48 protein-coding genes (1 of these 48 running past the window's edge) are annotated in these 57671 nt (G+C 45.6%); 36 read left to right on the top strand and 12 right to left on the bottom strand.

Going from position 1 to position 57671, the window contains the following annotated elements; all coding sequences use genetic code 11:
- Positions 1-3221: the 3' portion of an enterobactin synthase subunit F gene (locus WJM94_RS21890; RefSeq protein ID WP_444496285.1), read on the top strand. Its footprint begins 727 nt before the window's first position; 3221 of the gene's 3948 nt are visible here — the last part of the coding sequence; its start codon lies off the left edge, out of view; it ends in the stop codon at positions 3219-3221.
- A complete protein-coding gene (locus WJM94_RS21885) occupies positions 3214-4167 on the top strand; it encodes a hypothetical protein (protein ID WP_444496284.1) in 954 nt (317 codons plus the stop codon). The genes WJM94_RS21890 and WJM94_RS21885 overlap by 8 nt, the downstream gene beginning before the upstream one ends.
- 6 nt (positions 4168-4173) lie before the next feature.
- Here the strand turns inward: WJM94_RS21885 and WJM94_RS21880 are convergent, their stop codons facing one another.
- Positions 4174-4902, bottom strand: a complete 729-nt coding sequence (locus WJM94_RS21880; RefSeq protein ID WP_444496283.1) for a 4'-phosphopantetheinyl transferase family protein — start codon at positions 4900-4902, stop codon at positions 4174-4176.
- A 116-nt stretch (positions 4903-5018) separates the two neighbouring features.
- Here WJM94_RS21880 and WJM94_RS21875 point away from each other — a divergent pair, with 116 nt between their 5' ends.
- Positions 5019-6980, top strand: a complete 1962-nt coding sequence (locus WJM94_RS21875; RefSeq protein ID WP_444496282.1) for a TonB-dependent receptor domain-containing protein — start codon at positions 5019-5021, stop codon at positions 6978-6980.
- A 70-nt stretch (positions 6981-7050) separates the two neighbouring features.
- Here the strand turns inward: WJM94_RS21875 and WJM94_RS21870 are convergent, their stop codons facing one another.
- Positions 7051-8364, bottom strand: a complete 1314-nt coding sequence (locus WJM94_RS21870) for a hemolysin family protein (protein ID WP_444496281.1) — start codon at positions 8362-8364, stop codon at positions 7051-7053.
- 206 nt (positions 8365-8570) lie between these two features.
- On the opposite strand from WJM94_RS21870, the gene WJM94_RS21865 reads away from it, so the two are divergent.
- The 15 genes from WJM94_RS21865 (at position 8571) to WJM94_RS21795 (ending at position 27464) form a co-directional block, all read left to right on the top strand.
- Positions 8571-9797 carry a DEAD/DEAH box helicase gene (locus tag WJM94_RS21865; RefSeq protein WP_444496280.1) on the top strand — a complete coding sequence of 409 codons (1227 nt, stop codon included), beginning with the start codon at positions 8571-8573 and terminating at the stop codon, positions 9795-9797.
- A gap of 252 nt (positions 9798-10049) precedes the next feature.
- Entirely contained in the window at positions 10050-10712 is a 663-nt protein-coding gene (locus tag WJM94_RS21860) for a potassium channel family protein (RefSeq protein WP_444496279.1), read from the top strand.
- Entirely contained in the window at positions 10709-12076 is a 1368-nt protein-coding gene (locus tag WJM94_RS21855; RefSeq protein ID WP_444496278.1) for a TrkH family potassium uptake protein, read from the top strand. The genes WJM94_RS21860 and WJM94_RS21855 overlap by 4 nt, the downstream gene beginning before the upstream one ends.
- A 270-nt stretch (positions 12077-12346) precedes the next feature.
- Positions 12347-15328: a M6 family metalloprotease domain-containing protein gene (locus WJM94_RS21850; protein WP_444496277.1), complete on the top strand. Its 2982-nt coding sequence runs from the start codon at positions 12347-12349 to the stop codon at positions 15326-15328.
- 376 nt (positions 15329-15704) lie between these two features.
- Positions 15705-17174 (top strand): protein adenylyltransferase SelO, encoded by a 1470-nt coding sequence (locus tag WJM94_RS21845; RefSeq protein WP_444496276.1) that lies wholly within the window; start codon positions 15705-15707, stop codon positions 17172-17174.
- A gap of 138 nt (positions 17175-17312) precedes the next feature.
- Positions 17313-18038: a response regulator gene (locus WJM94_RS21840; RefSeq protein ID WP_444496275.1), complete on the top strand. Its 726-nt coding sequence runs from the start codon at positions 17313-17315 to the stop codon at positions 18036-18038.
- Positions 18028-19488, top strand: coding sequence for an ATP-binding protein (locus WJM94_RS21835; RefSeq protein WP_444496274.1), 1461 nt, complete (start codon positions 18028-18030; stop codon positions 19486-19488). Before WJM94_RS21840 ends, WJM94_RS21835 begins: the two co-directional genes overlap by 11 nt.
- A gap of 142 nt (positions 19489-19630) precedes the next feature.
- A complete protein-coding gene (locus WJM94_RS21830) occupies positions 19631-20878 on the top strand; it encodes an ABC transporter substrate-binding protein (RefSeq protein WP_444496273.1) in 1248 nt (415 codons plus the stop codon).
- Between the two features lie 84 nt (positions 20879-20962).
- Positions 20963-21886: a carbohydrate ABC transporter permease gene (locus WJM94_RS21825; protein ID WP_444496272.1), complete on the top strand. Its 924-nt coding sequence runs from the start codon at positions 20963-20965 to the stop codon at positions 21884-21886.
- A complete protein-coding gene (locus WJM94_RS21820; protein ID WP_444496271.1) occupies positions 21883-22740 on the top strand; it encodes a carbohydrate ABC transporter permease in 858 nt (285 codons plus the stop codon). Before WJM94_RS21825 ends, WJM94_RS21820 begins: the two co-directional genes overlap by 4 nt.
- A 5-nt stretch (positions 22741-22745) precedes the next feature.
- On the top strand, positions 22746-23861 hold the full coding sequence (locus tag WJM94_RS21815) for an ABC transporter ATP-binding protein (RefSeq protein WP_444496270.1): 1116 nt from the start codon (positions 22746-22748) through the stop codon (positions 23859-23861).
- Between the two features lie 326 nt (positions 23862-24187).
- On the top strand, positions 24188-25186 hold the full coding sequence (locus tag WJM94_RS21810; RefSeq protein ID WP_444496269.1) for a TRAP transporter substrate-binding protein: 999 nt from the start codon (positions 24188-24190) through the stop codon (positions 25184-25186).
- A gap of 69 nt (positions 25187-25255) precedes the next feature.
- On the top strand, positions 25256-25933 hold the full coding sequence (locus tag WJM94_RS21805; RefSeq protein ID WP_444496268.1) for a TRAP transporter small permease: 678 nt from the start codon (positions 25256-25258) through the stop codon (positions 25931-25933).
- Positions 25934-25936: 3 nt separating this feature from the next.
- Positions 25937-27298 (top strand): TRAP transporter large permease, encoded by a 1362-nt coding sequence (locus WJM94_RS21800; protein WP_444496267.1) that lies wholly within the window; start codon positions 25937-25939, stop codon positions 27296-27298.
- Positions 27299-27338: 40 nt separating this feature from the next.
- Positions 27339-27464, top strand: coding sequence for a hypothetical protein (locus tag WJM94_RS21795; protein ID WP_444496266.1), 126 nt, complete (start codon positions 27339-27341; stop codon positions 27462-27464).
- A 31-nt stretch (positions 27465-27495) separates the two neighbouring features.
- Here the strand turns inward: WJM94_RS21795 and WJM94_RS21790 are convergent, their stop codons facing one another.
- From WJM94_RS21790 to WJM94_RS21780, 3 genes are all read right to left on the bottom strand, one after another.
- The gene (locus WJM94_RS21790; protein ID WP_444496265.1) at positions 27496-27678 is read right to left on the bottom strand and encodes a hypothetical protein; all 183 of its coding nucleotides are present in this window, start codon (positions 27676-27678) and stop codon (positions 27496-27498) included.
- A 73-nt stretch (positions 27679-27751) separates the two neighbouring features.
- Complete coding sequence (locus WJM94_RS21785) at positions 27752-29089, bottom strand: sigma-54-dependent transcriptional regulator (RefSeq protein ID WP_444496264.1); 1338 nt, start codon at positions 29087-29089, stop codon at positions 27752-27754.
- Between the two features lie 4 nt (positions 29090-29093).
- Positions 29094-30899 (bottom strand): sensor histidine kinase, encoded by a 1806-nt coding sequence (locus WJM94_RS21780; protein WP_444496263.1) that lies wholly within the window; start codon positions 30897-30899, stop codon positions 29094-29096.
- 46 nt (positions 30900-30945) lie between these two features.
- On the opposite strand from WJM94_RS21780, the gene WJM94_RS21775 reads away from it, so the two are divergent.
- The 8 genes from WJM94_RS21775 to WJM94_RS21740 all read left to right on the top strand — a co-directional run bounded on the left by WJM94_RS21775 (position 30946) and on the right by WJM94_RS21740 (position 40256).
- The gene (locus WJM94_RS21775) at positions 30946-31122 is read left to right on the top strand and encodes a hypothetical protein (protein WP_444496262.1); all 177 of its coding nucleotides are present in this window, start codon (positions 30946-30948) and stop codon (positions 31120-31122) included.
- Between the two features lie 301 nt (positions 31123-31423).
- On the top strand, positions 31424-32728 hold the full coding sequence (gene tig / locus WJM94_RS21770) for a trigger factor (RefSeq protein WP_444496261.1): 1305 nt from the start codon (positions 31424-31426) through the stop codon (positions 32726-32728).
- Positions 32729-32833: 105 nt separating this feature from the next.
- Complete coding sequence (clpP, locus tag WJM94_RS21765) at positions 32834-33460, top strand: ATP-dependent Clp endopeptidase proteolytic subunit ClpP (protein ID WP_444496260.1); 627 nt, start codon at positions 32834-32836, stop codon at positions 33458-33460.
- Between the two features lie 70 nt (positions 33461-33530).
- Entirely contained in the window at positions 33531-34811 is a 1281-nt protein-coding gene (clpX, locus tag WJM94_RS21760; protein ID WP_129829908.1) for an ATP-dependent protease ATP-binding subunit ClpX, read from the top strand.
- 130 nt (positions 34812-34941) lie between these two features.
- Complete coding sequence (gene lon / locus WJM94_RS21755; protein ID WP_444496259.1) at positions 34942-37293, top strand: endopeptidase La; 2352 nt, start codon at positions 34942-34944, stop codon at positions 37291-37293.
- 194 nt (positions 37294-37487) lie between these two features.
- Positions 37488-37760, top strand: coding sequence for an HU family DNA-binding protein (locus WJM94_RS21750; RefSeq protein WP_444496258.1), 273 nt, complete (start codon positions 37488-37490; stop codon positions 37758-37760).
- Between the two features lie 201 nt (positions 37761-37961).
- The gene (gene ppiD / locus WJM94_RS21745; protein WP_444496257.1) at positions 37962-39821 is read left to right on the top strand and encodes a peptidylprolyl isomerase; all 1860 of its coding nucleotides are present in this window, start codon (positions 37962-37964) and stop codon (positions 39819-39821) included.
- Between the two features lie 150 nt (positions 39822-39971).
- Positions 39972-40256: a ComEA family DNA-binding protein gene (locus WJM94_RS21740; protein ID WP_444496256.1), complete on the top strand. Its 285-nt coding sequence runs from the start codon at positions 39972-39974 to the stop codon at positions 40254-40256.
- 86 nt (positions 40257-40342) lie between these two features.
- On the opposite strand, the gene rrtA is transcribed toward WJM94_RS21740, so the two are convergent.
- The gene (gene rrtA / locus WJM94_RS21735) at positions 40343-40894 is read right to left on the bottom strand and encodes a rhombosortase (RefSeq protein WP_444496255.1); all 552 of its coding nucleotides are present in this window, start codon (positions 40892-40894) and stop codon (positions 40343-40345) included.
- A gap of 3 nt (positions 40895-40897) precedes the next feature.
- Between rrtA and WJM94_RS21730 the strand changes: the two genes are divergently transcribed.
- Positions 40898-41509, top strand: a complete 612-nt coding sequence (locus WJM94_RS21730) for a tRNA-uridine aminocarboxypropyltransferase (RefSeq protein WP_444496254.1) — start codon at positions 40898-40900, stop codon at positions 41507-41509.
- 5 nt (positions 41510-41514) lie between these two features.
- On the opposite strand, the gene WJM94_RS21725 is transcribed toward WJM94_RS21730, so the two are convergent.
- The 3 genes from WJM94_RS21725 to WJM94_RS21715 form a co-directional block, all read right to left on the bottom strand.
- Positions 41515-42837, bottom strand: a complete 1323-nt coding sequence (locus WJM94_RS21725) for an anti-phage deoxyguanosine triphosphatase (RefSeq protein ID WP_444496253.1) — start codon at positions 42835-42837, stop codon at positions 41515-41517.
- A gap of 22 nt (positions 42838-42859) precedes the next feature.
- Positions 42860-43444 (bottom strand): 5'-deoxynucleotidase, encoded by a 585-nt coding sequence (gene yfbR, locus WJM94_RS21720; protein ID WP_444496252.1) that lies wholly within the window; start codon positions 43442-43444, stop codon positions 42860-42862.
- A gap of 75 nt (positions 43445-43519) precedes the next feature.
- A complete protein-coding gene (locus WJM94_RS21715) occupies positions 43520-44734 on the bottom strand; it encodes a pyridoxal phosphate-dependent aminotransferase (RefSeq protein WP_444496251.1) in 1215 nt (404 codons plus the stop codon).
- A gap of 217 nt (positions 44735-44951) precedes the next feature.
- On the opposite strand from WJM94_RS21715, the gene WJM94_RS21710 reads away from it, so the two are divergent.
- The 7 genes from WJM94_RS21710 (at position 44952) to WJM94_RS21680 (ending at position 52489) form a co-directional block, all read left to right on the top strand.
- On the top strand, positions 44952-46259 hold the full coding sequence (locus WJM94_RS21710; RefSeq protein WP_444496250.1) for an isochorismate synthase: 1308 nt from the start codon (positions 44952-44954) through the stop codon (positions 46257-46259).
- Complete coding sequence (menD, locus tag WJM94_RS21705; RefSeq protein WP_444496249.1) at positions 46256-47974, top strand: 2-succinyl-5-enolpyruvyl-6-hydroxy-3-cyclohexene-1-carboxylic-acid synthase; 1719 nt, start codon at positions 46256-46258, stop codon at positions 47972-47974. The genes WJM94_RS21710 and menD overlap by 4 nt, the downstream gene beginning before the upstream one ends.
- Complete coding sequence (gene menH, locus WJM94_RS21700) at positions 47961-48755, top strand: 2-succinyl-6-hydroxy-2,4-cyclohexadiene-1-carboxylate synthase (RefSeq protein WP_444496248.1); 795 nt, start codon at positions 47961-47963, stop codon at positions 48753-48755. Before menD ends, menH begins: the two co-directional genes overlap by 14 nt.
- A gap of 26 nt (positions 48756-48781) precedes the next feature.
- A complete protein-coding gene (gene menB / locus WJM94_RS21695) occupies positions 48782-49648 on the top strand; it encodes a 1,4-dihydroxy-2-naphthoyl-CoA synthase (protein ID WP_444496247.1) in 867 nt (288 codons plus the stop codon).
- A 127-nt stretch (positions 49649-49775) separates the two neighbouring features.
- The gene (menC, locus tag WJM94_RS21690) at positions 49776-50765 is read left to right on the top strand and encodes an o-succinylbenzoate synthase (protein WP_444496246.1); all 990 of its coding nucleotides are present in this window, start codon (positions 49776-49778) and stop codon (positions 50763-50765) included.
- Positions 50766-50818: 53 nt separating this feature from the next.
- The gene (gene menE, locus WJM94_RS21685; protein WP_444496295.1) at positions 50819-52198 is read left to right on the top strand and encodes an o-succinylbenzoate--CoA ligase; all 1380 of its coding nucleotides are present in this window, start codon (positions 50819-50821) and stop codon (positions 52196-52198) included.
- 111 nt (positions 52199-52309) lie between these two features.
- A complete protein-coding gene (locus WJM94_RS21680; RefSeq protein WP_444496245.1) occupies positions 52310-52489 on the top strand; it encodes a hypothetical protein in 180 nt (59 codons plus the stop codon).
- Between the two features lie 26 nt (positions 52490-52515).
- On the opposite strand, the gene WJM94_RS21675 is transcribed toward WJM94_RS21680, so the two are convergent.
- From WJM94_RS21675 to WJM94_RS21665, 3 genes are all read right to left on the bottom strand, one after another.
- Complete coding sequence (locus tag WJM94_RS21675; protein ID WP_444496244.1) at positions 52516-53448, bottom strand: YeiH family protein; 933 nt, start codon at positions 53446-53448, stop codon at positions 52516-52518.
- Between the two features lie 132 nt (positions 53449-53580).
- Positions 53581-55455, bottom strand: coding sequence for an MFS transporter (locus tag WJM94_RS21670; RefSeq protein WP_444496243.1), 1875 nt, complete (start codon positions 55453-55455; stop codon positions 53581-53583).
- 13 nt (positions 55456-55468) lie between these two features.
- Positions 55469-56059 carry a TetR/AcrR family transcriptional regulator gene (locus WJM94_RS21665; protein ID WP_444496242.1) on the bottom strand — a complete coding sequence of 197 codons (591 nt, stop codon included), beginning with the start codon at positions 56057-56059 and terminating at the stop codon, positions 55469-55471.
- A 317-nt stretch (positions 56060-56376) separates the two neighbouring features.
- On the opposite strand from WJM94_RS21665, the gene WJM94_RS21660 reads away from it, so the two are divergent.
- Together WJM94_RS21660 and WJM94_RS21655 are read left to right on the top strand one after the other, a co-directional pair.
- A complete protein-coding gene (locus WJM94_RS21660; RefSeq protein WP_444496241.1) occupies positions 56377-57249 on the top strand; it encodes a Tim44 domain-containing protein in 873 nt (290 codons plus the stop codon).
- A 336-nt stretch (positions 57250-57585) separates the two neighbouring features.
- On the top strand, positions 57586-57671 hold an 86-nt coding region (locus WJM94_RS21655), incomplete at its 3' end, for a transposase DNA-binding-containing protein (protein WP_444496294.1).

The following is a 57671-nucleotide window of genomic DNA, read 5'->3' as shown; positions in this document are numbered from 1 at the left end:
TGGCGAAGCAGTGCCGTACTCACTGGTACAGCGTGCTGATCGCTTCTATTGCCGCTTATGTTCATCGCATGACGCGCTCTAAAGAAGTGGTGCTTGGCGTGCCACTTATGGGACGTCTTGGTTCAGTGGCGATCCAAACGCCAGCCATGCGGGTGAATATTCTGCCGGTACGAGTCAGTTTTGATGATGGTCTGGATATTAAAACGCTGGTCAGACAGGTGAACCAAGAGTTCTCTTCTGTGCGTCGTCACCAGGGTTATCGCTATGAAGAGTTACATCGTGAACTTAACCTGGTCAAAGACAAGCGTAACCTGTTTGGCCCGCTGGTGAACATCATGCCGTTTGAGTATGAGCACAAATTTGGTGAGCTAAACTCAAAGGCACATAACCTTTCATCTGGTCCAGTGGACGATATCTCACTTTACTGTTATGAGATTGGCGGAGAGTTGCATGTCGACATGGATGCCAACCCAGAGCTGTATTCAGAGCGTGATATTCAAGAGCATCAGCAGCGCTTATTCCATTTTATGAGCGACTTTTTTGCTGCAGCTCGTGAGCAGGGTGCCAGCCAGTGCAAGGTCAGTGATGTCAGCATTTTGCTTTCAGGTGAACGAGAAAAAGTGCTCAATATCTGGAATGATACCGATCATCCGGTGCCGGAAACCACCCTGTCAGCCTTACTGGCGAGACAACGTATCTTGACGCCAAATGCTACAGCACTGATTTTTGAAGACCAAAAACTCACCTATGAGCAGTTAGGCCGAAAGGTCTACTCTTTGATGAACTGGTTGTTCGCGCAGGATGTTGAAACGGGAGACCGCATTGCAGTTTGCGTACCGAGAAGTGAAGAGTTAATCGTTGTACAACAAGCGATTCTTGCTGCCGGTGCGGTTTATGTTCCGATTGATCCAGACTACCCGGAAGGCCGCATTCATTACATGTTGGAATCTTCTGCACCTAAGTTTGTGTTCTCGACTTCGGCATTACAGTCCAAGTTACCGCAAGAGGTAGAGATAAAGCTTGTTGATGATGAGACGCTACCAACTATCTATAAGACTGTTGAGCCGTTGCCACCACAAGTCCAGCCTGAGCCACATGCGCCAGCTTATATGATTTACACATCAGGCTCGACTGGCAAGCCCAAAGGCGTGGTGGTGAGTCATGATGCGATAGTGAACCGATTGCTATGGATGCACGACCAATACCCGATTGATGCTAATGACCGCGTTCTGCAAAAAACACCAGCTGGTTTTGACGTGTCAGTGTGGGAGTTCTTCTGGCCAATGATTGTCGGTTCTTGTTTAGTGGTGGCGAAACCAGACGGACACAAAGACCCTGTTTATCTACAGGAACTCATTCATAGTCAAAAGATCACCACATTGCATTTCGTTCCGTCAATGCTACAGATTTTTGTTCAACAAGCAGATGCCCAGTTATGCCAAAGTTTGCGTCAGGTATTTTGTAGTGGGGAAGCGTTGCCAATTGAGTTGGTGAATCAATATTACCAATCCTTTAGTGCGCCGTTGCACAACTTATATGGTCCAACCGAAGCAGCAGTTGATGTGACATACTGGCCAAGTGAAGCCAATACTCAAGGCCGCTCAACGCCAATTGGTCGCCCGGTGTGGAATACGCAAATCTACATCTTGGATGATGCGCTTAATCCGGTTCCTCCGGGCGTCGTCGGTCATCTTTATATTGCAGGTCGTCAGATTGCTCTTGGGTATCATGGCCAGCCTGAACTGACGGCAGAACGATTTATTGATAATCCATTTGGCCCCAAAGGTAGCCGAATGTATTTATCGGGCGATCTGGCTCGTTGGCGTGATGATGGCGCAATTGAGTATTGTGGACGCAGTGACTTTCAGGTCAAGATCCGTGGCTTCCGTATAGAGCTGGAAGAGATCGAAAATGCCTTAACCAGCCATCCAGATGTTGCACAAGTTGCGGTATTGGCGCAGGAATACAGCGATGGTGATAAACGTCTTGTGGCTTACGTGATTGCAGAAGAAGCTGAGCAATCTATAGATGTAACTAAGCTGCAGAAATATCTCGCTGATCCACTGCCGGAATACATGATACCGAGCTATTTTGTTGAGATAGATGCGTTTCCTCTGACGCCAAACGGCAAGCTCGACCGTAATGCTCTGCCAAAACCCGATTTGTCTGGTCAGGTTGGCACAAAAGGGCCGAGTAACTTAGTTGAAGAGCGTTTATGTAAGTTGTTCTGTCAGTTACTTGAGCTGCCTGCGGTAGGCGTTGAAGACAACTTCTTTGAGCTTGGCGGACACTCTTTGCTCGCGGCGCAGCTTATTGCACATGTGAAAGAGATCATGGGAATTGAACTTTCACTGGCTGCTGTGTTTGAATCTCCGACCGTTGCCGGAATTGCAGCCAAACTGAATGGCAGTGAAAGTGACGAAGCACTTGATATGCTATTGCCACTGCGTAAGCGAGAGGGCAAGGCGGCGATATTCTCTGTTCACCCTGCTGGTGGTTTAAGCTGGTGTTATGCTGCGTTAACACCAATTATTCCATCTAATATCCCTTTATACGGTGTGCAGGCACGCAACCTTGGCGACCCTTCTGTACCTTTGCCGAAAAATATGATGGAAATGGCAGAAGACTACGTTGCCGCGATTCGCGAAGAACAACCTTTTGGGCCATACCACCTGCTTGGCTGGTCTATTGGTGGCATGATTGCGCACTTGATGGCGGGTATCCTGCAGCAGCAGGGACAGGAAGTAGGTTTGCTTACTTTGCTTGATTCCTACCCTACAGAACAGTGGCAAACCATGAATCCACCGGGCGAGGAGCAGGCTCTGGGCGCATTAATTCGTATGGCCGGTGTTGAGTTTGATGAATCAGCGCACACCAGCATTACCAAGCCAGAAGTTATCGACATCCTACAAGATGCGGGATCATCAATGGCTCACCTGAGTTCTGAGACCATATCCGCGATGATCGAAGTGGTGATCAACAACAACCATCGCGTTCGCGATAAAGTCGATTATCGTTATCAGGGCGATATGCTGTTCTTCAATGCTGAAAAACCGCCAGAAGAGTCGTTCTTAGATCGCAACGGATGGTTTAATTATATGGATGGTGAGATTAATGTCGTGGACGTTAATTGTATCCACCGAGATATGATGCGACCTGACATGTTGCGCCTGATTGGAACCCGTATGGTGGAAGAGTTGAAGGCGAAATTCGATGTTTGATTCTGGTAACTCATTTGCACCAGAGCATAAGTGGGAGGGGAGTATCTCCCCTCTGACTTTCTTTAAGGACAAACTGAAGTCTGGCGCTGTTTTGGCCATTGGTGAAGCGCACTGGTATGCGGATCTTTTTCAGCAAATGACGCAGGTATTGCTCGCTCCGGAACTGGATGGTGTGTTTACTCATCTGTTTGTTGAGTTCGGCAATGCCAAGCATCAGGCGTTGTTAAGCGATTATTTGGGAGGAAAGGACATTTCTGAGGATGAACTGGCGGCTGTTTGGCTCGATTCCATCGCTTTCCCTGCATGGATGCATCCTTGTTATGGTGAGTTTTTCCAACGATTGAAACAGGCAAATACATCTCGTAAGACGCCTATCGAAGTCGTACTGACTGAGCCGTCGTTTAATTGGCATGAGATGAATCATCCCTCTCAGCTTGCCCAGCTTAATGCCGAGCGCGATCAGGCTCTGGTCGAAGGCATAGGCAGGGTAAAGAACAGTTGTGCGCAAGGTGTGGTTGCGTTGATAGGCGCGAGACACATTCTCAAACGCTCTCCAGCTTTTGGTTTGATACGCCATAAGCCTTTTGGGGAGTTGGCTGCGCAGCGATTTGGTGAGAGCTACGTTTCGGTCTGGCCACATATGTTGTCGACGACGCTTGAGCAGGGCAATACCGAATATGGCATTTATTCCACCCAACAGCCGGTGTTTAGCAAGATGTTCTTCGCGGATTTGGTTCCTAACAAACCCACGGTGAACCCTTACGCAGAAATATCGGTTGCTCAGTTGGTCGATGCCTACTGGTATTTAGGCCCACAGACCCGACAGTTGGATGCGGCTGGCGTTGAAGTTCCACCGATGTGGAAAGTACGCCTTAAGCAAAGGTTACCTTTTGTCAATGAGTGTCAGAGAACCGTGATTAAAAAGGTCACCGGATACTCAGACTAACTCTCTTTATGAAGTAAACAAGCACAGCGAGAAAACGGTTTGTTCAGTAAAACAGTAGTGACCATGAAACGTTAGGCTTGGCAGTTTGGATTGGAGGGCGCTTCGGTTATCTCCAATCAACTCCAACTGAAACTGTCCGCTGTTTGCTGTTTCTGGGTGTAACGTAATTTCGACATCAAGAAAGTCAAAATACACCTTTACGAATGGGAACAGACACTTAAATACACTCTCTTTGATACTGAATATCAGAATGTTGGGTATTGAGTCTGAGTCTTTTAATCGGGCCTGTTCAGTGTGGGTGTAAACTGCCGGCAACAGGTGACTGTCGAGATTTTGATTGTTCTCAATATCAATACCGATACTCGGTACTTCATTTTTAAGTGCGCAGGCAGCCAAACAAAGTGTGTTGGTGTGGCTGATGCTACCGCTAATCTGATCTGGGAAAACAGGCTCTCTCGATGCGCCGACCAAAATCGGTGTGCGATCCACAAAGATATTGTCTGGCATCTGTTTTTTGATGGCGGCGCGTGCAGCGTGGCGCCCGGCTCTGAATTCTCTTTGGCGCTGCTTTACCGCTTTTTGTATGTGTTTCTCTTCCAAAGGTAAGCCTATTCTGGCGTACATCTCAGGAGTGGCTTTCATAAACTGAATCGTTGGCTCGAGCACTCCTAAGTGGTAGTACGAAGGTTCAAGAATCTTATCTAACCTAATGTTTTTCAAACTCTTGTAATTCAAAACACCCTCCCATTTAAATCTAAACGATAATGCAATTGATAATTATTGCTATTTATACAGTTATTCATTAAAGTTGGCGAGACTAATTCATACAACAATAGATATAAGGATATGCAGTGAATACTTTAGTGAAGAAACCCACGTTTATGCCTTCCATGTTGGCCGCAGCCGTAGTGACTGTTTTTAGCGGTCACGCTTATGCGGAGCAGCAGAATGAAAAACCAGAAATGGAACGTGTGGTAGTCACCGCGTCATTAACTCAACATTCTGAGCTTACCGCTCCTGCATCAGTTTCGGTTATTACTGCGGATGACATCGCAAAGATGCCAGTCAAAGACATCTCAGAAGCCGTTCGCAGCGCAACGGGTGTCAGTGTTCTCAGCAGTGCGGCTTATGGGCGAAATACTATTCGTATTCGTGGCCTGGAATCTAAACATACGTTGATTTTGATTAATGGCCGTCGCATCAATTCTCAGGACGCGTTGATCCGTGGTAATGACTTCGACCTGTCAACCATACCGCTTACCGCGATTGAGCGTATCGAAGTGGTTCGCGGCCCGGTTTCTTCTTTGTATGGTTCAGAAGCAATGGGTGGTGTGGTGAACGTGATTCTAAAAGCCCCAACGGAAGAGATGTCTGGCTCGCTGGGTCTTGAATACGAAAGCTTGCTAGAAGGCGATGGCGGTGACGGTTGGAAAGGTCATGCGTATGCCAGCGGCGAAATAACGCCTGACCTTGCTGGTAGCATCATTGTTGAAAGCTCGACTCGTGATCCGTGGCGCACAGACGCGACACCGGATTACGATGCTCTTGAGCAAAAAGATACGACAAACGTGTTTGGTGAAATGTCCTGGCAGCTAACGGACGAGCAAAAGCTGATTGCTGATGTGACATACACCAAAGATGAGAGGAAAGCGGAGTGGGTTCACGTTCGCTCTGGTGATCAGACAAATACTCAAGACTCAACACGCTGGAATTACGGTTTAACTCACGAAGGTTCTTGGTCTGGGTTTGACTCTCAAGCGCGTCTCTACGGCGAAACGATGGATCTGAATGACGGAAGCACGGCTTATACCAATGGCACCGCAGATGTTGAGTTGCAGAATAATTACGCCGACTTCAAGTTGTCTGGCTTATGGCGCGACAGTCACGAGTGGGTATTCGGAGGGGAATTCCGCACGTCAGAACTGAACAACAGTCGTGATATTCCGTCGGGCGATATCGATTATCATCAAGGTGCGGTGTTCGTGCAGGGTGAGTTTGATTTAGACAAACTAGCGCTGACCTTAGGTGGACGAGAAGACTTCCATGAAGTGTATGGCAGTCACTTTAGTCCGCGTGCTTATGCGGTTTACAGCTTCACCGATGAATTTGTCGCAAAAGCAGGTGGTGGCGGTGGCTTTAGAGCGCCGGGTATGATGGAGAGCAGTGACCAAGTTCGTGTGATCAGTTGTGGTAACCGTTGTTGGTTAACGGGTAATGATGATTTGAAGCCTGAGGAATCAGAAAGCTACGAAGCAGGCTTGGCTTACGAAACAGATTCGATGGGGCTGGGACTGACATACTACTACTCTAAGCTGAAAAATAAAATTGAGCGTGATACCAGTACCGCGGTGGGTATGGATGGCACGATGCCAATCATCACTTACCAAAATATTGGAAGAGCAGAAATTAAAGGGATTGAGCTGGAAGCTTGGTACGACATTACTGACACCATTAACTTATCAGCAAATTATACATACACCGATGCTGAGGATAAGAGTTCAGGTGAAAAACTAACTGGCACGCCTGAACACTTGGCAAACTTGGATGTGAACTGGCAAATTCTCGATGCACTAACAACTTTTGCTCGTGTTAACTACATCGGTGAGCAGGTGATCACGAACCTAAGCAGCGAAGATAAAACCGTAGATGGTTACACATTGGTTGGTCTTGGTGTGTCTTACGACTTCCAGCAAGTGAACTTGAAAGCGGGTCTGAACAACATCTTTGACGTTGAGTTGGATGATGAAGATGACTACTACGGATATTCGGAGAAAGGGCGCAGCGCGTACGTAAGTGCAACCTACCTGTTCTAACGTAATACTTTTTCCTGCGAGTAAAACCAGCCTCTTTTTCGAGGCTGGTTTTTTTTATGGTGATAGCGGTTTATGGTTCAGAGTCTTCAGATACTTTGACCGATTCTTTCTGGGACGCTTTAACCTGCATGATGCGGTTGCTCTTCACTAGCAGAACTTCAAAACGCCAGTTCTGATACTCGATGATCTCTCCTTGATCAGGCACGCGGTCAATAAACCAAGTGAGGAAGCCATTTAACGTTTGAAAGCCTTCATTCTCTTCCCCTTCAATATTCGTAAGTTCGAGTTTGTACTTGAGCTCATTTAAGGGGATTAAGGCATCCATCAGCCAACTGCCATCTTTTTGTTGTTTCGCCCAAAGATGTTGTGGCTCCATTCCGAGCTCTCCGGCGATGGATTTGAGTAAATCGTAAAACGTAACTAAGCCTTGAATGTCACCATATTCATCAACAATGAACGCCATTTCGGTACTGGTTTGCTGCATGTAGTTCAGTAGAGGAAGACCTTTCATCGACTCGGGTACAAAACGTGGCCGTTTTAGCTGCTTGGTGAGACGGTCAATCGATAGCTTGTCATATTCATCCAGCAATACCTTTGAAGAAACGGTACCAATAATATTATCCAGATTTCCATTACATACCGGCCATACGGAGTGTTGGGTTTGACGAAGGTTATCGAGAATCGCACCAATGGGTAATAAGGCATCGAGATATTGAATGTCTGAGCGCGGCGTCATCAGTGATAAAACTGGGCGATCGTTGAGGTGGAGAAGATTACGGATCATCAACTGTTCCTGAGGCTCAATTGCACCGGACTCCGAGCCTTCACTGACCACCGCAACAATATCTTCTTCCGTCACCACTTCACTCTTGCTCTCACTTTGCCCCAATACCTTTAGCAAAGTATCGGTAGTAAAGGTCAAAAGAACGACAAATGGCCGGGTTAACGAGGCTAACCAGTGAATAGGATAAGCCACATTGATAGCAATGATTTCCGCGTTGTTCTGAGCAATACGTTTTGGTACCAATTCTCCTACCACGATCGCGAAGTAAGTGATCAGCAATACAACGCTAAAAGTAGAGACAACGCTGGCGATCTCTTTCTCTACCCCTTGGCTGACTAACCAGTGACCAAATGGAACGGAAAGCGTGGCTTCACCAAAGATACCGCTTAGCAGACCAATCACAGTTATGCCGATTTGAATCGTTGATAAAAACTGTGTCGGATTATTTTTCAGCTCTAGTGCGAGTGCAGCACGTTTACTCTCTTCAGCCATCATTTTCAGACGGCTAGTTTTAGCGGCAACCAGAGCTATCTCCGACATCGCGAAGACGCCGTTGAGAATGATTAAACCGATTAGTCCTACCAGCAATAAAATATTCATGAAGCCGTCCAGTCATACACACGTTTGCAGCATAGCGATATTCCTTCTTCGTAAATGTGAGTCAGCGAATAAATCACTATGTGCTGCTAAGCTAATGTTTTATTTACAGGATAGGCTGTTAGGTGTTGCTGTGCTGATTAATCATTCTGTTACCTAACTAAGTTTCTGATACACTACGCGGCCATTTCCTCTTTTGAGACGTTTCTATGCCATTTTCTAAGCTTGGTTTAAGCGCACCAATCACTGACGCAGTGACGGCGCTAGGTTATGAAAAACCGACTTCTATTCAGCAAAAAGCCATTCCGATTGTTCTGCGCGGGAGTAATTTGATCGCAGCTGCACAAACGGGCACGGGTAAAACCGCCAGCTTTGTACTGCCAATCTTAGAAAAGCTTAGCCAGGGTGAAACTCAACGTAAAAAGCGTGCACGAGCCATCATCCTTACGCCAACGCGTGAACTGGCGCTGCAGGTGCACCAGAGTATTGAAGCGTATGGTAAGAATCTGCCACTACGCTCAATGGCAATATATGGTGGTGTCGATTACGCGCCGCAAAAGCAAGCGCTGATCGAAGGGGTAGATATCGTAGTCAGTACTCCAGGTCGTCTGATTGACCTATATGGTCAACGTGCTATCCATTTTGATGAAGTGGAAATGCTTGTGTTGGATGAAGCAGACAAGATGTTGGACATGGGCTTCATTGATGCAATAGAAAAAATAGTCGACTGTATGCCTGAGAACGTTCAGAGTCTGCTTTTCTCCGCGACCTTATCGAATCCAGTACGTGACCTTGCCAAGAATGCGATTGTCGATCCGGAAGAGATCACCATAGCAAAACACAGTGCCTCTAAGTCAAACATTAAGCAGTGGATTACTACGGTAGATAAAGACATGAAATCGTCTTTGCTCAGCCACATGCTAAAAGAGAACAACTGGTCACAAGTTCTGATTTTTATAGAAACCAAACATGGTGCGGCGAAGTTAGTCAGTCAGTTGGAGAAGCGTGACATTGTTGCAGAAGCGTTCCACAGCGGGCGTAACCAGCGTGTACGTCAGGAACTGATAGAGCAGTTCAAAGCGGGTGAAATTCAGTATTTGGTTGCGACCGGCGTTGCAGCACGTGGTATCGATATCGACAACCTACCAGTGGTGATTAACTACGATCTACCGTTTCCGGCAGATGAATATGTACACCGAATTGGACGTACGGGTCGTGCGGGTGCGCAAGGTGAAGCGATTTCATTGGTATCGAAGGACGATTTCAAAAACTTGTGTATGATTGAAAGCCGTCTTGGTCATCTGCTTGAGCGTGTGGAAATTGAAGGATTCGCACCGAGAAAGCCAGTGCCGATTTCAATTCTTAATTACGTGCCGAAAAATAAACGTAAGCCAAAAGATCAGAGCCCTCGACGTGATAACACGTCAGAAGACTAACTCAAAGTAGATCAAATCTCATTCTTAAGAAGCCGCATTTCGATGCGGCTTCTTTGTATTCTGCCATATGAAAACATGTCGCTTTTGTTAAGGCTAATGATGAAAAAAAGCAAATCATGTCATACGCTTAACACTTATGGTGTGGTCTTATAAATAAGGCTCCCATAAATTTGCTGTCGTCTGGTTTGCACAAGGGGTGGAATAGGTGCAGACTTTTTATAATGCATACCGAATGCATAATAAGAGGCATAAATGAAAAAAGGTGATAAGCAATTTGCTGTTATCGGTCTTGGCCGATTTGGTTTGGCGGTATGTAAAGAGCTGCAAGATGAAGGTTCTCAAGTTTTAGCGGTAGATATTGATGAAGAAAAAGTAAGAGAAGTCGCTGGATTTGTGAGTCAGGCCATCGTAGCAAACTGTACACACGAAGAGACTGTCGCTGAGCTAAAACTCGATGATTACGATATGGTGATGATTGCGATTGGCACCGATGTCAATGCCAGTATTCTGGCGACTCTGATTGCAAAAGAAGCCGGAGTGCGATCGATTTGGGTAAAGGCCAACGATCGATTTCAGGCGCGCGTCCTGCAAAAAATTGGCGCTGACCATGTCATCATGCCAGAAAGAGACATGGGCATTCGTGTTGCACATAAAATGCTGGACAGGCGCGTGTTAGATTTCACTCCACTAGGCAGCGATCTAGCAATGACCGAGTTTGTGATTGGCGCTAATTTGATGGGAAAAACGCTGGGTGAATTGTCACTTTGTAAGGTTGAGGGTGTGCAAGTTCTTGGTTTTAAAAGGGGACCAGAAATTACTAAAGCGCCGAGCATGGACATTTCGTTAGAAATTGGTGACCTCATTATTGTGGTTGGCCCGCAAGATAAACTCGCTCGCACACTGAAATCACTATGATACATTTTCACCGGAAAGGCGTTTTTTACGTCCCAGATCGTAAACGAGCCAAAGAGAAGGGCGGCGAGCCACGTATTATCTTGCTGAGTTTTCTCGGCGTTTTATTGCCTTCTTCGGTGCTGCTCACTCTACCCGTATTCTCTGTGAGTGGCTTATCCATCACAGACGCATTGTTTACCGCAACGTCTGCGATCAGTGTTACTGGTCTTGGCGTTGTGGATACGGGGCAACATTTTACGTTGGCGGGCAAAATACTCTTAATGTGTTTGATGCAAATCGGTGGGTTAGGGCAAATGACATTATCCGCAGTGTTGCTCTATATGTTCGGTATGCGTTTGAGCCTGCGACAACAAGCGTTAGCCAAAGAGGCACTCGGTCAGGAAGGCCATGTCAACCTGCGCAATCTTATTAAAAAGATCATGGTTTTTGCTTTAGTAGCTGAGACACTTGGATTTATTGTTCTTTCTTTTCGTTGGGTGCCGGAAATGGGGTGGCAGAGCGGAATGTTCTATGCGTTATTTCATTCGATCTCTGCATTTAACAATGCCGGATTTTCGTTGTTTTCGGATAGCATGACGGGTTTTGTTAATGACCCGACGGTGATTTTCACCCTTGCAAGCCTATTTATATTTGGTGGTCTAGGGTTCACTGTTGTTGGGGATATGTGGTTAAACTGGCGCAAGGGTTTTAACTCGTTGCATCTCCATACCCGGATTATGTTGATTGCGACACCCGTTCTGCTGCTAGTGGGTACCATACTGTTTTGGCTTTTAGAAAGAAGAAATCCAAACACGATGGAGTCGTTACCTTTGTCTGCCCAATGGCTCGCGGCATTTTTCCAGTCTGCCAGTGCTCGCACTGCCGGTTTTAATAGCGTTGATTTGTCGCTTTTTACCCAGCCAGCACTTCTGGTCATGATTGTTCTTATGCTTATCGGTGCGGGTTCAACATCGACTGGCGGTGGGATCAAGGTTTCAACTTTTACCGTTGCGTTTTTGGCAACTTGGACCTTTTTACGTCAAAAGAAGCACTTAGTGATATTTAGGCGAACGGTCAACTGGCCAACGGTGACAAAATCGCTCGCGATTATCGTAGTGAGTGGAGCCATACTTACCACGGCGATGTTCCTCCTGATGCTCACGGAAAATGCGGCTTTTGATAGAGTGATGTTTGAGACGATTTCTGCTTTCGCGACGGTAGGCTTAAGCGCGGGTCTCACTGCAGAGTTATCGGAACCGGGTAAATACATCATGATCGTGGTGATGATCATTGGCCGTATCGGTCCATTGACACTGGCTTATATGCTAGCTCGTCCAGAACCTACGTTGATTAAGTACCCGGAAGATACGGTTCTGACTGGTTGATTTATAAGTAAAAATATCAGAGCCTTACAGATGTCGCTGCTTCCCAAGCAGCGACATTCTAAGAAATATGAAATACGTGGAATGTCACGCAAATTTGTCGGTCAAACTGTGAACATTCATGCCTTTATTTTCTCCTTCCTATAGCATTCATTTAGCAAGCTTATGTTAACTGCCTGATTTATTTACCAAGCAATGACTTCGTTGTTTGAAGTTTTGTCTCAGGCGTTTATGCAGAGTGCTGTAAGCGAATTGAGAAGATGGAGTCGTATTTTGAAATTCAACCTACTTGCATTAACCGTGCTGTCTGCTTTAGTCGCAGGAAAGAGCATGGCCACCACCCCACCGTCACCTATCTGGCACGAAATTACGTTAACCGATGGGACTTCAAGCGAAGCTATTTTGCGAGGAACCGCAGATTTTCATTGGTTCGAAGATAAGCAAGGTAATGCACTTGTTAAGCAAAGCGGAATCTGGTTCTTTGCGCAGATTCAGCGTGAATCAGATGCCCCTGAACTGCTTTCGACAGGGATTGCAAAAACTCAAACTGCGGTAGCGCCGGAGTCTGCTAAATTCCGGCCAGATCTTCATATCCAGCCCACTCTTTCTTCATTACGAACCATAGAGCCAATGGCGCGCAAGAACCTAATACGTACAGGTGCAGGTTATCAGGCGATGAGCAGTTCTGGAGTTACACAACAACCGCTGCTTGTCGTCCAGGTTTCGTTTACCAATCAGGTAATGAAGCATGATTTTGAGCAACGAGTATTTGGTCAAAACGGGCAAAGTGTTGTCGACTATTATGAAAAGAACTCTCAGGGGCAGTATAAGGTTGTTCCGGCGATTGAAAGTTATGGCACTGCAAACGACGGCGTCATCGATGTGACCGTACCGCTGCGTCATCCAGACTGTCATATCAGTGCCAGCGATAGCCTTTGTGAAGACAGTATGAATCGAGTGTTCGCAGAAGCATATCAAAAGCTTGACCCATACATAAACTTGGCAAGTTATGACAGTGATGAAGATGGCACCGTTGATGCGACAGAGTTGTCAGTCATGTTTGTGTTTGCTGGTGGTGACCGTTCGACAGGGTCTCTGGATAGACCTGCAATTTGGCCTCATAAGTACTCTCATGATGATGTCTCTCTCGACAATACGAGTATCAAAGATTACTGCGTATTTGCAGATTTTCAGGTGAAACACCAATCTACCTTAGGTGTTATCGTTCATGAACTAGGACATTTAATGCTTGGTTTGCCCGATCTTTACGCTCGATTCAGCAAAGGATCGATCGGCACTTGGGGCGTCATGGGTGGTGGTTCATGGGCGAAGAAACCTGGCGATTCCTATTCAGGTGAAACGCCAGTCAATATGAGCGCATGGAGCAAACACGCGGCTGGCTTTGTGATACCAACGATTGCTCATCAAAGCAACACGCCTCATGCATTAGCAAATGATGAAGTTAAACTGGTCTACCTTGATCCATACCTTAAAGAATATGGTCCACGAGTTTATTTGGAAAACCGAACGTATAGAGATTATGACCAAGCTCTGGTTGCCGAAGGCGTACTTGCCATGTCTGTGAACATTCTTAATGAGTTCAATGGGATTGGGGATATGCAAGTTCAAGTGATGCAGGCGGATGGTTATGGTGAACTAGAAAGGGGCGATCAAAGCGATCAAAGTGATTTATACCCGAATGGTGGTACCTCGATTTCTGATGTCTCTAATCCAGGGTTGAATGCTATCACCGGGTTCGATACCGATGTTTCGATTTCAGATATTTCCAGTAGTGCAACTGGCGGCGGTTTTCTACTGACGAAACCGAATGATGCAAATAAATCTGCGTGGTTAAACTCGTTCTATCAGGAATTCGTCTTTCCAAGTAATAGTGATGCGTTGGCCGTGATGCTTGATTTAAGCCGCGACACAGAGCTGGATGGTTTGCAGCTTTATGCTAAGAAAGACTCACCACAACGTGATATGACCTATCGAGTGTGGCGATTCCCGAACAAGAGTAATAATGAATATTACTTGGAGTTGAATGAGAACCACGCCGAGTTATTACAACAAGGTACTTTCCAGAAGTCATCACGAGTTCTATTCCCGCAAGCTACACAGTTAGGAGCTGGTCAGCATATCATTGTGGTTGAAATTGAAGGCGGGGAGTTCGAAGCTAGCGTGAGCTTTGGCCGCTTATTGGAATTAGAAAAACCAATTCAGTCCAAGATGTGGGTTGGAAAGAGCAGTGATAAATATTCTACAGGGTTGTTTGAATCCAGCTTTTCAACGGTTCCGTTTGCGGCATTGTTGAACATCGAAAACGCAAAAATTGTTGACGCAAGGTCAGACACTTACCAGACAGATAAGAATACAGCACTGACACTGAACTTGATGTCGAACGATTTCGTGGCTACAGGGTATCAGTTTGAGGTTGAGATTGTTCAACAACCTGTCAACGGCACCATCACAGGACATCAGTACCAACCAAATGCTGACTTTGTCGGCTCAGACAGTTTCCAATATCGTTTGGTGTCCGCGGATGGTGTGCTCTCTTCCTCTACGGTCAGTGTTTCAATTGAAGTTATCGGCAACAATACCGCGCCAATTGCCGTTATTGATGTGCTTAGCGCCGAGTTAAAAGTGGGGAGTCATGTATCCTTGTCAGCGGCCAACAGCAGTGACCCGGATGGTGACGCTTTGACTTATCAATGGGAACAGACTGCTGGAAAAACGGTTTCACTTAGCAACCCAAGTGAGGTTACTGCCAGTTTCGCGATTCCTGAAGGAGCCAAAGCTGGTGAGGTATTAACTTTCCAGGTCACGGTTTCAGACTCGAGTAAGGCGGTATCTCTTGCGTCGGTCGATGTTGAAGTGCAAAACAGTGCACCGACAACCACTACTGATTCGGTGACGGTTGCGGTGAATGATAGCATTGTGATTGACGTGGTAGCGAATGATACCGATATGAACGGTGATAAGCTTGTGGTTCAAAGCGTCGAAAATCTATCTGGCATTGGCTCGACACAGGTTGAAAATGGCAAGGTGATTTATCATGCACCAGACAGCGAAGTCGATAATGTAACATTGGAATATGTGATTTCTGATGGCAACGGAGCGACCGCAACAGGAGACGTCACCGTAAAAGTTGCTGCAACGAGTACTAAGAAGGACAAAAGCTCAGGCGGAGGCGGTAGTGTCGCATACTGGTCACTAATATTACTTGCGCTATTAGGTTGGCGACGCCGTCACTAATAGTAATCTTGCTTTAAACGTAAGCCACTCTCATTGAGTAATGCCAATTGTTTAACGATTTTTATCTGCGTCATTCCAGCGAGTCCTAGCGAGACTAGGAATCTAATAGCAGCGCACTGAGCAGTTAATAAAATAACTTTGGCCAAAAAGTACTCGGAAACTAGATCCTGAATCACGCTCCTTCGTCGCTGTTCAGGATGACGGGAGACAAAACAATGCCGTTTGTTGTTAAACGAACGGCATTTCTTTTTTCGGTTAGTTTATTTGTCTCTGATGTATAGAAGCAGTAAATACCCATGATTAATTCATGGCTGAATAGGAATGGAGTTCGGACGTATACTGAACAGTAGATAGTCTTATAGATAAGGAACCCAATATGTCATTTTGGCAACGGGTCAGTTTCACCCATCGTTACAGCCAACTTCCTTCTGCGTTTTTTACTTTCGTAAAGCCACAGCCCTTGCTGAATACTCAGTGGGTGGCATGGAATAGTGATTTTGCACAGCAGTTCGGTTTGCCATCTACGCCTGACGAAGAGTTGCTAAAGGTCTTTTCTGGGCAAGTAAGTTTTGATGAATTTCGTCCATTAGCGATGAAATATGCAGGCCACCAGTTTGGTGTTTACAACCCGGATCTGGGCGATGGGCGAGGGTTACTTCTGGCTGAAATCCAACGACAGGATGGATCCTGGTTTGACATCCATTTAAAAGGCGCGGGTCTGACACCGTATTCGCGAATGGGTGACGGCAGAGCAGTGCTGCGTTCTACTATCCGTGAGTACCTGTGTAGTGAAGCCATGCAAGGACTTGGGATACCGACAACCAGAGCGCTGGGTATGATGGTCAGTGATACGCCCGTGTATCGTGAGAAAACTGAAAACGGCGCGATGTTAATTCGTATGTCTGAAACTCATATCCGGTTTGGTCACTTTGAACACTTCTTTTATACCAACCAGCTTGCGGAACAAAAGTTACTTGCGGATAAAGTGATTGAGTGGCACTTCCCTGAATGTTTACAAGCAGATAGGCCTTACGCTGCGATGTTTAAAGAGATAGTCGAAAAAACAGCCGTCATGATTGCGTATTGGCAAGCTTTTGGCTTCGCTCATGGGGTGATGAATACCGACAACATGTCGATCCTTGGCCAAACTTTTGATTATGGACCGTTCGGTTTCCTTGATGACTATGACCCTGGCTATATATGTAATCACTCAGATTATCAGGGTCGCTATGCGTTTGATCAGCAGCCACGAATTGCTTTGTGGAATCTTTCCGCACTGGCGCACTCTCTGTCTCCGCTGGTGGAGCGTGCAGATTTAGAATCCGCACTGGGTCAGTTTGAAGTGCGTTTAAGCCAGCAATTTAGTCTTTTGATGCGCAGCAAGCTTGGCTTAAAAACCAGAATAGATGAAGACGCCCGTTTGTTTGAATCCATGTTTGAGTTACTCAACCAAAACAAAACGGACTATACGCGTTTCTTTAGGGCACTATCTAATTTAGACACAAAGTCTCGTCAAGAAGTGATTGACCTGTTTATTGATCGCGATGCTGCTCGAAACTGGCTGGATTTGTATCTTGCACGATGCGAGTTGGAAGTCGATGAACTAGGCAGGCTGATCACCCCAGAACAACGTTGCGACCAAATGCGTAGTGTTAACCCTAAATACATTCTTCGCAACTATCTGGCGCAGTTGGCCATTGATAAAGCGGAAGAGGGAGACTTTAGTGAAGTTCACCGTTTAGCTACATTGCTGCGTCGACCATACGACTCTCAACCTGATTTTGAAGAGTATGCAAAACTGCCACCGGAATGGGGTAAGAAAATGGAAATCAGCTGCTCGTCATAATCCATGCTTTGACTTGTTTTGTTAACAAGATGTGACATTCATCCGCAAGGGGTTCAAAGTCTTAAAAATATTCTCTGAGCCCTCATTCTGGCACGGATTACACTAGCGGTAAGTTTTAGTAATACGTTGGATGGGAAAATGTCAGCCAGAGTGCTAGTCGTAGATGATGATCAAGAAATTTGTGAATTGCTACAGGAGTATCTGACAAAGCAGGGTTATGTCGTCAATACCGTGAATGATGGTGAACAGATGCATCTTCACATTGAGCAAAATGGTTATCCGGATCTGATTCTGCTCGATGTAATGTTACCCGGTGAGGACGGATTTTCTTTATGTCAGGCAGTACGTCGAACTTCATCAACGCCGATTATTATGCTGACTGCGGTTTCTGACGATACTGATCAAATCATCGGATTAGAAATTGGTGCTGATGATTATCTGGCGAAACCATTTAACCCGCGCCACTTGAACGCGCGCATTAAGGCGGTTTTGCGCAGGGTTAAAGGCGCGAAAGAGCAACCGGTCAGTCCCTTAGCCGCAAGTCCGATACTTTTTGGTGACTGGCGATTGGATCCGCTCGCCCATCGAATTACTCACCTACAAACCCTGCAATCTCACGACTTATCAGGCAGTGATTTTTCGTTGTTGATGCTATTTCTTAAAAAGCCCAACCAAATTTTAGACCGTGACACGATCTCATTTGCTACACGCGGAAGGGAGTCTTTACCTTTTGAGCGTGGTATCGATGTCCAGCTCAGTCGTTTACGTCAACGTTTAGGCGTGAGTGACAAATACCCGCACTATATTAAGACGATGCGGGGTAATGGTTATGTGCTCGCTGTGCCAGTCAGTTATGAATCCTAAATGGTGGCGTTGGGCGAAAAGATTCAAGCCTAACTCTCTGGTTAATCGCACATTAGGCTTAACGTTATTGGCTGTGATATTGGCTCAAGGCGTGGCGACTACCATTTGGTATACCGAGTCTAAGCACAAAGAGCTAGCGGGGATTCGGGACGCGTCGCAGAGCATGGCGAACATGTTTTCTTCGACGGTTACGTTTTTTCAGTCATTGCCTGTGGGCTATCGTCATATCGTGCTTGACCAGATTCGTAACATGGGCGGAACGCGCTTTTTTGTCTCTTTTAACAAAGAACAGCTGATTGTCGAACCGATAAAAAATACGCCACTGAAATTGGCGTCTATTGAAGCCATTAAAGAGGTACTGACTAAGAAGCTTCCCAAAGTGGACAGCATACTGGTCGATTTCTCATTGCCAGAAAACCTACGCCTACTAAAAAATGACATTTATCTGAGTGACTTACCTAAATCTTGGGCTCACCATACCTTAACGTTAAGTCCTATTGATCCACCCGTTTTAGTCGTGCAGCTTGAGTTGGCCAAGAATGAATGGCTTTACATTGCAGCGTTACTACCCGCCCCTTATGTCAATCTTGACGATCGGTTAATTGGCCGAGAGCAGATCTTATTTCTGATTTTCTCGACAACCATTTTGTTGTTTCTGACGTACTTGTTGATGAAAAAACAGGTTAAGCCATTGAAGCGACTGGCTAAAGCGGCCAATGAAATGAGCATGGACGTAGAGCAAGCACCGCTGAAAGAAGAGGGAGCTAGTGAACTCGTTACCGCTACCCGTGCTTTTAACCGGATGCAGCAACGAATTCGCCATTACATCTCCGATCGGGAACAACTGTTTTCTGCGATCTCCCATGATTTAAAAACGCCGATTACTCGCCTGAGGTTACGTGCCGAACTGCTCGAAAGTGATGTGAAGCGCGAAAAATTTAACCGTGACCTGGATGAACTGGAGATGATGGTGAAAGGCGCTCTTCAGTGTGTACGAGACACCGAGTTGCATGAGAATACGGCTTACGTTGATCTCAATGATGTGATTACCAGTGTCATTGAGCCTTATAATCAGCACCAAACACGGGTCAAGTTTACGCCGAGCCCTATTGATCCCATCGTAGCAAAGCCGCTTGCCATAAAACGTGTCATTGGGAACTTGGTCGATAATGCAGTGAAATATGGTCAAAGGGCTGAGATAACACTTGCCAGCAGTGACGAATGGGTAAAAGTCGTCATATGCGATCAAGGACCGGGTATTCCAGAAGACCAATTAGAAGCGGTATTTGAGCCTTATTATCGTTTATCTGATGACGACCAAGGACACGGATTAGGGCTGGGGATATGCCGCAATATTCTTCATGCACACGGCGGAGATCTCATAATTGACAACTTGCCTAGTAGTGGTTTGCGTGCGCAAGTCTTTGTTTCTTCTATTACTGATCTTTAATGTAACAACTTTGTTACTTTGTGTTTACGCTTTGTTTCAATCAAAATTTTCTCGTTGGGTAGACTGACTAAGTTCAAGCAAGAATGCTGAAGGTCGCTAAGCCGTTGACCTGAATGTCTCATCCAATACACGGAAGATAATAATGAAACTAAATAAAACCCTACTTACTCTCTCCCTGCTGTCTGCTGCGAATTTTTCTCACGCTGGTGAAGTGGAAGTGCTTCACTGGTGGACCGCTGGTGGGGAAGCAAAATCTGCTGCGGTACTGAAAGAAATGTTAGAGCAGCAAAACCATACCTGGAAAGACTTTGCAGTAGCTGGCGGTGGCGGTGAGTCGGCGATGACCGTACTTAAAACCCGTGCAGTATCAGGCAACCCTCCATCTGCGGCTCAAATCAAAGGACACGATATTCAAGAGTGGGGCAGCTTGGGTTTCCTTACTTCATTGGAAAGTACGGCGAAGCAGGAAAAGTGGGATGACATCCTTCCTTCAGTTGTGACCAAGGTGATGAAGTACAAAGGTGAGTACGTTGCTGTGCCGGTTAACGTTCACCGTGTGAACTGGCTTTGGGCAAACCCTGAAGTACTGAAGAAAGCGGGCGTTGAACTACCAACAACAATGGATGAATTTTTCGTTGCTGCGGACAAAATTAAAGCAGCAGGCTTTATTCCTCTCGCTCACGGTGGTCAGCCATGGCAAGACGCGACTGTATTTGAAGCGGTTGCTCTTGATGTGCTTGGTAGCCAAGACTACAACAAAGCGTTTGTTGACCTAGACATGGACGTACTGTCAGGCGACAAAATGGTAGAAGTGTTCACCAAGTTTAAGAAGCTACACGACTACATTGACGCTAACTCTCCGGGACGTGACTGGAACGTAGCAACATCTATGGTAATTAACGGTGATGCAGCCATGCAGATCATGGGTGACTGGGCGAAAGGCGAGTTTACTGCCGCAGGCAAAATGCCGGGTAAAGATTACATCTGCGCACCAGCACCGGGTACTGCCGGCCAGTTTACGTTCAATATTGATAGCTTCGCTTTTTTTGAGCTGAGCAACGAAGAGAACAAGAAGGCACAGCAAGACTTAGCTCGTACCATTTTGACCAAAGAGTTCCAAGAAGTCTTTAACCTGAACAAAGGATCTATTCCAGTCCGTCTTGATATGGACATGGCGAAATTTGACCAATGTGCACTGGACTCGATGGCGACCTTTAAAGCAAGTGCCCAATCCGGTGATTTAGTGCCGAGTATGGCACATGGTTTGTCAACCACAAGCTATGCACAAGGTGCAATCTATGACGTCGTGACTAACTTCTTCAACGACGAAAATGCGGATCCGAAACAAGCAGCACAAAAGCTAGCGAAAGCGGTTAAAGCGGCTATCTAATCCTTTAAAACTAGTCTCTCCCTAAAGGGCGTGCAGGCTTGTAGGGAGCCTATACGCCCTTTCTTTTAGATGTAAGGATTCGTTATGGAGCACGTTGTAAATCGGTATCCAAAGAAGTCACACGCAAAGCTTAGTTTGGTGGACAGACTTCAGCTTTGGTTGCCGAAAATTGTCCTTGCCCCGACCATCTTGGTAACTGTGGTATGTATATACGGTTACATTTTCTGGACGGCAGCACTATCAATGACCAATTCCCGTTTTCTGCCAAGCTTCAACTTTGTTGGCTTTGCCCAGTATGAAAAGTTGATGGAAAACGACCGTTGGGTAACTTCGATTACTAACCTTGGCATATTTGGTTTGTTGTTTATGCTCATCGCCATTGTACTTGGCGTGGGTTTAGCCATCTTGCTTGATCAAAATATTCGTCAGGAAGGCGCGATTCGAACCATTTATCTCTATCCGATGGCGCTCTCTTTTATTGTTACTGGTACCGCATGGAAATGGATTCTTAACCCGGGTTTGGGCATTGAAAAACTGGTACAAGATTGGGGCTTTACCAATTTCGAATTTGACTGGTTAGTGAACTCAGAAATGTCGGTATATACCCTAGTGATTGCAGCGGTGTGGCAGTCATCTGGCTTTGTTATGGCGATGTTTCTGGCTGGTTTGCGAGGTATTGATTCGTCTATTATCAAGGCGGCACAAATTGACGGTGCCAGTCTGCCAACAATCTATTGGCGCATCATCATGCCTTGTTTAAGACCAGTATTCTTCAGTTCAGTGATCATCACGTCACACATTGCGATTAAGAGTTTCGACCTGGTAACAGCAATGACAGCCGGTGGGCCGGGCTACTCTTCAGATTTGCCTGCTCTGTTTATGTACGCACACTCCTTTACTCGTGGACAGATAGGCTTGGGTGCCGCAAGCGCGATGATGATGTTAGCGGGTATTCTCGCCATCTTAGTACCTTATTTGTACTCAGAACTCAGGGAGAAAAAATCATGATGCGTAGTGTGAACTTCTCTCGACTGTTTATCTATTCGGGGCTGCTGTTCTTTTGTTTGTTCTACCTAATGCCGTTGTTTGTGATGGTGATTACCTCATTCAAAACGCTGCCAGATATTAAAGCCGGAAACTTAATGAGTCTGCCGACTGAGTGGGTATTTGACGCCTGGCATAAAGCGTGGGACAGCGCCTGTACCGGCGTTAAATGTGAAGGTGTGAAAGGGTACTTCTGGAATTCTTTCCAAATGGTGATTCCTGCAGTGGCCATCTCGACCCTGTTAGGAGCATTCAATGGTTATGTGGTGACCAAGTGGCAGTTCAGAGGCTCAAATCTGTTCTTTAGCTTGTTGCTGTTTGGTTGCTTTATTCCGTTTCAGGTTATCTTGCTGCCAATGGCGGCGGTGCTCGGTAAGTTGGGTCTGGCAAACACCACTACAGGGCTTGTTATCGTTCATGTCATTTATGGTATGGCGTTTACGACGCTGTTCTTCCGTAACTTTTATATCAGTATTCCGGATGAACTCGTGAAAGCAGCGAAACTGGATGGGGCGGGATTCTTTACCATTTTCTTTAAGATTCTGCTGCCGATTTCGACGCCAATCATCATGGTGACGGTGATATGGCAATTTACCGCAATCTGGAATGACTTCTTATTCGGTGTGGTCTATTCGGGCTCTGAAACACAGCCTATAACGGTTGCGTTGAACAACTTAGTCAATACCAGTACTGGCGTGAAAGAGTACAACGTCGATATGGCGGCGGCGATCATTGCGGCGTTACCAACGCTATTAGTTTACGTATTAGCAGGAAAATACTTTGTTCGTGGCCTAACGGCTGGATCGGTAAAAGGATAATTATCATGGCAACACTCGAACTTAAACAAATCCGTAAAACCTATCCAAAAGCGGAGCTAGAGACGTTAAAAGGCATCGATATCAGTATTGATTCTGGTGAGTTTCTTATCTTGGTTGGTCCTTCAGGTTGTGGCAAATCGACCCTTATGAATACTATCGCTGGTCTGGAAAACATCAGCTCAGGAGAAATCGTTATCGACGGTAACAATGTGTCAAACGTTGAACCTAAAGATCGCGATATCGCGATGGTGTTTCAATCTTACGCTCTGTATCCAAACATGACGGTACGAGGCAACATCGAGTTTGGTCTGAAGATCCGTAAAATGCCGAAAGAGGCGATTGATGCCGAAGTGGAGCGAGTGGCTGAGATGCTGCAAATCGACCATCTGCTAGATCGCAAGCCGTCGCAATTATCAGGTGGTCAGCGCCAACGGGTCGCGATGGGACGGGCACTTGCTCGACGTCCGAAACTGTATCTGTTTGATGAACCGTTATCGAACTTAGATGCGAAGTTGCGGGTCGAAATGCGTCATCAGATCAAACGACTTCATCAACAGCTCAATACAACGATTGTTTACGTAACGCACGATCAGATTGAAGCGATGACACTGGCTGACCGCATTGCGGTAATGAAAGATGGTGAGTTGCAGCAACTGGGTACGCCACAAGAAATCTACAACAAACCCAATAATATGTTTGTTGCGGGTTTTATGGGGTCGCCTTCAATGAACTTCATCAAAACCATGGTCGACTTGGATGATCACAACAACCCGGTGATCAAAGTCAAAGGCAGCAATGCGCAAGAGCATCACATTAAATTGCCAGCCTCAATGCGAACGCAAGATGGTAAAGAAGTCGTAATTGGCCTACGCCCGGAGCACATAACGGACAGTGAAAATCAAGATTCCACCGCGACCACAAAGCTCGATTTGCAGTTGGAGGTTCTCGAGCCGACTGGCCCTGATACGATTGCGATGATTAAGGTCAATGACCAAGAAGTGGCGTGTCGGTTGTCACCGGAATTCGATGTGAAGGTCGGCCAGATAGCACCACTGCACTTTGATTTATCAAAGGCGGTCTTCTTTGATGCCTCCACAGAGCAGCGCATAGAGTTTCACTAACCATTTGTGTTTACTAACCATGTAAATTAAACAAAGTCGGACTGCTTGAGGCAGCGTATCCGATACTAAATGGCAGTCTGTTGGCTGCCATTTTTTCCAATTAACGAATGTGTGTAAATCCACCCACTTACCAAATTGGGATGGGTAGATTTCACCCATTTAAAAATTTATTTTGTGATCTTGATAAATATGGGTGGAGTTGAATTAATTTTAACTTATTGAATATATTTAATAATTTTTTAAATTAAAAATATGGTGCGGGAATTGCTCTGATAGGAACATCAACACCCAGTGATGGGGTTGTTTATCTATCAAGGAGAATAATAATGTTTAAGCCTGTTACCCTACTAACCGCTTCAATTCTTGCTGTTACCAGTTTTAACGCTGCCGCAACTTGTGACTCAGGTGAAATCGTCATCAAATTTAGTCATGTAACGAATACAGATAAGCACCCGAAAGGGATTGCGGCTTCGTTGCTTGAAAAGCGTGTAAACGAGGAGATGAATGGTAAAGTTTGTATGCAAGTTTTCCCAAACTCGACGCTTTACGATGATGATAAAGTGCTTGAAGCGATGTTGAATGGGGACGTGCAACTCGCCGCACCTTCACTGTCCAAGTTTGAAAAATTCACCAAGAAGTTCCGCCTTTTCGACCTTCCTTTCCTATTTGATGATGTAGATGCGGTTGACCGTTTCCAAAACTCTGATGCTGGTGAATCGCTTAAGAATGCGATGAACCGTCGCGGCATCAAAGGTCTGGAGTTCTGGCACAACGGTATGAAGCAGATTTCTGCCAACAAACCGCTGATTCATCCGGCTGATGCCAAAGGCCTCAAATTCCGCGTACAAGCATCCGATGTGCTGGTGGCACAATTTGAACAACTTAGCGCCAACCCTCAAAAAATGTCTTTTGCGGAAGTGTACGGCGGTTTGCAAACCAAAGTTATCGATGGCCAGGAAAATACCTGGTCGAATATCTACGGTAAAAAGTTCTTCGAAGTTCAGGACGGTACAACTGAAACCAATCACGGTATTTTGGATTACTTGGTGGTGACCTCTACTAAATGGTGGGATGGACTTCCAGCTGACGTACGCAATCAGCTCTCCACCATTCTTAAAGAGGTTACGGAACTCCGTAATGCGGAATCAAACCGCGTAGAGGAACAAAATAAACAGTATGTAATCGAAGCGGGTGGTGTGGTTCGTGAACTGACACCGGAACAGCGTGAAGAGTGGGTTACTGCGCTTAAACCAGTTTGGAACAAGTTTGAAAAAGACATTGGTTCTGATTTGATCGACGCGGCGTTAGCGGCAAACCAAAAATAACTGAACATAATGATATGTGGCTTCCGACCAGCGGGAGCCAAACTTACCTGATTCGAGCGATGTACCGTTATGGAACACTCATTTTTTGCGAAAGTCGGACAGTTTACCGACAAGGTTGAAGAGACCTTGATTGCTTTCTTCCTCGGCACGATGACGATGCTGACCTTTGTCAACGTCATCATGCGCTACTTATTTAACGACAACATTCTTTGGGCGGTTGAAGTCACCGTGTTTCTTTTTGCCTGGATGGTACTGGTTGGTGCGTCATACGGCGTGAAAAAGCATTTTCACATAGGCGTTGACGTGGTGATCAGCCTTGCACCAGATCGGCTGCGAAAAGTCTATGCACTGATCGCTGTCGCATGTTGTTTAACGTTCTCAATTTTACTCCTTATTGGTTCGTGGAATTACTGGTATCCGTTTGCCACCGAGCGTGCTTGGTACGAGACGGATGATATTCCTATGCCAGATATGTTGCAGTTCTTGGCTGATTGGCTCAATGAGGGAGAGCGCTACGAGAAATTACCTCGATTTATCCCGTATATGGCGTTGCCAGTTGGTATGGCTCTACTGACGTTTCGTTTTATTCAGGCTGCTTACCAAATAATGACGGGCAAACTTGACTGTCTTATTTCCAGTCACGAAGGGGAAGAGGAGCTAGAGGCACTCAAAGAAGAACTAAAGGACGCCGGTGATGTGATGGAGCCCAAACAAAACGAAGATAACGATAAAAGCAAGGAGCGCTAACCCATGGATATTTTACTGTTGTTCGTGATGGTGATTGGCTTCATGCTCATCGGTGTGCCGATTGCTGTTTCACTTGGTTTATCAAGTATTTTGTTTTTGATGTGGCACTCCGATGCATCTTTAGCGTCGGTTGCACAGACGCTTTTTAATGCATTTGAAGGTCACTACACATTATTAGCGATACCATTTTTCATTCTTGCCTCCAGCTTCATGTCTACTGGTGGTGTAGCGAAGCGTATTATTCGCTTTGCAATAGCGCTGGTCGGCTGGTTCCGAGGCGGGTTGGCCATGGCTTCAGTTATGGCGTGTATGATGTTTGCTGCACTATCAGGTTCATCTCCGGCTACGGTTGTCGCGATTGGTAGTATCGTTATTGCCGGGATGATCAAAAATGGTTACTCAAAAGACTTTGCTGCAGGGGTAATCTGTAATGCGGGAACGCTCGGTATCCTGATCCCGCCTTCAATCGTAATGGTTGTGTACGCAGCGGCGACAGACGTCTCTGTTGGGCGTATGTTCTTGGGTGGTGTTATTCCGGGATTGTTAGCGGGTGTGATGCTGATGATCGCGATATACATCGCTGCTCGTATTAAGAATTTGCCGAAACAGCCATTTGTGGGTTGGAAAGAGACGTTCGCTTCGGCTAAAGACGCAGTGTGGGGGTTGTTGCTCGTTGTGATTATTCTGGGTGGTATATACGGCGGGATTTTCACACCAACCGAAGCAGCGGCGGTCGCGGCGGTATACGCTTTTCTCATTGCCAACTTTGTTTACAAGGACATGGGGCCGTTCGCGGACAAACAGGATACCAAACCTGCGATTGTGAAAGTGCTGTACAGTTTCGTTCACAAAGACACTCAACAAACTCTGTTCGAAGCGGGTAAGTTGACGATCATGCTGCTGTTCATCATTGCTAATGCATTGATCTTGAAGCATGTACTGACGGAAGAACGTATTCCTCAGATGATTACTGAGTCGATGCTTTCAGCTGGTCTTGGGCCGATTACCTTCTTGATTGTGGTCAACGTGCTTTTGCTGATTGGCGGTCAGTTCATGGAACCATCTGGCCTGTTAATTATCGTTGCGCCACTGGTATTCCCGATTGCGATAGCTCTAGGCATTGATCCAATCCACTTAGGCATTATTATGGTGGTGAACATGGAGATAGGTATGATCACTCCCCCGGTTGGTCTCAATCTATTTGTTACAGCAGGGGTGGCCAAGATGTCGATGTTGAACGTAGTAAAAGCCGCGCTTCCTTGGGTCGGAGTGATGTTCTTGTTCCTCATTATCGTAACCTACGTGCCTTGGGTTTCAACATGGTTACCAACGACGCTAATGGGTCCGGAGATTATCACCAAGTAAGTTCATACGACAAAGTCATTCTGAACAGCGAGGAACGAGCGTGATTCAGAATCTATTCACGGAGTACTTTATCGCTAACGTAGCCCCTAATGCTTATCAGCAATCTGGTATTAGATTCCTAGTCTCGCTAAAGCTCGCTGGAATGACGGTAGTGAAAGAAAATTAGCCGTTATGGATAAAAAAAGAGGTGTGACATTTCACACCTCTTCGTCTATTGATTTGTAGTCATGTCTTCTGGGCTCAGTGTTTATTCTGCGCTCATAGCCATGCCACTTTTTCTTATTCTTTCTGCGATCCTGACCAGTACGTCGCTCTTCCTGATAGTGACCATCAACGATCACGGTATCTGTAATCACAGGTATTCGGATTTTCTCATTCATGCCCGGTCACCAACTGTTTAACTATAAAAAGTATGAATCAGGTTGGATAAAGGAACAAATGTGATCATCGGTTTTATTTATACAGTTCTTTATCTATCTGATAACGTTGCATTTTGTCGTACAGTGTTTTTCGAGGCACATTCAATTGCGTCATGGTTTGCTTGATGCTGCCATTATTCTCCAGCAGCGCATTTTCAATCGCTGCTTTCTCAAATTCCGCTACTTGTTCCGCAAGGCTAGAAGAAGTGGTGGGAGCCGGGCTTGAATCTCCGAGCTGAATCAGCTTGCCAAGTAAAACAAAACGCTCTGCGGCATTTCTCAACTCCCGCACATTCCCCGGCCAGTCATGCGCCATTAATGTCGCGAGATCCTGAGGCGATAAACCCGGTGAGCTTTTCCCATATCGTGAGGCTGCAACCAATAGAAAATGATGGAATAGAGCAGGGATGTCCTCCTTGCGCATACGAAGAGGAGGCAAATCTAATGTCACGACATTGAGGCGATAGTAGAGATCTTGGCGAAATGTTCCTTCATCCGCCGCACGTTTTAGATCCACTTTGGTGGCCGCAATCACACGAATGTCTAGGGGGAGTAGCTCATTAGAACCCACACGCTCGATAGCGCGCTCTTGCAGGACTCGAAGCAAACGGATTTGTGCCTGAATTGGCATGGATTCAATCTCATCCAGAAACAAGGTGCCTCCTTGTGCGAACTCGAATTTACCTATCCGGCGACTCTCAGCCCCAGTAAATGCGCCTTTCTCATGGCCATAGAGTTCACTTTCAATCAGGTTCTCTGGCACCGCTCCACAGTTTACCGCCACAAAGTTATGGTTTCTGCGCAAGCTTTGCTCGTGTAAGGAACGTGCAATAAGCTCTTTGCCTGTTCCTGTCTCACCAAACAATAAAATGTCAGCATCAGTATCGGCAATATGGGTGATGGTCTCACGCAACGTTTGAATACTGTCGGTTTCACCAATGATTCTTGGTCCGAGAGCTTGGCTGGCTTTCAGTGTCTGGCGAAGCTTTTCATTTTCATTGGTCAACTGACGTTTTTCGATAGCCCGCTTTACCGTTTCAACTAAATGCTCTGGGGAAAACGGCTTTTCGATAAAGTCATAGGCGCCCTGATGTAATGCGTTGACTGCCATTGAAATGTCACCGTGACCAGTGATCATAATCACGGGAAGGCGGCTGTCTTTCTGCATCAAGGTATTGAGTAAGTTCATGCCCGATATTCCCGGTAAGCAGATATCGGTGACGATGACTCCGGGCTCTGAGCCTTTTTTCATTGCAAGCAGAGCAGATTCTGCATCGGGGAAAAATTGCGCGTCGATATCCGCTAATTCGAAGGTCTGTTCTATAGCGAGCCTCAGATCGGCTTCATCATCAATAAAGAACACCTGACACATAATCTTATCCTTCTGATTGTTCGACATTTGGTGAGATAACAGGTAAAGAGAGTGAAAAGCGAGCGCCGCCTTGAATGCGATTCTGGGCCGTCAAACGGCCGTTCATCCCTTTTAATATTTGCTGTGATATAGACAGTCCCAACCCCAGGCCATTCTTCTTGGTAGTCAAAAACGGTTCACAAAGTTCAAGCAGCGTATGTTGGCCAATTCCCGGGCCATTATCATCAATATGAACCACGATGTTGTCGCGTGTTTGGTCAAGCTCTACAGATAAACAAACCAACTTATCTTCTTGATCTTTGACTGCTTCGATGGCGTTCGTTAGCAGATTGACCAGCACTTGTTCTAATTGAATTGTATTGATAAGGACATCTGCGTCTTGGGTTATTGATTCTGCCAATAAGTTAACCCGAGCTGACTTAAAAGCGGGTTTCATCAGCTCTTTGGCTGAAGCAATGACAGGCAATAGCCGGGTTTTAGTAAGCTCATTGCCACTGGTTTTTTTGGCAAAAGAGCGCAACTGTTGACTGATATTGGCCATTCGATCGGTCAGGGCCGAAATACGGCTCAAATTATCTTCGACCCTTTCAAATTTTTCTTTTTTTAAGAACAGTTTGCCATTTTCAGCAAAACTACGAATGGCTGCGAGAGGGTTATTCAGCTCGTGGCTTATACTCGCGGACATTTGACCAAGGACAGCAAGTTTCGCTGCCTGAACCAATTCATCCTGAGTAAGACGCAATGTTTGCTCGGTTTCTGTTCGCTGAGCTATTTCTGCCTGCAACTCGGCGGTGCGAGCCATCACCTGATATTCGAGTTTCTGATTCGCCTCTTGCTGAATACGTTCGAGCTGTAAATGACGTTGCTGGCGATGATAAATCAGTTGCCCGAGGAGGAACAGGATGGTGAAGATCAGTGTGAGTACCAAGAGGTAACCCAAGGTAATCCAGATGATGGATTGTTTTGGAGACAGTACTCTCATGGTTAGTTTGATATCGGGAAGAGAAAGGGAAGAAACCACAAAAGTTCCTTTACTGTATGGGTAACCTTGCTTGAGTTCCGTAATAGGTTGGCTCAGGTCGCCAACGAAATTTAAGCTCCGAATTTGGGTTTCAAGATACTGGCGGCTGGCCCAAACTTGCGTTTTCTTCGTTTCACTAAGGGGCTGTAAGCTTTTTAGTAGCCAATCTCTCTTGCTACTCATGAATACGATGCCATTAGGGTCGCTGGCCACAAATACACTATCGGGCTGCTGCCAGTTGTCTTCGATTTTATTTAAATCCATTTTAACGACGACGACGCCAAGAACTCCGCCCGCGTAAACAATGGGAGCAGAGTAATAGTAACCCCGTTTACCTGATGTAGAACCGAGGGCGTAGTATTGGCTTTGTTCGCCTACAATGGCTTGTTTGAAGTAGGGGCGAAACGCGAAGTTACGACCGATGAATGAATGTTCCTGACGCCAATTACTGGCAGCGATAGTCGTGCCCCACTGATCAATGAGGTAAGTATCGGCGGCAGCAATAACATTATTGACCGACTCCAGATACCGGTTAGTGACCTCGAGCTGAGCGCTGTTTTCTGGATGCAGTAAGGCTTCGAAAAGCGGGGCGTCCTTTGCCAACAGATTTGGAATGTGAGCGTACTTATCCAGTTTGTTCTTCACATGACTAGAAAACTGCTCAAGCTGGGAGTGATGTTTATCAAGCAATGATTGATAACTTGTTTGCCATACCCAACGACCACCAGCGATGGCACACAGGAAGTATAAGGCGAAAAAAATCAGTAGAATACGGTTTCGTTGTGACATCCTTTCATTCCCAGCTGGGCTCCCTTAGCTTACTTAGGAAATGTTAATGTCTTGTAGTATGGATTGGGGATTTAGTTATCAACTCTGTGGAGTAAAACAAGAGCAAGATCTCTTTTTAGGCTTTTCAATAAAAAAAGCTGTCGATTCCCTTGAAAAAGTCGCTATTGTCCCCATTCTAGATATGCCGACGTTTTGGATGCGGTATTTTTATCGCATTTTTTAGAAAAAATGAGGCAACATTCGAGAATTTAGTGCAGACAATGTCCACATAGTGGCTATTGGCTCGACAGGGTAGTAACAGATCGCTAGAATGTCGCGTCTAAAATTCTGTCTTGAGGCTAATAGGAGATACCTTTGGTTTTCATGCTGAAGATATCACTGATTAGTCCGGTACTGATAAACAGTATCGATACTCGATTTAAATTAGGTGCTCGGACAGAACACAACACAAGGATGAGGCGTTAACTCAGGTGAGTTACGCTCATACGCTCGGAAAACCGAGCCACTTTAGAGGTTTATATATAATGCAAGTTACTGTTGAAACGCTAGAGGGCCTAGAGCGCCGTCTAAACATTACTGTTCCAGCTGCAAACATCGAAGACGCTGTAACAGCTGAACTACGCAACATCGCTAAAAACCGTCGTTTCGATGGTTTCCGTAAGGGTAAAGTGCCTCTAAAAATGGTTGCTCAGATGTACGGCAAAGCAGTACGTCAAGACATTCTTGGTGAAGTAATGCAACGTCACTTCATCGAAGCGATCGTAAAAGAGAAAATCAATCCAGCTGGCGCGCCAACGTTCGCTCCTGTAGAAAACAAAGAAGGTGCAGACCTAGTTTTCGCAGCAACTTTTGAAGTTTACCCAGAAGTTGAACTAAAAGGCCTAGAAAACATTGCTGTTGAGAAGCCACTGACTGAAGTTAAAGATGCAGACGTAGAAGAGATGATCGAAACTCTACGTAAGCAACAAGCGACTTGGGCAGAAGTTGCAGAAGCAGCAGAAGACGGTAAGCGCGTAAGCATCGACTTCGTTGGTTCTATCGACGGTGAAGAGTTCGAAGGTGGTAAAGCTGAGAACTTCCCTCTAGAAATGGGCGCTGGTCGTATGATCCCTGGTTTCGAAGATGGTATCGTAGGCAAATCTGCTGGTATGGAATTCGAAATTGACGTGACTTTCCCAGAAGATTACCACGCTGAAAACCTAAAAGGTAAAGCAGCTAAGTTCGCAATCAAAGTGAACAAAGTTGAAGCACGTGAACTTCCAGAACTAAACGAAGAATTCGTTGCTAAGTTCGGTGTTGCTGAAGGTGGTGTTGATGCACTTAAAGCTGAAGTACGCAAAAACATGGAACGCGAACTTAAGCAAGCTGTTAAGAACCGCATCAAAGAGCAAGCGATCGAAGGTCTAGTTAAAGAAAACGAAATCGACGTTCCTTCTGCACTTATCGATCAAGAAATCCAAGTTCTACGTCAGCAAGCTGCACAACGCTTCGGTGGCAACCCAGAAGCAGCTGCACAGCTTCCACGTGAACTGTTCGAAGAGCAAGCTAAACGTCGCGTAGTTGTTGGTCTTCTACTAGGTGAAGTAATCAAGTCCGAAGAGCTAAAAGCGGACGACGAGAAAGTTAAAGCTCTAATCGAAGAAATGGCTACTGCGTACGAAGATCCATCAGAAGTTATTGCTTACTACGAGCAAAACGAGCAAATGATGAACAGCATGCGTAACGTAGCTCTAGAAGAGCAAGCAATCGACGCGATCATCGCTAAAGCACAGGTTACTGAGAAAGAAGTAGGCTTCAACGAGCTACTTAATCAACAACCTGCTGCTTAATAAGCAATATCTTGTGTAGAAGGTTGACTTGACGTTAACTATTCTGCTAACAATGGTCCGTATGATAATAATCATCCGGGCCATTTATTTTAGGGACATAAGAATATGAGCTACCAAGAAAAAAATGCAATGTCGCCAATTATTGACGCACTCGTACCAATGGTGGTTGAACAGACTTCCCGAGGTGAACGTTCTTACGATATCTATTCACGATTGCTGAAAGAGCGTGTGATTTTTTTAACGGGTCAAGTGGAAGACCACATGGCAAACCTTGTCGTGGCTCAGCTACTTTTCCTAGAATCTGAAAATCCAGATAAAGATATTTTCCTATACATCAACTCTCCAGGCGGCAGCGTGACAGCAGGTATGTCAATTTACGACACAATGCAGTTTATCAAGCCAAATGTAAGTACAGTATGTATGGGGCAAGCATGCTCAATGGGTGCCTTCCTTCTAGCAGGCGGTGCTCCGGGTAAGCGATACGTGCTACCTAACTCACGTGTGATGATCCACCAACCACTAGGTGGTTTCCAGGGTCAGGCTTCTGATATCCAAATCCATGCTCAGGAAATCCTGACCATTAAGCAGAAGTTAAACAAACTGTTAGCAGAACATACAGGCCAGCCACTTGACGTTATTGAACGCGATACGGATCGTGATAATTTCATGTCAGCAGATCAGGCTGTGGAATATGGCATTGTGGATGCAGTGTTGCGCCACCGTGGCGAGTAATTTGCCGGGGCATTTTGGCAAAAATTGATATACACTCATTCATGAAGAGTAAAGGCTAAGAGGTTAGCGAATGACAGATAAAAGCAAAGAAAGTGGCAGCGGCAAATTGCTGTACTGTTCTTTCTGCGGCAAAAGTCAGCACGAAGTTCGCAAGCTAATCGCAGGTCCGTCAGTTTACATTTGTGACGAATGTGTCGACTTATGTAACGATATAATTCGCGAAGAAATCAAGGATGTTCTCCCTAAGAAAGAGTCTGAAGCGTTACCAACGCCAAAACAGATCCGTGAACACCTTGATGACTATGTGATCGGACAAGATTACGCGAAAAAAGTGCTCGCTGTTGCGGTATATAACCACTACAAGCGTTTACGCAATGGTGATACAACGAGCGAAGGTGTTGAACTTGGTAAAAGTAACATCCTTCTAATTGGTCCAACAGGTAGCGGTAAAACACTGCTTGCTGAGACTCTAGCTCGATTCTTGGATGTGCCATTTACAATGGCAGACGCGACCACATTAACTGAAGCTGGTTATGTGGGTGAAGACGTTGAAAACATCATCCAAAAGCTTCTGCAAAAATGTGATTACGATGTAGCTAAGGCTGAACGCGGCATTGTATACATTGATGAAATTGACAAAATTTCTCGCAAAGCTGAAAACCCATCCATTACGCGTGACGTATCAGGTGAAGGTGTTCAGCAGGCACTATTAAAACTTATCGAAGGTACGGTTGCTTCGGTTCCTCCTCAAGGAGGTCGTAAGCATCCTCAACAAGAATTCCTCCAAGTGGACACGTCTAAGATCCTGTTCATTTGTGGTGGTGCATTTGCTGGCCTCGATAAAGTGATTGAACAGCGTGTTGCGACAGGCACAGGTATCGGTTTTGGTGCAGAAGTACGTTCTAAGAACGAAACCAAAACAGTGGGTGAACTGTTTACTCAGGTTGAGCCAGAAGATCTAGTGAAGTACGGTCTGATTCCAGAATTCATTGGTCGTCTTCCTGTAACAACTACGCTTACAGAGCTTGATGAAGAAGCGCTTATTCAGATCCTATGTGAACCGAAGAACGCACTAACCAAGCAGTATGCAGCACTGTTCGAACTGGAAAACGCAGAACTTGAGTTCCGTGAAGATGCACTTCGTGCTATTGCCAAGAAAGCAATGGAACGTAAAACAGGTGCTCGTGGCTTACGTTCAATTCTGGAAAGTGTTCTACTCGAGACCATGTACGAATTGCCATCTACTACAGATGTAAGCAAAGTCGTAATTGATGAGTCAGTCATCAATGGCGAGTCAGAGCCGCTGCTTATATACAGCAATGCCGATAATCAGGCCGCTGGAGCAGAATAAATTCAGGCATGAATCAAAAAGGAGGTAAGTAATTACCTCCTTTTTTATTTCTCTTATTGAATCCAAACAATTAGCCCCCATATACTGCCTTAAGTAATACGTTAAACGTGAAAGCGGAAGAGAGAATTATATGAACTTGGAACGTTCCGAGCGTATCGAGATCCCGGTACTACCTCTACGTGACGTAGTGGTCTACCCGCACATGGTTATTCCATTGTTTGTTGGTCGTGAGAAATCGATTAGCTGTCTAGAAACGGCGATGGAAACAAACAAACAAGTTCTGCTTGTGGCACAAAAGCAAGCTGATACTGACGAACCCACGGTTGACGACCTGTTCGACGTAGGTACGGTAGCCACCATTCTTCAGCTTCTGAAGCTTCCAGATGGCACTGTAAAAGTACTGGTTGAAGGTCAGCAACGCGCTAAGATTAACCACTTTAAAGAGAGTGATTTCTTCTTGGCTGAGGCAGATTTCATCGTGACGCCAGAGCTGGACGAACGCGAGCAAGAAGTAATTGTTCGTAGTGCGATCAATCAGTTCGAAGGCTTTATCAAGCTAAACAAAAAAATCCCGCCAGAAGTACTGACTTCGTTAAATGGGATTGATGAAGCTGCACGCCTGGCAGATACGATTGCTGCTCATATGCCACTAAAATTGGTAGACAAGCAACAAGTCCTTGAGATTATTGATGTCACCGAACGTTTGGAATTCCTGATGGGCCAAATGGAGTCGGAGATCGATCTACTGCAAGTTGAAAAGCGCATTCGTGGCCGTGTTAAAAAGCAAATGGAGAAGTCTCAGCGTGAGTACTATCTGAATGAGCAAATGAAAGCGATTCAGAAAGAACTCGGCGAGATGGAAGATGCGCCAGATGAGTTTGAAACGCTGCAGAAAAAAATCGAAGAGTCAAAAATGCCTCAAGAGGCGCGCGAGAAGACTGAACAAGAGCTGCAGAAGCTTAAAATGATGTCTCCAATGTCTGCTGAAGCGACAGTGGTTCGTAGCTATATCGATTGGATGGTAAGCGTGCCTTGGGCTAAGCGTTCCAAAGTGAAGAAAAATCTGGCGAAAGCTGAAGAGATTCTTAACGAAGACCACTACGGTCTGGAGCGCGTGAAAGAGCGTATTCTAGAATACTTGGCAGTTCAAAACCGCATTAACAAGCTGAAAGGTCCGATCCTTTGTCTTGTGGGGCCTCCTGGTGTGGGTAAAACCTCTCTTGGTCGTTCAATTGCTTCTGCTACTGGTCGTAAATACGTTCGTATGGCGCTGGGCGGCGTGCGTGACGAAGCTGAAATTCGTGGCCACCGTCGTACTTATATTGGCTCATTGCCGGGTAAGCTTATCCAGAAGATGTCGAAAGTTGGGGTTAAAAACCCGCTATTCCTTTTGGATGAGATCGACAAGATGTCTTCAGACATGCGTGGTGACCCTGCATCGGCATTGCTGGAAGTTCTAGACCCAGAACAAAACAACTCGTTCAACGATCACTACTTGGAAGTGGATTACGATTTGTCTGACGTTATGTTCGTTGCAACGTCTAACTCGATGAACATACCAGGCCCACTACTTGACCGTATGGAAGTGATTCGTCTATCTGGTTATACAGAAGACGAAAAACTGAATATCGCTAAGCGTCACTTAGTAGATAAACAGCTGCAACGTAACGGTTTGAAGCCAAATGAGATCGTTATCGAAGATTCGGCTATTGTAGGTATCATTCGTTACTACACGCGTGAAGCTGGTGTGCGTAATCTAGAACGTGAAATCTCTAAGATCTGTCGTAAGGCAGTGAAGAATATCCTTCTGGATAAAAACATTAAGTCAGTAACGGTCTCAATGGATAACCTGAAAGAATACTTAGGTGTTCAACGTTTTGACTACGGTAAAGCGGACGAAAGCAATCGCATTGGTCAGGTTACTGGCTTGGCTTGGACAGAAGTAGGTGGCGATCTGTTAACGATCGAAACTCAGTCTATGCCGGGTAAAGGTAAGCTGACTCAAACGGGGTCGCTTGGCGACGTGATGCAAGAGTCTATTCAGGCGGCGATGACAGTCGTTCGCTCTCGTGCGGAAAAACTGGGTATCAATACAGATTTCTACGAGAAGAAAGACATCCACGTACACGTTCCGGAAGGGGCGACGCCAAAAGATGGACCAAGTGCTGGTATCGCAATGTGTACTGCTTTGGTTTCTAGTCTGACAGGCAATCCAGTGAAAGCTGAAGTAGCCATGACAGGTGAAATCACGCTACGTGGTGAAGTTTTGCCGATTGGTGGCCTGAAAGAAAAGTTACTTGCGGCACATCGTGGTGGCATTAAAACGGTACTAATTCCGAAAGATAACGAGCGTGATTTGGAAGAGATTCCAGAGAATGTTATCGCAGATCTGACAGTTATCCCGGTTCAGTGGATCGATGAAGTACTGAAAGTTGCACTCGAGCGAGACCCGACGGGCGTTGAGATTGATGCTAAAAAATAGTGATGTATAGCAAAAATAAGTAAAAGTTTACGCTGATAAGTCTAAAAAGGCTTGTCAGCGTTTTTTTTGGACGCTAAGTTAGTTTTGATAGCTCGCAGCCCTTTATGTATAAGGGTTGGAGCCGATTATTTGTTAATTTATGGAACGAAAGTCATCACAAAAATAATCACAGATGACACAAAGGGGAAATTACAGTGAATAAAACTCAGTTAGTTGAACAAATAGCAGAAAATGCAGATATTTCTAAAGCGTCAGCGGGTCGTGCACTAGATGCATTCATCGAAGCAGTAAGTGGTACTCTTCAAACTGGTGACCAAGTTGCTCTAGTTGGCTTCGGCACATTCAGCGTTCGCACTCGTGCAGCACGTACAGGTCGTAACCCTAAAACTGGTGAAGAAATCCAAATCGCAGAAGCAAAAGTGCCTTCATTCAAAGCTGGTAAAGCACTAAAAGACGCTTGTAACTAATTACAGAGCGTGACTCTATAGTTGGCTATTTGAATAACTTTTGCTCAAACAATAAGTTTCGAACAAAAATTTACAAACTTCGGGCCGAACTTTCTTAAATTATGCGCATCATACTGATGCGCATTTCTTTTTCTGATATTATCGCGTCATTATATTTTCTAGTAGAAGCCTTATGCTTCAATTGTGGAGAGCAGTTAAATTATGATGGATCGACTACGCGAAGGCGTGAATAGCATCGCGGTCAAAATTATCCTTGGGCTTATCATCCTGTCTTTCGTATTTGCGGGTGTGGGCAGCTACCTTGTTAGCGGCAGCAACAATTCAGCGGCGAAAGTAGGTAATACAGATATTCCTCGCGGCGAGTTCGAGATGGCGTACCAAAACGAGCGCAATCGCATGCAAGCTCAATTGGGCGACTACTTTGCTCAAATGTTAGCTGACCCTGCTTACGTTGAATCTTTCCGCAAATCAGTTCTCGATCGTATGATCAATGACGTGCTGCTTGACCAACAAGCAGAAGCGCTAGGCCTTAGAATCAGTGATGAACAAGTTCGTAGCATGATTCTGGAAATGCCTCAGTTCCAGTCAAGTGGTACATTCGATCAAGAAATCTACCAAGCGTCTCTACGTCGCGCTGGTTTCTCTCCAGATTCATTTGCAGAATACATGCGTCGTGAGTTAGTTCGTGAGCAACTTCTTAACGCGCTACAAACCAGTGAGTTCACGTTGCCTGGAGAAATTCAGTCTGAAGGTAAACTATTCACTCAAACACGTGATATCCGCACTATCACTATCGATTTAGCTGAGTTTGCTAAGCATGTAGAACTTAGTGACGAAGAAATTCAAGAGTACTACAAAGCAAACCAAGATAACTTTACTCGTCCAGAGCAAGCTAAAGTGGCTTACATTGAGCTATCTGCTGAAGCACTGAAGAAACAGATCGAAGTATCTGATGAAGAAGTGAAGAAGTACTACGACGAGCACTTGGATAAGTACTCTTCAGAAGAGCAGCGTCGTGTCGCTCATATCCTTGTTGAAGGAGATGATGAGGCGAAAGCACAAGCTATTCTAGACGAGTTAAACAACGGTGCTGATTTCGCAACTGTTGCGCAAGAGAAATCTGAAGATTTTGGTAGTGCTGAAAATGGTGGCGATCTGGGCTGGATTGAACGTGATGTAATGGATCCGGCGTTCGAAGCGGCAGCGTTCGCACTTAAGAATCCTGGTGATATATCAGAATTAGTGAAATCTGATTTTGGTTACCACATTATCAAGCTTGAAGAGCTAAAAGATTCAGTAGCAAAACCATTTGCTGACGTTGCAGCTGACATCAAACAAGAATTAGTTGATCAGAAAGCGGTCGATAAGTTTTATGAGCTACAAAGTGAGCTTGAACGTGTAGCGTTTGAATTCCCTGACTCACTAGACGATGTGTCTAAAGCTGTTGACCAGGTAGTACAAACAACAGACTTTATCTCTCAAGCGGATGCACCAGAAGTCCTTCGTAATCCAGCAGTAATGCAGGCAATCCTAAGTCCAGAAGTGAAAGAAGACGGCCTAAACTCTGAAGCTATTGAAGTGGCACCTGAGCACATTGTGGTTGTTCGTGTTGAAGAATCTCGCGCAGAGACCGTTCTTCCTCTTGCTGATGTAAAAGATCAAGTTGTTGCTGAGCTTTCACGCGTTAAAGGTGAACAAGGCGCATTAGAGCTCGGTACAAAAGTGGTAGCAGCACTGAAAGAAGGTAAAACGGAAGTTCTTGCTGAAAATAACCTTTCGTTCGGTGAGCAAGAATCGGTAGACCGTCGTTCACAACATGCGACAACCGTATTTGCAATGGCAAAACCGGTTGATGGTAAGCCTGTATATGGTCAGTCAAAAGACCTGCAAGGTAACGTTGTTGTCATCGAGCTAGACGCTGTGAAATCTGAGTTGGATAGCTCTCTAGAAGGGCAGGTAGCGATGCAGATGCAACGTTCATCTTCACAACAAGATTTGTCTTCAGTACTTGCGGTACTGCGTGCTAATACCGACATCGAGTACTTTGTTGTGAGCAACTAAGCACTAACGATGTAATTTGCATGTTAGCTAAAACGGGTCGCATAAGCGGCCCGTTTTATTTTTATCTCAACCAACTTTCCCCAGTTGCGAGCTTTACCTAAATTAGAGCCCATGATTTTTAAACGTTAATTGAGAGGGCTTATGTTTAATATGAAGTGGGTTTTGACCTTATGTTTGTGTGTGTTTGCGCCGTTTGGATTAGCCGCCGAGACGGACACAAACAAATATGAAGGAATTGAAATTACGGTAAATGTGAATTCAGCATCGGCAGAAGAGATCGCGACAATGCTGAAAGGGATTGGTGAAAAGAAAGCGCAGGATATCGTGGACTACCGTACCGAGCATGGTCCATTCAAAACGGTGAATGACCTTACCAACGTCAAAGGAATTGGAGCGGCTACTTTAAAGAAAAATGAAGACCGTATTGTGCTCTAGGCACGATCTGAGTTCCTTGTATTACTTTGTTTAAGTTTCCGGTTACTGCTTTCCCGAGCCAAGCCTTTTTCGTGGCTCGGGACTTTTTATCCAAACAGGCGACGGTGAAAGCCTTTTTCCAATAATGCCATACCAAGCCCGCCGATTGCCCCAAACAGATGCGCATCTACCGCAACTCGTGCACCAATCATCGCTGCCGTACTCGTCGAAGGGCCATAAAGTTGCTCCCAAACGACTTTTGCTATCAGACCGCCAACAAGCAATATACTACTCCGTCTGGCTTCGAAGACTTCTCTCATTGCCCAGAAGCCAAACAGTCCGTGTAGCACACCAGAAAGTCCTACATATACCGACATGTTAGTAAATAGGTTCAATGCGCCAACGAATGTACATAGCAGCAGAAAAACGATGAGGAAGTTTCGTGTACTCGGACGGAAAATAAAGCTGATAACCCATAATCCCGCCAAATTCATGCCTAAATGAGCAAAGTTGGTATGAGTTAGATTTCCTGTTACGATTCGCCACCATTCACCATGGCGAATATTATAGGCGTGCCATTCGCTCAGGCTCGTCATAGGCTCAAATTGAAGTGCTAAGCAGATAACGCTGATAATTGTCAGCAAAGTATAAAGGTTCACTCTATGTCTCGTTATTGTTCTCAGTGTGGAAAATCGCGCAAAGCTTGTATTTGCCCTTGGATTGTACCGCTAGAAAGCGGAGTTGAACTTATCATTCTTCAACATCGTAGTGAAGAGCATCGTCCTCTTGGTACGGCACGGATTCTAAAATTAAGCTTAGATAACTGTACTTGTTTGATCGGTGAGGACTTTTCTGAAGATGAAACGCTAAACAGCCTACTTTCTGACAACGACTATGAGCATGTGATTCTCTATCCATCCGAACAATCCGCGTGCCTTTCAGAACTTGTTGAAGATGAAGGCATCAAGAAGAAAATTCGTCTTATATTGCTAGATGGAACTTGGAAGAAAGCTTATAAGATGTGGCAGTTGTCGAGTAATCTACATAGTCTGCCAACGGTAAAACTACCTGAAAATCTACAGGGGAGTTATACGATTCGCAAAGCTCCGACCGAGAATAGTTTATCAACGGTGGAGGCGGGCTTTTATGCACTAAGCATACTCGATCCGAGAAAAGATTTTACGCCTCTTCTGAATGTATTTGAAAAAATGATTGAGTTTCAAATCGCCCAGATGCCTCCGGGCGTATTTGAAAAGAACTATCTGAATCGATAGTGGTGTTACAGGACGATCGATGAGAATAACTGGCGATGCAGTTTCTGTGCGTGGCTATCGGTCATGGCAGAGATATAGTCAGCGATGACTCTCATTTTTTCGCTTTCAGTATTTGCCTGACACCAAAGTTCTTTAGTATGAATCGGCAGCAGACGTTCAGGCGCAGCCGTTAGCGCTTCAAATATATCCATGATGATTTGTTGTCCCTTGTACTCCAAAATTTGTACTTGCGGGACCTGTATGACGTATTGGCTGACGAAGTGTTTCAGTACATCCAGAGCTTTTGCTGTTTGTGGTGCTAAGCAAGCATTCCACGCGAGCAGTGGGCTACTGAATGCTTCGTCCACGGCTTTAATCGAAATGCTGGTAAGTAAGGCATTAACCATGCCGCCGATAGCGTCTTTTCTTTCATGGTGCTTGCCACTGAATAGCATTTGCCCAATCGAGTCAATATATGTCTCAAACCATGGGTCTCCGCAGTCAGCCAATTGGCTCGCCGCACCTTCCTGCCATTGATGGCGAGTCACCATGCCGAGGACAATCGCGTCTTCTAAATCATGAACGCCATAGGCAATATCATCCGCCAGCTCCATAATGGAACAATCCAGTGATTTGAAACGTGTTTTACTGTGCTCTAAATCCGAAACAGGTTCATCGCGCATTTGGCTAAGCATAGCTCTATCATTGGCTGTAAGAGGTTCAAGCACCCAATCGAACAACGCTTTATCACAGTCATAAATACCTTTAGCTGGGTACCATTCGTGCGCTTTTAATTTATGCTGGTGTTCGGCAGGAGTAGGTAAATTGGCTGATCGAGTCTGGCTAATCAACGCCGGGTATTTTATCAAGCCAAGCAGAGTTCTGCGTGACAAGTTCATACCAAAGTGTTCCGTATATGGCTCTAACTTGGTCACGATGCGAAAGGTTTGTGCATTGCCTTCGAATCCACCGTGTTCGCGCATCATATAATTCAATGCGATTTCACCACCATGCCCGTAGGGTGGATGCCCAATGTCGTGCGCCAAACAGAGAGAATCAATCAAGCTATCGGAAGGCAATAAATCGCGGAACTCCGGTTGTTTCTTTTTGAGCTGCGCAACGATGCCCGTCCCCAACTGTGCGGCTTCGAGTGAGTGGGTTAAACGCGTTCGGTGGAAGTCTTCCAAGCTGTTGCCGTGAACCTGAGTTTTGGCCTGTAAACGACGGAAAGCGGCAGAATGCAGAATACGGGCCCTGTCTCTCTGATATGGGCTTCGGTGGTCATCTCGGCGGATCTTGTGTTCATCATCATGGCGTTCTTGCCATTGAGAGTGTAATTCAAATGACACTTATGTCTCCTTGACTATGGCCTTAACTGATTTCATCCAGTGACAACTCAAAGCTTGGAGCAAAGGTAGTCAGAAAGTAATCCATTTCTGGTGTGTTGCGTTCTTGCAGTGTTACTTCAAGGCGCTTTTTCGCTAATGCATACTCATGATTGCCAGCACTCAGTTCTTCTAAGCACTTGAGGTAGGCGCAAATAGAGTCGGCTTGTTTAACTATTTTCGCATCTTCTTCATTCACTGAATGAGATAGTAAGAAGGGAGCGAAGTCGTCGTGGAACTCTTCGGGTAACATAGAAAGGAGCTTTTGTTCTGCAGCGGCTTCTATCTTCTTATATTCTTTGGATATTTCTGGGTTGTAGTATTTGACCGGAGTTGGTAAATCCCCCGTGAGCACTTCGCTGGAGTCGTGATACATCGCGAGAAGAGCGATTCGTTCTGGGTTAAGGTGACCGTCGAACTTTTTGTTTTTGATTAGTGCTAACGCGTGGGCAACAAAAGCGACTTGTAAGCTGTGCTCTGAGACGTTTTCCGTGGACACAGAGCGCATTAGCGGCCAGCGTTGGATCAGCTTCATTCTTGCCAGGTAGGCAAAAAAATGGCTTTTTTTCATGGCTTTCTCCGATTCTGGTAGAAAAAGGAGCTCATAAAGAGCTCCTCTAAGCATATGAGAGATCGGAAGTAATTACTACTGGCTGTAGGTAGATAAGAAGCGTTCGAATCGCCCGATGGCAGTTTCTAGATCTTCAATATGTGGTAGCGTTACGATTCGGAAGTGATCGGGTTTTGGCCAGTTGAAACCAGTACCCTGAACCAGCAACACTTTCTCTTGCTTCAAGAAATCGAGCACCATTTGTTGGTCATTCTTAATGCTGTACATCTTAGTGTCAATTTTTGGGAACAGGTACATTGCGCCTTTAGGCTTAACGCACGATACCCCTGGGATCTGCGTGATCAGTTCATAAGCACGGTTGCGTTGCTCAAGCAGGCGACCGCCCGGTAAGATCAGCTCATTGATACTCTGATAACCACCCAGTGCAGTCTGGATAGCGTGCTGCATTGGAACGTTAGCACACAGACGCATCGACGATAGCAACTCTAACCCTTTTACATAGCCTTGAGCCAAGTGCTTAGGACCAGTAAGGAACATCCAGCCACCACGGAAACCACATACACGGTACGCTTTGGACAGACCATTGAATGTCATCACTAACACGTCTTCAGTCAGCGTCGCGACAGAGGTGTGAGTTGCGCCGTCGTAAAGTACTTTGTCGTAGATTTCGTCTGCAAAGATGATCAGTTTGTGCTGACGTGCAACTTCAATCACTTCAAGTAAAAAGTCTCGGCTGTAAATCGCACCCGTTGGGTTGTTAGGGTTAATCAGTACAATACCGCGAGTCTTAGGTGTAATTTTACTCTTGATGTCATCAAGGTCTGGGTACCAGTCTGCTTCTTCATCACATATGTAGTGAACTGGTTTACCGCCAGACAAAGCAACAGACGCTGTCCATAATGGGTAATCCGGAGCTGGGATCAACATTTCGTCGCCATTGTTCAATAGCGCTTGCATTGACATCATGATCAATTCTGACACGCCGTTGCCGACGTAGACATCTTCTACGTCCAGAGAACGGATACCCTTGCGTTGATAGTGCTGAACTACCGCTTTACGTGCTGAGTAAATGCCTTTGGAATCACAGTAGCCTTGAGAAGTTGGTAGATTTCGAATTACATCGACTAAAATCTCATCAGGGGCGTCAAAACCAAAAGGGGCGGGGTTACCAATATTTAGCTTTAGGATTTTATGTCCTTCTTCCTCCATGCGCTTAGCATGTTTGAGTACAGGACCCCTAATGTCATAGCAGACATTATCGAGTTTTGACGACATCCCGATATTTTGCATTGTGTAATTCCTAAAAATTCGTTAATTTCTTTATTAAAATACAATAATTTGTATTTTATTAGAATATATATCTGTAAATTATCTATTCAATGGCTATGTTTTTTTCGCTGGCAATATAGGGATGTTACAAAAGATCGCATACAACCTTGATTTGCATTGGGTCTAAACATAGAGTAGCCATTAGTTACCCTTTATCCTCACAGACTACGAGGTTGATTTGTCACAGTTCCATCAAGCCGTACAGAGAATTATCGAGCGAGTTCAGAAAACAGAAGGCAGTCCAACGCGTCTGGTTGAGCCTCTTAACGAGAAACCACATTTCTCATTTATTGATTGGCTTGACGCACAACCACTTTTTCCCAAGTTTTACTGGCAATCCCGTGATACTCGTGAAGAAGTTGTCGCGCTAGGTCAATTGCACGCTTTTGTTGATCCCGGTTCTGCCTATACGATATTAGGTGAGGGGCAGCGAGTATGGGGCGGGCGTTCTTTCGACGGTCAGCATGAGAAGAATCGTCGTTGTATGCCATCATTTTTCTTCTTACCTCAAATTGAACTGGTTCGTTTCGATGACCAATGGTCGTTGGCTGTCAATGTTTCTGAAGATACATCCCGTACACTAGCAGGGTTGCATAAGCTTGTTTGTGATGTGGCAGCGTTAACGCCAATTTCCTCACATATTCGTTCCATCGAACATGCACCGACTCGGCCTGAATGGGGTGAGTTAGTCAGCAAAGTGTTAACTGGCATAGAGAATGATGAGTTTAAGAAAGTCGTTCTGGCTCGTCGTTCGACGCTTCAACTCGATAATGAGTTGAGTGCGGCGCAATTACTCAAAGCGAGTTATAGCCAAAATCATCACAGTTTTCATTTTCTATTTAGTCTGGATCGTAAGCACAGTTTCATGGGGTCGACTCCAGAGCGACTATACTCGCGAGTTGGTCATGAACTCCAAACTGAAGCGCTAGCGGGCACTATAGGTCGTGGCGACAACGCAACTCACGATATGGAACTTGCAAATTGGTTGTCGCAGGATACGAAGAACCTTAATGAAAACCAGTACGTTGTAGACGATATTGTCGAGCGTTTATCGCCTCATTCGGAATCCGTGGAGGTGGAGCCTGAACCTCGACTGGTACGTCTTAGAAAAGTGCAGCACCTAAAACGTAGTATTCATGCAAGCCTGAAGTCGGGTATCAATGGTGTGCAACTGCTTTCTGCTTTGCAGCCTACTGCCGCTGTTGCAGGGTTGCCTCGTCAGGAATCGATGCAATTTATTCTGGAAAATGAACCATTTGCGCGTGGCTGGTACGCAGGTTCGATGGGATACTTAAGCCACGAGCGTGCGGAGTTTTGTGTTGCGATACGAAGTGCTCTGGTTCTTGGCGATCAGGTACAACTATTTGCCGGGGCAGGTATTGTACCGGGCTCTGTCGCGGAGCATGAATGGGCGGAACTGGATAAAAAAATGTCGACGCTGTTAACTCTCATCTCCGATAACCCTCCGCTTGGAGTGGCATCATGAGTCACGATCAAGCTGTAATAAATCGTATTTGGTCTGAAACGTTACTGTTAGAACTTAATCGATTTGGGGTCGAGCATGTTTGTATTGCGCCTGGTTCACGTTCAACGCCGTTAACGCTGGAAGCCGTCGACAACCCTAACTTTACTCTCCATACTCATTTCGATGAACGTGGGTTGGGCTTTATGGCGCTTGGTTTAGCGAAAGCTAGCCAAAGCCCGGTAGCGGTAATAGTGACATCGGGTACTGCCGTCGCAAACTTACTGCCAGCGATTGCGGAAGCTAAATTAACTGGTGAAAAGCTGGTGCTGTTAACCGCAGACCGTCCGATTGAGTTGGTTGGTTGTGGCGCCAATCAAGCGATTAATCAGTTGGGGATCTTTTCACAGCATGTGTCTGCTAGTTTGAATCTGCCAAGCCCAACTTTGAACACACCCCTTAATTGGCTTCTGACATCCATTGATGAGGTGATGTTTACGCAACAACTGGAAGGGAGTGCGGTTCATATTAACTGTGCCTACCCTGAGCCTCTTTATTCCGATGGTACCAAAAGCGAATATCAATCCTATCTCAGTTCTGTAGCCACTTGGCGAGAGAGTAACAGTACGTATACGCGACGCTTTAGAACTCTATCGGTCAGTGACATACCTCCATGTGAGCATAAGAAGGGGATTGTTGTTATCGGTAGTCTTCCTTTAGAAGAGGCTGATGCAGCACTCGCGTTTGCTCAAAAGATGGGTTGGCCCGTATTGGCCGATCCACAAAGTGGGGTCCGCTCTGAGTGGGCACACTATGATTTATGGTTGCAGGTTCCGAATCTCGCACAGCAGCTTGAATCATGTGATCTGATTGTCCAGTTTGGTAGTCGTATCGTTTCTAATCGATTGAATAATATGATTAAAAATCAGGTCGCCCGAAACGAGCAAGGGCAAGAGATTCAGTACTGGTATATTTCAGATCGTTCAAGTCGTAATAACCAAAGTCATTTACCTCAATTGCATTGGGTTGAATCGCCAAAAAGTTGGGTGGAACGTGTCGAGTCTGCGACTTCAATCGAGTCTGGATGGGCAAATCAACTAGCGGCAGACGTTGAGCGTATCAGTAGGCATATTCGTGAATCATTTATGAGCACATCGACCTTCGACTTAAATGAGGTCGCGTTGGCAATTGATATTGAGGAAAGAGCGAAAGCGGCCGATGTGTTTATCGGCAATAGCTTGTTTGTCCGTTTGGTCGACATGTTTGGTCGTTTAAGCTATAGCGAAGTGTTTTCCAATCGAGGCGCGTCCGGTATTGATGGTATCTTGGCTACGGCGTCTGGTGTACAGCGTTCACGCAGAAATCCTTTATTGATTTATATTGGTGATACATCCGCCTTGTATGACCTTAATTCATTGTCGCTTTTTACCAGCAACGAGCAGCCGACGGTCATCGTTATCACAAACAATGATGGTGGAGCGATTTTTGACATTCTTCCTGTGCCACTTGAACACCGTCAGACTTATTACCAAATGCCTCATGGCTACCAGTTTGAACATGCAGCGAAACAATTTGGCTTGAGCTACCAGCAACCCAAAACGCTGGAACAATATCAAGCATTAGTCTCAGAGCACTTTGAGTGTGGCCAGGGCACGTTGGTGGTAGAAGTACAAACGCTACCCAGTCAAGCGGTTGAACTTATTAAGCTATTTAATAAGAATCTGCATGCTAAGTTTTAAGCGCTTTCCCGCAACTGAAAATCACCAAAGCGGCGTACAACCCACTTTGGTGTTTTTACATGGTTTGTTGGGAAGTGGTGCCGATTGGCAAACATGCATGAATGAGTTACCCCAGTTCGAGCGGGTAACCATAGACTTACCTGGTCATGGTTCTAGCCAGCATTTTTTATGCAGCGACTTGGATGAGTGCTGCCACCTTCTTCATTCCACACTCTCTTTATTATTTCCCTCACACCAAGCACTTATTTTGGTCGGTTACTCAATGGGCGGCCGAATTATAATGCACGGGCTGGCGAATGATTGTTTTGCAGATCTCAATATTCGTGCTGCGATTGTAGAAGGGGGAAACTTCGGGCTTCAAACAGAGTCAGAGAAACAAGCGAGGCTAGAGAACGATCGTCGTTGGGCTGACCGCTTTGGAACTGAACCTCTTGAACACGTTTTGAGCGATTGGTATCAGCAACTGGTGTTTTCTTCACTAAACCATGAGCAAAGACAAACATTGATCGCAAAGCGCAGTGCTAATCTTGGCGCTGCAGTGGCGAATATGTTGCTGGCGACATCGTTGGCGAAACAGTCTTATCTGTTACCTGCACTGCAACAACTCTCTATACCGGTTTATTACCTGTGTGGCGCGAAAGATAAAAAATTTAGTCAACTGGCAGAAAGCAGCGGGTTGACGTATTGGCAAATTGAGGGCGCAGGACACAATGTCCACCAAGAGCAACCTGAACAGTTTGCGATACACATAAAGCAAATAATTCAATCTCACTTTGAGTGAGAGTAACGATAACAATGGGAATCACCATGGCAAAAACAGTAGGCATTTCTGAAGAAGAACTTTACGCTCCGGTTGAATGGAAAGATTGCAGCGAGAAATACGAAGATATCCATTATCACAAGTCTGTAGATGGTATCGCAAAAATAACCATTGCTCGTCCGCAAGTACATAATGCGTTCCGTCCTCAAACAGTGAAAGAGATGATTGATGCGTTGGCAGACGCACGTTACGACTCTGCCGTTGGCGTGATTATTCTAACCGGCCTGGGTGAAGATGCGTTCTGTTCTGGCGGTGACCAGAAGATCCGTGGTGATTACGGCGGTTATAAAGATGATCAAGGTACTCACCACTTGAATGTTTTGGACTTCCAGCGTGATATCCGTACGTGTCCAAAACCTGTGATCGCGTCAGTGGCTGGTTGGGCTGTTGGTGGCGGTCATGTACTGCATATGATGTGTGACTTAACGATTGCGGCAGAAAACGCGCAGTTTGGTCAGACAGGACCTAAAGTGGGTTCATTTGACGGCGGTTGGGGCGCATCATACATGGCTCGTATCGTTGGCCAGAAGAAAGCACGTGAAATCTGGTTCCTTTGCCGCTTCTACAATGCTCAAGAAGCACTAGATATGGGCTTGGTAAACACTGTTGTGCCACTGGATGATCTTGAAAAAGAAACCGTTCGCTGGTGCCGTGAAGTACTGCAACACAGCCCAATGGCTCTTCGCTGCTTGAAAGCGGCCTTGAACGCAGACTGTGATGGACAGGCTGGTCTGCAAGAGCTTGCTGGTAACGCAACCATGATGTTCTACATGACAGAAGAAGGACAGGAAGGTCGTAACGCATTCAACGAGAAGCGTCGTCCTGACTTCGACAAATTCCCTCGTAACCCATAACCCGCATCGCAGAGGAGCCTCAGTGCTTCTCTGACATAAATTTAGAACCCAAGTTACTCCTTCTGGGAGGATGGTTGATTATCCTTGTCAGCCTGCTTGGGTGATACGGTATAGTAGGAGAGGAATTATGCGTAAAGCGAAGATTTACCGTTACTGCCTTCCGATGGACAGTGGCGTAATACTGCGTGATAACAAGTTGACGGAACGCATCGGCTACATAGTTGAGTTATCAGAAGGCGGACAGATTGGCCTTGGTGAAGTCGCTCCTCTGGCTGGTTTTAGCCTTGAAAGCACAGATGAAGCCGGTATCCAGCTACAGGACCAAGCTGAGCGTTGGGTTGCAGGATTGCCAATTGATTACGCCAATATGTATCCATCAGTTGCTTTTGGTCTGTCTATGGCTCAGCTTGAGTTGTCTGATGGATTGCCTCGCGAAGGCCAATATCAAGTTGCACCGTTATGTACAGGTGATCCCGACGAGTTGATTCCAAAGCTCAACGAGATGGAAGGTGAAAAAGTTGCCAAAATCAAAGTGGGACTTTATGAGCCGATTCGTGATGGTATGTTGGTGAACTTGTTTCTGGAATCCATACCTCAGCTCACTTTACGACTCGATGCCAATCGAGCTTGGACGCCAGAAAAAGCCCAGCAGTTTGCCAAATACGTGACCCCATCATTGCGTCAGCGAATCTCTTTCTTAGAAGAGCCTTGTCGCTCTCCAGGCGACAGTTTGTCATTCGCCATTAATACCGGAATTGCAATTGCCTGGGATGAAACATTACAAGATGCAACTCGTCGTGAGGATTTCAGACTTGAAGATCTCACTGGTGTTAAAACGATCATCATTAAGCCCACACTGATTGGTTCGGTTGATTTCTGTATTAAACTGATTGAGAAAGCGAAGTCATTGGGGATGAAACCCGTGATCAGCTCAAGCATCGAATCCAGTTTAGGACTGACTCAACTTGCACGCTTTGCGAAATGGCAGTTGCCAGACGAAGTTCCGGGTTTAGATACAATTGGTCTATTTAAAGCGCAGTTAGAACAAGGCTGGCCGAAATGTGAGCTTCCGGTTGTTCCGCTGACGGAACAGGAGTTAGTGTGGCATTCAGCATAGAGCCATTCGCTACAGAAAATAGCGCCATTGCACCTTGGAAATATTGGGCTCAAATGAGCCCTTTTTCGATTGCGCTTGAAACGCCAGAATCGACCTTAAACTGGCAGCAGATCGAGTCGCGTATCAGTCAATACGCGCACTATTTGCATCACCGAGGTGTAGCGCATGGTGACGTGATTACCTTAGTTGGTAAAAATCAACTCGAAACGGTGTTTTTCTACCTGGCTGCTCAGCAGCTAGGAGCCATCGCGGCGCTGACCATGCCACAGCCGTTGGCCGCTCTTAAAAGCAAGCTCCACACCTTGTATCAGCCAAATCAGCAACGCTATGTCTGGTTTGCCAATGACGGGGTGAAACCCTTTTCCAAATCAGAGTTGGCCGAGCTCAGTTGCAGCTTGCTCAATTTTACACAAGTTGCTCCTCCATTAACGAACTGTGGGAAACTGGATGGTTATCGCCATGATGGCGCTGCATCTATTATCTTCACTTCAGGTTCAACCGGAGAGCCAAAGGCAGTAGTACACACACACCGACAACACTTCGCTTCAGCAGAAGGCTTGCTAAGTGAATTTAAGTTCACCCAGCAGGACACATGGCTGTTGTCGTTGCCTCTCTATCACGTTTCCGGGCTGGCGATTGTCTACCGTTGGCTGTTTGCTGGCGCAACGCTGAAAGTTGGTACTGGTAATTTGGCGCAGGATATTGTTGACGTCTCTCATGCATCACTAGTTGCAACTCAACTGAAACGTCTACTGGATGATCGGGTCAAGCTGTCTCTAACCCACGTCTTACTTGGCGGCAGTCATGTAGATCATGAGTTAGCGCGGCGCGCAGCAGAGCAGGGGATTGAAACCTGGCTGGGCTATGGTATGACGGAGGCCGCCTCAACCGTGACAGCAAAACCAATCGACAAGATCAGTAATGCCGGACATTTACTTAGGAATCGAGAAGTTAAACTGGTTGAGCAACGCATCTTTATCGGCGGACAAACGTTGGCGTCTGGCTACTTCTGCCAAGGGGACATTACGCCGCTGGTGGACGAATCAGGCTGGTTTGACAGCAAGGACCTAGGCGAATGGCAGGGCGATGAGCTTAAGATCATTGGCCGGGCTGACAATCAGTTTATCTCTGGTGGTGAGAACATTCACTGCGAAGAGATAGAAGCTGCTCTCAACCAAATTGAAAGTGTGGTTCAAAGCATCGTAGTACCAGTCGAAGATACAGAGTTTGGTTACCGACCTGTTGCTGTCATTCAAACTGACAGATTGTTGAGCCAAGAGCACTATCAGCATCACTTGCAGACCAGACTGGAAAAGTTTAAATGGCCAGTCGCTTATTATTCAATGCCGCAAGCGTTATTAGAGGGCGGGATAAAAGTGTCTCGTAAGGCCGTCAAAGAATGGCTGTCAGGGAAGTGGAATCAGACGTCCTGAAATAAGGTTAGTCAATTTTGCTATGTATTAGTCGGAAAGGGAATTTTGTATCCTTATAACACTGAATCATAATTAAGCTTCAATATAGAGTAGAAAAGCATAAGGTTCAGTATGGTTAAAACGGCATTAATAGCGGCAGTTCTGCTACAAATCGTCGTCTCACTAAACAGTGAAGGGTTAGCGAGATCTGTAGCTGAACTGACCGCATTCCTCATTACGATCGCTCTGGTTTTTGTTCACAATCAACATAGTGACCGCCCCTCCGACGAAACTAAGTCAGAGAGTATTTGAACGACGCATTTGTATAATTTATTGGCTTAGTTAACGATTAGCCACGTTAGTGATGTCGTTGAAACCAGCACCCACAGACTTACGCCAAACAGTAATGGCTTCGCGCCAGCTGACTTCAGTTTCGAAACTGAAATGCTGCAACCTATCAAGAATAAACACACGACCAGTGCTTGCTTCGCGACGGTGAAGATACCGTGGTATATCACTTCAAATTGAGGCAAGAAATCACTGAACGCAATTGCCGCACAATACCAAAAGATAAAGTAAGGGATCACGATCTTGCTTGAGCCATCCTCTCTATCGCCTCGTGAGAAGATCACCGCACTAATTAACGCAACCGGGATGATCCAAAGCGCGCGTGCCAGTTTAAGCGTGGTTGCCGTGGTAAGTGCTTCCTCACCGTAGGCTGATGCCGCACCCACGACAGAAGAAGTATCATGAATGGCGATGGCTGCCCATGTTCCAAACGTATGTTGGTCTAACCCCAGAGCGTGGCCTATAACCGGAAATACAAACAGGGCGATCGAGTTGAGGACGAATACCGTGGCCAGTGCCAAACCAATCTGTTCATCTTTGGCTTTAATAGCCGGGGCAACCGCAGCGATGGCGCTGCCGCCACAAATAGCGGTACCGGAGGAAATCAAATAGGCGGTTGTTTTCTCGAGCTTAATGGTCTTTGCGATGAGTGAGCCGAGAACGAGAGTACCGAGAATAGTTGCGATGATGAGGCCGATGCCATCAGAAGTAACGGCGAGTGCCTGCTCGAAATTGATGCCAAACCCTAAGCCGATGATTGAATAAGAAAGTAGCTTTTTAGTGAAGGACGCAATCGGTAGTTCTGTAGGTACAAAACCAAAAGTTGCCAACAAAAAACCGGTAACAAGCGCGATAGGCGACGATACAATAGGGGTCAGGCAAAATAGCAGCGCCAGTCCAAAAAGAATGTACTTTTTATTCAAGGTTTATTATTCGTTGTTATATGTGAAAGGATGAGTATATCGCATCGCTTATGGTCAGTTTGTCTTAATGAATTGAACACACGTTCAGTTATTCTAAACGAGTGCTCAATTTCATCATTTCAATGAAAGCCGTTACCGCCAGTCACCTCGAAGTTCACGCACTTTCTCAAACATCACTTGAGCCGTAGCGTCGCAAGGTTGAACCGGAGAGCCAGCTTCAATTTCCAGTTTTGACCAGAACCTTGTCGGCAACCCTTTACAGGCGCGTCCTTTGTAGCGACTGAAGTAGCTGCCCCACAAACCTTTTACTGCAACGGGAATGACCGGTACTGGGCTACGTCGCAAGATAATATCGATGCCACGCATGAACTCATTGATCTCTCCGTCAGAGGTGAGTTTTCCTTCTGGGAAAATACACACGATGTCACCGTCGGCTAGCGCTTTTTCGACTTCATTGAACGCTCTTCGGATAGAATTTCTATTGTTTGCTGAAATGGGTATCACACCAGTTCGGCGCAAGAAGCCTCGTATCGGAGGCAGGTTGGCGTACTCTTCTTCCATCACAAAGCGAATTAAACGCGGACATACTGCACTCAATAGCAGCGCATCCATGTAGCTAACGTGGTTAGATACGATCAGCGCGCCACCTTTCTCTGGTAAATTGTGCAGGTTTTTGTGTGTAACTCGATAGATAGTGTGGGTCAGCATCCAAACGATAAAACGTACTACAAAGATAGGTATCTGCATGAATAGGTAGGCAGCGACCAAAAAATTGAGAACCGCAAGTAGCGCAAATAGCTGCGGGATAGTCATCTCTAGCACGCTTAGGCACACAATGCCTAACACAGCGCTTCCCACCATGAACAGTGAGTTAAAAATATTGAGTCCAGCAATCACCTGGGCACGTTCGGTTTCTTTTGCTCTGTGTTGCATTAACGCATAGAGCGGAACGATGAATAACCCACCGGATGCTCCAATCATAAGTAGATAGAAAAACAGCGGCCAGAAGTCGATATAACCGATGAACGCTCCAAAGGAATCAAATTGTGGTAGCCCACCTGGAACCGATGTTGCCATCAGGTAACCGAAAATTGTGATGCCAAGTGCACCGATAGGTACGACGCCAACTTCAATTCGATGATTGGAGATCAAATTACAAAGTAGTGAGCCGAGTGCAATACCAATAGAGAAAAGTGCAAGAAGGAAGGAGACCGCACTCTCTGTGCCGTTGAGATAAACTTTGGTGAAGTTTGGAAACTGCGTCAGATAGGCAGCGCCTAAGAACCAGAACCAACTGATAGCCATAATACACTGAAATACAACCCGGTCAGACTTGCAGATTGAGAGTGTGTGTTTGGTTTGTTTGTATGGCTGCCAACGGAAAGTAAGATTTGGTGCGCTTGCTGCTGAAAATGGAATGAAACGACTGGATAAATAGCCCAACAGAGAAAATAGCACCACACAGAATGCGGCAAGGTATTTGGCATTACCTGAGGAGGCAATAATCCCTGCACCAAGTGTTCCTATCAAAATAGCGATAAAGGTACCCGCTTCGACCAATGCGTTACCAGGCACTAATTCTTTTTCGTTCAAATTTTGCGGCAGTAGGGCGTACTTCACCGGGCCGAAGAATGCAGACTGTGTGCCCATCAAAAACAGCAAAAGTAACAATACGCCGTAACTTTCGGTGATAAAGCCAATCGCGCCCAAAACCATGATCGCAATTTCAAATAGCTTTACCTTGCGAATAAACCAAGACTTCTCGTATTTATCGGCTAAAACACCCGCAGAGGCAGAGAAAAGGAAGAAAGGGAGAATGAATAATCCGGCCGCTAAATTAATGAATAAGTTGCTGGAAACAGGTAATGCGCTGGCACCAGCAAAGGCGACAAACAGCAACAAAACGTTCTTAAAAATGTTGTCATTGAAAGCGCCGAAAAACTGAGTAATAAAATAAGGCAGGAACTTTCTTTGTCTAAGCAGGGAGGGATGTCTGTCCGATGACATGTAGGATCCTTTATTACCAGTTAATGAGATAGTTAGACAGTAGGTTGCAAATCAAGGCTTTACCATCAACTGGTTCATCAGAGAAAAACTTGTCATCAACACTGAGTAAAGTGATACCGTGCACGCCTGCCCACAATACACGGCTAGCTTGAATGACTTCTGACTCTGTATGATTTGGAGAAATTTGCTCCAATAGTGACTCAAGCATGTTGGTCATGTCATCGATGCGTTTGGCATGCCACTCCGGAAGCTCTGCCCCGTTCATATTATGCTCAAACACTAATTGCCATCGGTACGGATGCTTTTGTGCAAAGTCGTGGTAACAGTAAGCCAGTTCAAAAAGTGCTTCATGTGCATCTTTACAGCTACTTGTGGCGTTTGTTGATTCTTGCGACAGCTCATCCAGAGTTTGAGCAACGACGTGCAATAGTAATAAATTGTAGTTACCAAAAATGTTTACTAATGTACTCGGCACGTAACCAATCATGTTTGCAATCTTGCGAAGGCTGAGCTCGTGATATGAGTTCTCTTCTAAAAAATCTTTAACTGTTGCTAAGGTCAGATTAATTAACTCTTCTCTGGTGTGATCGTTTCTGCGTGCCATACTTCAAACTGCTTTATTGAACAATGTTCAATATGATAGTCGGCGACTTATTCACCGTCAATAAATCACTAGCGCCAAATGCCTTCAAGATGGGGGATTTAGAGTGTTATCACAGGTGTTTGCTTAGGAAATCATCAAAGTGTTTCAGTTTGGCAATATTCTGATACAAGTCGGAACCGTTAGATTGTTTTAATGAGCATGCATACGGAGTATGATGATTCAACACTCATCTTTGACGTGCTACTGTTTGAAACGGTGACGAACTCGTTTCTAGAGAGCACATTCTTGGATAACTATCGTCAATTTTAAGGATAACGATGAAACGTATATTTTCGATTGTTGCTCTGTTGATGTTTACTGTCGCTGTAACGCCTATTGCAGAAGCGAAAAAGCTAGGTGGTGGTAAGACATTCGGTAAGAGCTACAAAACTGCACCTGCTCCTACGCAGCAGCAACAAAACACTAGCACTATCAGCAAGGATCAAACGGCTAAGTCTTCTAGCAAGAAAGGTCTAATGGGTGGCCTGCTTGGTGGTCTGCTGGCTGGTGGTCTTCTGGCTGCATTCTTTGGTGGTGCTTTTGAAGGTATCCAGTTTATGGATATTCTTATCATTGGTCTGATTGCCTTCCTTATCTTTAAACTGATGAGAGGCATGTTGGGCGCGAAGCAGGGCAGCATGAACCAGCATCGTCAGCAACCAGCATTTGGCGGTAACAGCTCAAAGTTTGAACAACCGAACACACAAAATTTTGAGCAACAGCCAAATGTAAATGCAGGTGGCTTTGGTGGTTTCGGCGCACAAACAGATGTGCCACACAACTACCCACCGGGCTTTGACCAAGCTGCTTTCGTAAATGGTTCACGTGAGCACTACCGTATTCTTCAAGGTGCATGGAATCACAATCAATTAGACACAATTGAAGAGTACGTATCGCCAAGTTTGTTCGACGATCTAAAAGCTGAACGTGCAAAACTGGATGGTGAGCAACATACAGACGTAATGTACGTTGACGCTGAAATTGTTCGCGCGGACTACAACGCGAACAAAGCAGAGCTAAGCCTGCAATTCAGTGGCCGTTACCGTGATGCAGTTGAAGGTATCGAAGAAGACATTACCGATATCTGGCATCTTGAGCGTGACTTAACGGTACCAAACGCCCCTTGGCTGATTGTTGGTATCCAAGGTTAATCACCAACAGCATTCAATTTAGTCTTATTAAAATCCCGCTTTTATAGCGGGATTTTTTATGCTTGGTGTTGTTGGAAAGGTGAATTTTGGATTTACTGGAATACGGAATACGGAATACGGAATACGGAATACGGAAGCGGTCTTCTACCGATTATCAATGAGCAATGTTTAGTGTATCTGATAATTGAATCGTTGATAGATAGCTGAAACGAAAAAAGCCAGCTCGATGAGCCTGTCTTTTATACAGAAGTCCCTCACATGATGTGAGGGATTTTTTTGAACTAAATTCTTACTTCACGATCAGATCTTTAACGGACTTAGTTGAGGATTCCTGAGATGATAAAAAGCAATAATGATTGGGCTGAAGAACAATTTGGGCATGCTAAACTGGGAGACCCAAGAAGAACGGCTAGACTCGTAAA

Source organism: Vibrio sp. YIC-376, assembly GCF_052353105.1.
Lineage (GTDB): Bacteria > Pseudomonadota > Gammaproteobacteria > Enterobacterales > Vibrionaceae > Vibrio.
Note: the sequence above shows the minus strand (reverse complement) of the source record. Positions and strands in the feature narration are given on the sequence as shown.

What these genes read in the sequence shown, in the direction of transcription:
- WJM94_RS21885 (WP_444496284.1), top strand. Translation starts at nt 3,214, where the DNA reads ATGTTTGATTCTGGTAACTCATTTGCACCAGAGCATAAGTGGGAGGGG.
- WJM94_RS21870 (WP_444496281.1), bottom strand. Translation starts at nt 8,364, where the DNA reads ATGAATATTTTATTGCTGGTAGGACTAATCGGTTTAATCATTCTCAAC.
- WJM94_RS21865 (WP_444496280.1), top strand. Translation starts at nt 8,571, where the DNA reads ATGCCATTTTCTAAGCTTGGTTTAAGCGCACCAATCACTGACGCAGTG.
- WJM94_RS21860 (WP_444496279.1), top strand. Translation starts at nt 10,050, where the DNA reads ATGAAAAAAGGTGATAAGCAATTTGCTGTTATCGGTCTTGGCCGATTT.
- WJM94_RS21855 (WP_444496278.1), top strand. Translation starts at nt 10,709, where the DNA reads ATGATACATTTTCACCGGAAAGGCGTTTTTTACGTCCCAGATCGTAAA.
- WJM94_RS21845 (WP_444496276.1), top strand. Translation starts at nt 15,705, where the DNA reads ATGTCATTTTGGCAACGGGTCAGTTTCACCCATCGTTACAGCCAACTT.
- WJM94_RS21840 (WP_444496275.1), top strand. Translation starts at nt 17,313, where the DNA reads ATGTCAGCCAGAGTGCTAGTCGTAGATGATGATCAAGAAATTTGTGAA.
- WJM94_RS21835 (WP_444496274.1), top strand. Translation starts at nt 18,028, where the DNA reads ATGAATCCTAAATGGTGGCGTTGGGCGAAAAGATTCAAGCCTAACTCT.
- WJM94_RS21830 (WP_444496273.1), top strand. Translation starts at nt 19,631, where the DNA reads ATGAAACTAAATAAAACCCTACTTACTCTCTCCCTGCTGTCTGCTGCG.
- WJM94_RS21825 (WP_444496272.1), top strand. Translation starts at nt 20,963, where the DNA reads ATGGAGCACGTTGTAAATCGGTATCCAAAGAAGTCACACGCAAAGCTT.
- WJM94_RS21820 (WP_444496271.1), top strand. Translation starts at nt 21,883, where the DNA reads ATGATGCGTAGTGTGAACTTCTCTCGACTGTTTATCTATTCGGGGCTG.
- WJM94_RS21815 (WP_444496270.1), top strand. Translation starts at nt 22,746, where the DNA reads ATGGCAACACTCGAACTTAAACAAATCCGTAAAACCTATCCAAAAGCG.
- WJM94_RS21810 (WP_444496269.1), top strand. Translation starts at nt 24,188, where the DNA reads ATGTTTAAGCCTGTTACCCTACTAACCGCTTCAATTCTTGCTGTTACC.
- WJM94_RS21805 (WP_444496268.1), top strand. Translation starts at nt 25,256, where the DNA reads ATGGAACACTCATTTTTTGCGAAAGTCGGACAGTTTACCGACAAGGTT.
- WJM94_RS21800 (WP_444496267.1), top strand. Translation starts at nt 25,937, where the DNA reads ATGGATATTTTACTGTTGTTCGTGATGGTGATTGGCTTCATGCTCATC.
- WJM94_RS21790 (WP_444496265.1), bottom strand. Translation starts at nt 27,678, where the DNA reads ATGAATGAGAAAATCCGAATACCTGTGATTACAGATACCGTGATCGTT.
- WJM94_RS21785 (WP_444496264.1), bottom strand. Translation starts at nt 29,089, where the DNA reads ATGTGTCAGGTGTTCTTTATTGATGATGAAGCCGATCTGAGGCTCGCT.
- WJM94_RS21780 (WP_444496263.1), bottom strand. Translation starts at nt 30,899, where the DNA reads ATGTCACAACGAAACCGTATTCTACTGATTTTTTTCGCCTTATACTTC.
- WJM94_RS21775 (WP_444496262.1), top strand. Translation starts at nt 30,946, where the DNA reads ATGTCTTGTAGTATGGATTGGGGATTTAGTTATCAACTCTGTGGAGTA.
- tig (WP_444496261.1), top strand. Translation starts at nt 31,424, where the DNA reads ATGCAAGTTACTGTTGAAACGCTAGAGGGCCTAGAGCGCCGTCTAAAC.
- clpP (WP_444496260.1), top strand. Translation starts at nt 32,834, where the DNA reads ATGAGCTACCAAGAAAAAAATGCAATGTCGCCAATTATTGACGCACTC.
- clpX (WP_129829908.1), top strand. Translation starts at nt 33,531, where the DNA reads ATGACAGATAAAAGCAAAGAAAGTGGCAGCGGCAAATTGCTGTACTGT.
- lon (WP_444496259.1), top strand. Translation starts at nt 34,942, where the DNA reads ATGAACTTGGAACGTTCCGAGCGTATCGAGATCCCGGTACTACCTCTA.
- ppiD (WP_444496257.1), top strand. Translation starts at nt 37,962, where the DNA reads ATGATGGATCGACTACGCGAAGGCGTGAATAGCATCGCGGTCAAAATT.
- WJM94_RS21740 (WP_444496256.1), top strand. Translation starts at nt 39,972, where the DNA reads ATGAAGTGGGTTTTGACCTTATGTTTGTGTGTGTTTGCGCCGTTTGGA.
- WJM94_RS21730 (WP_444496254.1), top strand. Translation starts at nt 40,898, where the DNA reads ATGTCTCGTTATTGTTCTCAGTGTGGAAAATCGCGCAAAGCTTGTATT.
- yfbR (WP_444496252.1), bottom strand. Translation starts at nt 43,444, where the DNA reads ATGAAAAAAAGCCATTTTTTTGCCTACCTGGCAAGAATGAAGCTGATC.
- WJM94_RS21715 (WP_444496251.1), bottom strand. Translation starts at nt 44,734, where the DNA reads ATGCAAAATATCGGGATGTCGTCAAAACTCGATAATGTCTGCTATGAC.
- menD (WP_444496249.1), top strand. Translation starts at nt 46,256, where the DNA reads ATGAGTCACGATCAAGCTGTAATAAATCGTATTTGGTCTGAAACGTTA.
- menH (WP_444496248.1), top strand. Translation starts at nt 47,961, where the DNA reads ATGCTAAGTTTTAAGCGCTTTCCCGCAACTGAAAATCACCAAAGCGGC.
- menB (WP_444496247.1), top strand. Translation starts at nt 48,782, where the DNA reads ATGGCAAAAACAGTAGGCATTTCTGAAGAAGAACTTTACGCTCCGGTT.
- menC (WP_444496246.1), top strand. Translation starts at nt 49,776, where the DNA reads ATGCGTAAAGCGAAGATTTACCGTTACTGCCTTCCGATGGACAGTGGC.
- menE (WP_444496295.1), top strand. Translation starts at nt 50,819, where the DNA reads ATGAGCCCTTTTTCGATTGCGCTTGAAACGCCAGAATCGACCTTAAAC.
- WJM94_RS21680 (WP_444496245.1), top strand. Translation starts at nt 52,310, where the DNA reads ATGGTTAAAACGGCATTAATAGCGGCAGTTCTGCTACAAATCGTCGTC.
- WJM94_RS21670 (WP_444496243.1), bottom strand. Translation starts at nt 55,455, where the DNA reads ATGTCATCGGACAGACATCCCTCCCTGCTTAGACAAAGAAAGTTCCTG.
- WJM94_RS21665 (WP_444496242.1), bottom strand. Translation starts at nt 56,059, where the DNA reads ATGGCACGCAGAAACGATCACACCAGAGAAGAGTTAATTAATCTGACC.
- WJM94_RS21660 (WP_444496241.1), top strand. Translation starts at nt 56,377, where the DNA reads ATGAAACGTATATTTTCGATTGTTGCTCTGTTGATGTTTACTGTCGCT.